Source organism: Pseudomonas palleroniana, assembly GCF_022836895.1.
Classification (GTDB): Bacteria; Pseudomonadota; Gammaproteobacteria; order Pseudomonadales; family Pseudomonadaceae; genus Aquipseudomonas; species Aquipseudomonas palleroniana.
In genome coordinates this window covers 5,738,621-5,795,922 of sequence record NZ_CP092411.1, presented here as the reverse complement: position 1 = coordinate 5,795,922, position 57,302 = coordinate 5,738,621, and the positions used below count along the sequence as shown (strand labels likewise).

Here is a 57,302-nt window from a genome sequence, read left to right as displayed (position 1 = left end):
GATGGCAGTTGGACCAGTACTCCAGGCATTGCCTGCACCTCAATGACCGCTGACTGCCTGCCGGCGTTGTTCTGCAACCGTGCCGGCACTCGTGTCGCGGCTGCCCATGCCGGTTGGCGCGGGTTGGCGGCAGGGGTGTTGGAGGCGGCGTTCGAAAGCCTGGATACCGAGCCTGCCGACGTTCTGGTCTGGCTCGGCCCTGCCATTGGTCCGCAATCTTTCGAAGTCGGTCCGGAAGTGCGTGAAGCCTTCATGCAGCAGTTGCCGATGACCGCCCAGGCCTTTGTACCCAGCCGCAATCCTGGCAAGTACATGGCCGACATCTATGAGCTGGCGCGCCTGCGCCTGGCCGTACAGGGCGTTACCGCTGTCTATGGTGGCGGTTTCTGCACGGTGACCGACCCACGCTTCTTCTCCTATCGCCGCAGCCCACGCACCGGTCGATTTGCCTCCCTTATCTGGCTTGAGCGCTAGACTCTCCTGACTTACGTCAACTGTTCGTAGCTTGAATCTTCCAGAATTCACCCCATCTACTGGGTATCTGGCAGGTTTCTTCATTCAGGATGTGTTTATAGCTCCGGCCTGCTCAAAAGGAAGGTGACTAATGCGTATTGATCGTTTAACCAGCAAATTGCAGTTGGCTTTATCTGATTCCCAATCGTTGGCGGTGGGCCTTGACCACCCGGCCATTGAGCCTGCGCACTTGATGCAGGCGCTCCTGGAGCAGCAAGGTGGTTCTATCAAACCCTTGCTGATGCAGGTCGGTTTTGACGTCAACAGCCTGCGCAAGGAGTTGAGCAAAGAGCTCGACCAACTGCCGAAAATCCAGAATCCCACCGGCGACGTCAATATGTCGCAGGACCTGGCGCGCCTGCTCAACCAGGCTGACCGTCTGGCCCAGCAGAAAGGTGACCAGTTCATCTCCAGCGAGTTGGTGCTGCTCGCGGCCATGGATGAGAACAGCAAGCTCGGCAAGTTGTTGCTCGGCCAGGGCGTGAGCAAGAAAGCCCTGGAAAATGCCATCAACAACCTGCGTGGCGGCGACGCGGTGAACGACCCCAACCACGAGGAGTCGCGCCAGGCCCTGGACAAATACACCGTCGACCTGACCAAGCGTGCCGAAGAAGGCAAGCTTGACCCGGTGATCGGTCGTGACGATGAGATTCGTCGCACCATCCAGGTCCTGCAGCGTCGCACCAAGAACAACCCGGTGCTGATCGGTGAGCCCGGTGTGGGTAAAACCGCGATCGCCGAGGGCCTGGCCCAACGCATCATTAACGGTGAAGTGCCGGACGGCCTGAAAGGCAAGCGTCTGTTGTCCCTGGATATGGGCGCGTTGATCGCCGGCGCCAAGTTCCGAGGTGAGTTCGAAGAGCGTCTGAAAGCCCTGCTCACCGAGCTGTCGAAGCAGGAAGGGCAGATCATTCTGTTTATCGATGAGCTGCACACCATGGTCGGCGCCGGTAAGGGCGAAGGCTCGATGGACGCCGGCAACATGCTCAAGCCGGCTTTGGCCCGGGGGGAGTTGCACTGCGTTGGCGCGACCACGCTCAACGAGTACCGCCAGTACATTGAAAAGGACGCGGCCCTCGAGCGTCGCTTCCAGAAAGTGCTGGTGGAAGAACCGAGCGAAGAGGACACCATCGCGATCCTGCGTGGCCTGAAAGAGCGCTATGAGGTCCACCATAAGGTGGCGATCACTGACGGTGCAATCATTGCGGCGGCCAAATTGAGCCATCGCTACATCACCGATCGTCAGTTGCCGGACAAGGCCATCGACTTGATCGACGAGGCCGCCAGCCGCATCCGCATGGAGATCGACTCCAAGCCGGAAGTGCTCGACCGTCTGGATCGGCGCCTGATTCAACTGAAAGTTGAATCCCAGGCCCTGAAGAAGGAAGAGGATGACGCGGCGAAGAAACGCCTGGAAAAACTCCAGGAAGAAATCGTCCGCCTGGAACGTGAGTATTCGGACCTTGAAGAAATCTGGACCTCGGAAAAAGCCGAAGTACAGGGTTCTGCACAGATCCAGCAAAAGATCGAGCAGTCGCGGCAGGAGTTGGAAGCTGCGCGTCGCAAAGGTGACCTGAACCGCATGGCCGAATTGCAGTACGGGGTGATCCCGGACCTGGAGCGCAGCCTGCAGATGGTTGACCAGCACGGCCACAGTGAGAACCAGCTGTTGCGCAGCAAGGTGACCGAGGAAGAAATCGCCGAAGTGGTCTCCAAGTGGACCGGCATTCCCGTGTCGAAGATGCTGGAAGGCGAACGTGACAAGCTGCTGAAAATGGAAAGTCTGTTGCATCAGCGCGTCATCGGCCAGGAAGAGGCTGTGGTCGCAGTGGCCAACGCCGTGCGGCGGTCCCGGGCAGGGTTGTCCGACCCGAACCGTCCGAGCGGCTCATTCATGTTCCTCGGCCCGACTGGTGTGGGTAAGACCGAGTTGTGCAAGGCGTTGGCCGAGTTCCTCTTTGACACGGAAGAAGCCATGGTCCGGATCGATATGTCCGAATTCATGGAGAAACATTCGGTGGCGCGCTTGATCGGCGCCCCACCAGGCTACGTGGGCTATGAGGAGGGCGGTTACTTGACCGAGGCCGTGCGGCGCAAGCCTTACTCGGTGATCCTGCTGGATGAGGTCGAGAAGGCGCACCCGGATGTGTTCAACATCCTGCTGCAAGTGCTGGAAGACGGCCGCCTGACGGACAGCCACGGACGTACCGTGGATTTCCGTAATACGGTGGTCGTGATGACCTCCAACCTGGGCTCGGCACAGATCCAGGAGTTGGTGGGTGATCGTGAGGCGCAGCGTGCTGCGGTCATGGATGCGTTGACCAGCCACTTCCGTCCGGAATTTATCAACCGGGTGGACGAGGTGGTGATCTTCGAGCCTCTGGCGCGGGATCAGATCGCGGGCATCACCGAGATCCAGTTGGGTCGCCTGCGGGGTCGCCTGGCCGAGCGCGAGCTGGGCCTGAATCTGAGCGGCGAGGCCTTGGACAAGCTGATCGCGGTGGGTTACGACCCGGTGTATGGCGCACGGCCGTTGAAGCGTGCGATTCAGCGCTGGATCGAAAACCCGCTGGCTCAGTTGATCCTGTCGGGCCGCTTTATGCCGGGGACCAGCGTCGAGGCCACGGTGGAGAACGACGAAATCGTCTTCCATTAAGCTTGGCGAGTACGTTAATAAGAGAAGGCTCCGCATTGCGGAGCCTTTTTTTTCGATAGGGCGTTGAACTGTAAGGCAAAGGCTTGTAAAGTGCGCCCCGCAACAACGTCAGCCCAAGGGTTTCTTCTCCCCAAGAAGAAATCAGAAAGAAGCGCAAATCATTGTCTTAAAAGCAATTTAAAGGGTTGACAGGGGTTTTTAAGATTGTAGAATAGCGCGCCTCAGAGACATGAACGTAGCGATACGGACAGATCGAAGAGAAGGTTACATCGCAGTAAAAGTTGTAAATTTGAAATACGCAGTTCCGTGATAGCTCAGTCGGTAGAGCAAATGACTGTTAATCATTGGGTCCCAGGTTCGAGTCCTGGTCACGGAGCCATTTCAAAATCGGGGTATAGCGCAGTCCGGTAGCGCGCCTGCTTTGGGAGCAGGATGTCGGGAGTTCGAATCCCCCTACCCCGACCATATTTGGGTCGTTAGCTCAGTTGGTAGAGCAGTTGGCTTTTAACCAATTGGTCGTAGGTTCGAATCCCACACGACCCACCATTTTTGAGACCAGTTAACCCTGGAATCGAATCTTAAGATCAGAGGCCAAAAGCACTGATCGAAGAAGGCGACTGAAAGGTCGCCTTTCTTTTACCGGGGTATAGCGCAGTCCGGTAGCGCGCCTGCTTTGGGAGCAGGATGTCGGGAGTTCGAATCCCCCTACCCCGACCATATTAAAAATCCCCGTATCGAAAGATACGGGGATTTTTTTTGCCTGTGGAAAACTCAGCGGCACTGTAAATCAATGCGGGAGGGGCAAGCCCCTCCCGCAGGTTTTAGTGCAGCTTAAGACGTGGCTCGGTGCCACGCCCGATCTTGCTGCCCAGCATCAGCATCGCCGTGCGAAAGACCCCATACAGCGCCATCTGATGCATGCGATACAGCGACACATAGAACATCCGCGCCAGCCAGCCTTCGAGCATGACGCTGCCGGTCAGGTTGCCCATCAAGTTACCCACAGCGGAAAAGCGCGACAGCGAGATCAGCGAGCCGTAGTCAGTGTACTTGTACGATGGCAGCTCCTTGCCTTCGATCCGCAGTCTCAGTGACTTGGCCAGCAACGAGGCCTGTTGGTGAGCGGCCTGGGCCCGTGGCGGCACATTGCGGTCGGTGCCCGGTTGCGGGCAGGCGGCGCAGTCACCAAAGGCGAAGATGTTTTCGTCGCGGGTGGTTTGCAGTGTCGGCAGTACTTGCAGTTGGTTGATACGGTTGGTTTCCAGGCCATCGATATCCTTGAGGAAACCGGGGGCGCGAATACCGGCGGCCCATACCTTCAGGCTGGCCGGGATCACCTGGCCGCTGCTGGTAATCAGGGCATCTGCCGTCACTTCGCTGACCGCCGAGTTGGTCAGCACGGTCACTCCGAGTTTCTCCAGGGTTTTATGCACAGGCGCGCTGATCCGCTCCGGCAGCGCGGGCAAGACTTTTGGCCCGGCCTCGATCAAGGTGATGTGCATGTTTTCCGGTTTGATGCGGTCCAGACCGTAGGCCGCCAGTTCATGGGCGGCGTTGTGCAGCTCGGCGGCCAGTTCAACCCCGGTGGCACCGGCACCGACGATGGCGACGCTGATTTTTTCTTCCACATCGGTCTGGCCGGCGTGGGCGCGCAGATAGTGGTTGAGCAATTGCTGATGGAAGCGCTCGGCCTGCTTGCGGGTGTCGAGGAACAGGCAATGTTGCGCTGCACCCTCGGTGCCGAAGTCATTGGTGGTGCTGCCCACTGCGATTACCAGCGTGTCGTAGCTCAACACTCGCGCGGGCACCAGCTCGCGCCCCTCTTCATCGAGAGTGGCGGCCAGTTGAATTTTTTTCTGTTCACGATCGAGCCCGCTCATGCGCCCCAGCTGGAACTCGAAGTGGTTCCATTTGGCTTGGGCGACATAGTTGAGTTCGTCTTCCGAGGAGTTCAACGAACCGGCGGCCACTTCGTGCAGCAGCGGTTTCCAGATATGAGTCAGGTTGGCGTCCGCCAGTGTGATGCTGGCGATGCCGCGCTTACCCAGAGTCTTACCCAGGCGGGTAGCCAACTCCAGGCCGCCGGCGCCGCCGCCGACGATAATAATACGATGGGTCATGGGGATATCTCGCAAGGCTAAAAGAAATCGGAGCAGTGACCCCCGCGAGCGCCAGGCAGCTCATTGCGTGAGGTAACTCAAAAGGCGGCTCAGCAAACCGAGCCCGATTACCGCCACCAGTACCACACCAAGGAGCAGCCACGGCCGGAAAGGCTTGCGCTCGACTTGGTTCTGGGAGAGTTGCAGGTACTCTTCGACATGCCGTTGGTCATCGGGGTTCAGGCGGCTGGTCATAAAGGCCTCGTCAGGTAGACGTTGCAAAAGGGCGCCACGTTACAGTCAGGGGATTGGCGGCATCGCCACAAGCGTAGCCTGCGCCCGTGTCACAGGCTGATGCCCACGTCGAATACTATGCTGCGGCCCAGGTTGTTACGCAAGAAGTCCGGTGCGTCGGGGTGTGCGAACAGCACCCGGGCAAAGGTCGGCCCGACTAACGACAGCGAACGCCAACCCTGGCGCAGGTATTCGGTGGGAGGCGGGAAGTGGCTGTTGAGGTCCAGTACTTCGCGTTTGAGGCTGGTGAAGGCAATCAAGTCCAGCTCGCCGAGGTCCATGCCGCGTTCTTTGTAGTTATGGGCTTTCTTGCGCAAGGTGGGGGCCAGGCGCAGCAGAAACTCATGGGCGGGAATGCGTCGCGGCTTGGCCTCGCGCCGGACCAGCTGGCTCAGGGAAAACGCACTGCGTCGGCGCAGCAGCTCATCGCGCCATTCGTCGTTCAGGCGCCGGCCTTCATCCAGAACAAAAAAAACTTCGAAACTGGCGTCGCGAAACAGCACGTCCGGCGGCTCTTGCCCGGCAGGGTGAAACTCTTCCGCCCGGTAAGGCACGTTCAAGCCTTGCAGCAGGCGCTGGCAGACCCAACGCTCACGCTCCCATTTGCGGGCATTGGACAAGAACGCGTTGGCTTGTTCGGCCGCTACGGTGAGCAGGCGCAAATAATCTGAGTCATCCATGTTTGCAGCTTAGCGTTCAAATGATGACCGCAGGAAGTCTTGCTTTAAAACAGCGGTGTAGACTGGCCTCTCGAGAGTGGCTCAGGGATGAGGGGCGTGATGAGGTTTCTTGCAGGGGGTGTGTTCCCGTGATCAGCGCAGCGGTATTGGCACCGGCGACGCTCGGCCTCGGTTGGCTGTTGTACGCGCCTTGGGTGTTGTGGGCGATCCTGCGCTCGCCCTGGGTCGAGCTGTTTGCCGACCGACGGCGCCAGCATTTGTTGTTCGGTACGGTGTTTGCGCTGTTCATGCTCTGGTTGGTGCGGCGGGATTTCGATACCGGGGTTTCCTACCACTTTATCGGCATGACCGCTGTGACCCTGTTGCTCGACTGGCCCCTGGCAATCTTCGGAGGGCTTGTCGCGCAAATGGGCCTGGTGTGGCTGGGGCGCCAGGATCTGGCCGCTGTCGGGGTCAATGGCCTGTTGTTGGTCGTGCTGCCGGTGCTGGTCACCGAAGGCTGCGCGCTGCTGGTGGAGCGTGCGCAGCCGCGTAATCCTTTTGTGTATATCTTCTGCTCGGGTTTTTTCGCCGCTGCGCTGTCAGCGTTGCTCTGTCTGTTGGCCGCATTGGGGCTGTTGTGGTTCGACGGGCGTTTCGCGATGCCGGAATGGCTGGAGGATTTCGTCGGTTACTTGTGGCTGATCATCTTCCCCGAAGCCTTTATCAACGGCATGGTGATCAGTGCCTTGGTGGTGTTCAGTCCTGAATGGCTGGAGACTTTCAACCGCACCCGCTACCTCTCGGCACCCTGGAAGGATGACGACTCGCAGCGTTGATCCAGATCAAATCGCGGGCAATCCGGCAGGCCCATGCTCTGCACAATTTTTCAGGAGCACGGATCATGAGTGTGTATGAGTGGGCACGGCAGGAGTTGCGCAGAAGCCAGGACGCAGCGCAGGAAATCGGTTTTGACCCAGGGCTGACCCTGCGCGCCATGCTCAGTGCAGTGGTGCAACAGAGCAAGGGCGTACGCAGCTTCGAAGACCTGGCCGACGAACTGCAATACCTCGCAGAGAACCTCGACGACCAGCAGGAATACGCTTTTATGCGGCCTTAGTGGCGCGGCGTCAGGTCTTCGGAGAACAACTCGTCTTCGGCATCCGGGGCTACGGGAATCTTGTGTTCTTCAGCCGCCCAGGCACCCAGGTCGATGAGCTTGCAGCGGTCCGAGCAGAACGGTCGGTTGGGGTTGGTCGTTTTCCATTCCACGGGTGCGCCGCAGGTTGGGCAGTCGACGGTCAGGGGTTGGCTCATGATCGGCCTCCACGCAAAGTAAGGTAAAAGTGGTGCAGTCGCTCGACCTCGCTGTGCAGCCAGGCGAGGTCCTGGTCATTGACCAGCACGTCATCGGCATGGTTCAGGCGGTCTTCACGGCTGGACTGGGCCTTGAGAATCGCCTGCACCTGCTGCTCGCTGATGCCGTCGCGCTGCAGGGTACGCTGAATCTGCAGCGATTGCGGCACGTCGATCACCAGGATGCGCTGGGTCATGCTGTACTGGCCGGACTCGATCAGCAGCGGAGACACCAGTATCGCGTAGGGCGATTGCGCACGCGCCAGGTGGCTGCGAATCTCTTCGCCAATCAGTGGGTGCAGCAAAGCTTCCAGCCAGAGGCGCTCCTGGGGGACTTCAAAGATCAGTTGACGCAACGCGGCGCGGTCCAATCGGCCGTCGGGCAGCAGCACGCCGGCACCGAAGTGCTCGGCGATACGCGCCAGTGCCGGGCGGCCGGGCTCGACGACCCAGCGGGCGGCATGGTCGGCGTCGACCAGGTCGATGCCCAGGTCGATAAAGTGCTGGGCGGCAGCGCTCTTGCCGCTGCCAATGCCGCCGGTGAGGCCAAGAATCCAGGGTGTTGCGACAGAAGTGGTCATCTGAAACCGACAGACTGCAAATAGAAGTCGGTTATTTGACCACCCCAGAGCAATGCAATCCAGCCGGCAATCGCCAGGCAAGGACCAAATGGCATCGGCGTCGATACGTCGGACTTGCGCAAGTGCATCAGCATCAGCCCGGCAGACACCCCCAGCAGCGACGCCAACAGCAGCGTCATCGGCAGAATCTGCCAACCCCCCCAGGCGCCGAGCAGGGCCAGTAATTTGAAGTCGCCATGGCCCATGCCGTCCTTGCCGGTGATCAACTTGAACAGCCAGAACACCGTCCACAGGCTCATATAGCCCGTGACCGCGCCCCACAGCGCATCGGGCAGTGTCGCCAGCAGGCCATTGCTGTTGAGGATCAGCCCCAGCCATAACAGTGGCAGCACGAGCACGTCGGGCAGCAGTTGATGCTCTGCATCGATCAGGCTCATGGCCAGTAAGCCCCAACTCAGCAGCATCACTGCGCCTGCTTGCCAGCCGAAACCGAAGTGCCAGGCAGTGACGGCCGAAATGAGTGCGCAGGCCAGTTCAGTCAACGGGTAGCGGGCGCTGATGGGCTCGCGACAATGGGCGCAGCGCCCCCTGAGCATCACGTAGCTGAGCAGTGGGATATTTTGCCAGGGGCGAATCGGTTGGTTGCACCGCGGGCAGCAGGAATTGGGGCGCATCAGGTTATAGGCAGGCCCGACAGGCGCAGTTGGCAGTCCGAGGAGTTCGTTGGCCTGGGCACGCCATTCCCGTTCCAGCATCTTCGGCAGGCGCCACACCAGCACATTGAGGAAGCTGCCGACGATCAGGCCGAGCACCAGTGCCGTTGCAACGAAGGCCCAGGGAAGCTCAGTGAGCAGCCTGCTCAAAATGCGCTCCCCAATTGGAAGACCGGCAGGTACATGGCAAGGACCAACGCGCCGACAATACCGCCCAGCACCACCATGATCAGGGGCTCCATCAGGCTGGTGAGGTTATCGACCAGGTGGTCCACATCGGCCTCGTAATGGCTCGCGACTTTTTCCAGCATGCCATCCAGCGTGCCGGACTCTTCACCGATGGCTGTCATCTGGACCGCCATGCCTGGAAACAAACCGCTGGCGGCCATGCAGTGATTCAGTTGCATGCCGGTGGAGACATCATGGCGCATACGTTCGATTGCCTGTTTGAAGGGGCCAATGCCGACGGCGCCGGCTGCCGAGCTCAAGGCCTGCACCAGCGGCACGCCTGCTGCAAAGGTAGTCGAGAGCGTACGGGCGTAGCGGGCGATGGCGGACTTCTTCAGCAGTGTGCCCGCCAGGGGCAGTTTCAACAAACCCGCTTCCAGCCTGTAACGAAAGCCCGGAGACGCCCGATGGGCCAGGCGTAGCCCGGCAGTTGTCGCGCCCAGGCTCAGTGCCACTAACCACCAGGCACGCTGCAGGAATTCGGACAAGGCAATGACCCACAGGGTAAAGCCGGGCAAGGGACTGTCGACCCCCGCGAACAGGTTCTGGAACTGCGGCACTACATGGACCAGCAGCACCGTACTGACCAGAGTGGCAACCACCAGGATCGCGATAGGGTAGGTCATGGCTTTCTTGACCCTGACCTTGAGCCGTTGGCTTTTTTCCAGATGGATTGCCACGCGCTCCAGTAGGGTTTCCAGGGCGCCGGCTTGTTCTCCGGCGGCGATCAGGTTGCAATACAAGTCATCGAAGTAGCGCGGGTGCTTGCGCAGTGCGGCAGCCAGATTGGTGCCGGCGGCAATCTCCTGTTTCAGCCCCTTGAGCAGTTCGCGCAGCTGTTGGTTTTCGACGCTTTCACGAATGATATCGAACGCCTGCAGCAAGGGGATGCCGGCCGTCAGCAGCGTCGCCAGCTGGCGAGTGAACAGCGCAATATCGGCGGGCTTTATTGCAGGAGCGAGCATTGGCATACCCTGGGCTTGCTTGCATACGCGACCGGGGCAGATCCCTTGCCGGCGCAGTTGGGCCTTGATTGATGCAAGGTCGTGACCGGTGGTTTTTCCGCTCACCCTGCGCCCTTTGCGGTTGATGCCTTCCCAGGCGTAGATCGTCGAAGCGTCGTTCATGTCGCGGTTCCGCACACAGGTAGTGGAAGCTTTATAGCTTAGTCAGGTAACGGGCTCGGGCCTGAAGCGGCTGAGCGATAAAATGTCAGAATGTGCGTCTTGTGCGCGATTGGCCGCTCACGGATGAGTACACTGGCGCCGCTGCAAAATGCGGGGCGCAGGAAGCGCCTTGTCTTGGGCTCTATCTCTGGAGAGTGAATGTGATGCGTCAGAAAGGCTTTACCTTGATCGAGCTGCTGATCGTCGTGGCGATCATCGGCATTTTGGCAACCATCGGCTTGCCCATGTACACCAAGCACCAGGCCAAGGCCAAGTTCACGGCGGGCTTGGCTGAAATCAGTGCATTGAAGGCGGGCTTCGAGGACACCCTTAACCGGGGCACCGTACCGACGCTGGCTTTGATCGGTGGCACCAGCCCCACCGCCAACTGCACTATCGACGTGACGGGTGATGTGGCCACCGGGGCCGGCTCCATCCGTTGTGAAATCCTTGATGCGCCTGCGCCCGTGCTGGGCAAGACCATCACCTTGACGCGCAGTGCCACCACGGGCTGGAAGTGTGCCACCACGGCTGACGCGCAATACGTCGCCAAGGGCTGCGGCACCGACGGAGCGTAACCTTTGCCGGGTGGTAGGCGAGTGAGTTGCCGCATGCCCGATGCGGTGCTAGCTTTAGCCCACCGCCCGTGTAGCTCAGCCGGTAGAGCAGCGCACTCGTAACGCGAAGGTCGCAGGTTCGATTCCTGTCTCGGGCACCAAGGCAACACTGTTTCAACGGCATGTTTCAACGGCATGTTTCAAAGGCATGTTTCAAAGGCAACGTTTTCAGATGATCCCAGAATGGTTCTGAAGGCCAGACAAGTCGGCACTCGTGCCCGCTTATCAATATCTGCGCGACCTTGATGACCCAGATGCATCCCCATTCCTCGATCTAAGAGAACAACATGACCACGACTGAGATGACCCAGGAAGTTCGGCACCAGGTAGCACTCGAAAAGTACCTCGAGGAGTCACCGCAGCTTAAGGAAGAGATCAAGGATTTGAGTGCTGATGACCAGCGCGACCAGATTCAGTGGGCATTCGAGGACGAAGCCGAAAGCCAGGGCTACCAGCCTTGGGAGCTGACGCTCAAATACACCTCTACACCCGAAGAGTTCGAAGTCGCGCGGCTGGCCTTGCATAAAGAGGCGGCCGAGGTGCTGGGGGTCGAGTGGGAAGAATATTGCGAGATGAATAACCTCGTCGTCTAGTAGTGAGCGGGCTTGCCCCGCGCTGGGTGGCGAAGCCGCCCCAAAAGGACGCCTCGGTGTCTCGGAAAGACCGGGGCGCCTGAGTTTGGGGCGGCTGCGCCACCCAACGTGGGGCAAGCCCACTCACTACAACATTCCGGGGGAGGTCAGATGCTCAGGCGCATCGACAAATCCACTGCCTTGACATCCTTGGTCATCGCGCCGATGGAGATGTAGTCCACTCCGGTTTCAGCGATAGGCAGCAGGGTGCTTTCATTGATCCCGCCGCTGGCTTCCAGCTTGGCCTTGCCGGCGTTCAGTCGCACGGCTTCACGCATGTCATCCAGGCTCAATTCGTCGAGCATGATGATGTCGGCATTCGCCGCCAGTGCTTCACGCAATTCTTCCAGGCTTTCCACTTCGATTTCCACCGGCTTGCCCGGAGCGATCTTGTGGGCGGCCGTAATTGCCTGGGCAATGCCGCCACACGCAGCGATATGGTTTTCCTTGATCAGGAACGCGTCATACAGACCGATACGGTGGTTGTGACAGCCGCCGCAGGTCACTGCGTACTTCTGCGCCAAACGCAGGCCCGGCAAGGTTTTGCGGGTGTCGAGCAGCTTGACCTGGGTACTCGCGACAAAGTCCGCCAAGTACTGAGCCCGCGTGGCTACGCCTGACAGCATTTGCAGGAAGTTCAGCGCGCAGCGCTCACCACTGAGCAGCGAACGCGCCGGGCCTTCGAGATGAAACAACGCCTGGTTGGGGCTGACGCGATCTCCATCGGCCACCTGCCAATGTACGGCGACGCGCGGGTCAAGCTGGCGGAATACCGCGTCTACCCAGGCGGTACCGGCGATAACCGCCGCATCACGGGTAATGATCGTGGCTTTGGCCAGCCGTTCGGCCGGGATCAATTGCGCGGTGATATCGCCGCTGCCGATATCTTCCAGCAGTGCACGGCGCACGTTGGCTTCGATTTCGGCGGTGAGGTCGGCAAGACGGAGATTCGGCATAACAGGCTCCACAAACAAAGTGCAGGGATTATAGGGCCAGCACGCGCCCGAACCCAGGCTCACTACTCATTTGCCACGCAATGGCAGAGTTTGCTGGCGTAACGGCCCTCATTTGCAAGATAATCCAGCGCCTTGCAATTGGCGTCATAGCTTTGACGTATGGGTGATGCCGGGATATTTGCAGTGCCCGCCCAGGCCTGCCCTCGATATTTTCAACTCCACCGTTTCAGGAGGCCAGGATGCACAATGACGGAAAGGTGGTGTCGATCAACAAGGCACAGGCCACGCCATCGCCGCTCGCGCGCCTGCCTGTGGTGTTGCTGCAGGTACGTGACAAGGCCGCGCAACAGCTGCAACAAGGGTTGCAGGAACTGTTCGATAACGCCGACGACACCCTGTTCGAGATGGCCGACAAGGCCCGCAGTAACGCCGACCACCACATCTTCTTTGAAGCCATGCGCGACCTGCGGCTCAAGCGCAAGAATTTCGAGCGCGTATTCATGGAGCAGCTGTTTGCCGCCTTCGCCCATCTGGGGCAGGTCGGGCGCGGTGACGTGCAGCTGGTGCCGAGGGTGTCATACGAAACCGGCGTCGCTAAGTCCGGCGATGCACTGGAAAAGGCCGTGGCGCTGGAGGCCATGTTGGGGCGGGTACACCACCGTGACGGCCTGGCGCTGGGGCAACTGACGGCCCGCTTGAGTGCTTTGCTGGGCAAGCCACTGGACGAGCGTGAAAACCCCTTGGGGCCGGCCCTGCTGTGCGAGTTCTTTTTGCAGGCGGGGCGCAGCCTGGGCGTGGAGATTCGCGTCAAGCTGATCATGCTCAAGCTCTTTGAAAAATACGTGCTCAGTGACGCCGACCTGTTGTACGGCGGCGCGAATCAACTGTTGGTTGCCACCGGGGTATTGCCCGAGCTCAAGGCGGTACCCTCGCGCCGACCCGGCGGGCGGGCGTCGCGTGACCAGCAGCGCGAGGAACGCTCGCCATCCATGGAGCCTGCGGGCGATGACAGTGGCCAGGAAGCCTTTGCCGCTTTGCAGAAGCTGCTGGCGGCGGTTCGTGGCAGCGTTGCCCCCACCCTGGAAGCCAGCGCCGAGCCGCAACCGATTGCCTCCCGCGACCTGCTGCGTCTGCTTTCTCATCTGCAACAGTACGTGCCGGAGCCCGAGGCCGAAGACGATTTCGACCTGCGTAACCAGCTTGAACAGCTGTTGACCCGGGTCAGCGTCAAAAGTGGCAAATCCCGTGTGGTGGAGGATGCCGATGAGGATGTGATCAACCTGGTCGCGCTGCTGTTCGAATACATCCTCAGTGACCGCACCGTGCCTGATGCCTTCAAGGCACTGATTGGTCGCTTGCAGATTCCGATGCTGAAAGTGGCGGTGCTGGACAAGAGCTTCTTCAGCCGTACCAGCCATCCGGCGCGACGCTTGCTGAATGAAATAGCCGCCGCCGCCATGAGCTGGAGCCCACGGGATGACTATCAGCGCGACAGCCTGTACCTGCATATCGAGCAGGTGGTGCAGCGCTTGCTGAATGATTTCGTTGACGACATGACGATTTTTTCCGAGTTGCTGGCGCAGTTCACTGCGTTTGTCTCGGATGAGCGTCGCCGCAGCGAGCTGCTTGAACAACACACCTACGTCGCCGAAGAAGGGCGCGTGCGGGCTGACGCCGCCCGCCAGCGTGTGGCCGAGGTGCTCAACCGGCGCTTGCTGGGCAAGGTGTTGCCCCAGGCGGTGGTGCAATTTATCCAGCAAGCCTGGAGCCAGGTGCTGTTGCTGGCCAATCTCAAGCACGGCGAGCAGTCGGTGCAATGGCAGGCGGGGCTGCGCACCATGGACGAGTTGATCTGGAGCGTGGGGCTGCAGAAGGACACCGAGGCCGGTCGTCACCTGCTGGAGCAACTGCCAGGGCTGCTCAAGGCATTGCGCGACGGCCTGACCAGTGCCGCGTTCGATCCCTTCAGCACGCGCGAATTCTTCGATCGGTTGCAAGCCATGCATGTGCAGTCTTTCGGTGGAGAGGGGGTCGAGACGTTGGTTGAAGTGCGCGAGCCCTTCGTACTCGGTGCCGGGGCGTCTGATCCGGCCGCGAACTTGCCCAATGATGACCCGGACCTGCTCAAGGTCTATCAGTTGCGGCTGGGGAGCTGGTTCGAGTTCCAGACCAGCGCGGCCACCACCCTGCGTTGCAAGCTGACGGCGATCATGGCACCGACCAATACCTATATTTTTGTCGGTCGCTCCGGGCTCAAGGTGCTGGAGAAGAGTGCTGCGCAGTTGGCCATGGCTTTCAAGCAGGGTGTACTGCGCACGTTGGACGAGGGCTTGCTGTTTGATCGTGCGTTGGCTTCGGTGATCGGCAACCTGCGTCAACTCAATCGCGGCAAGTGATCGCAACCGCAGGGCGGAACGCGGCATACTGGTAACACTTCGTCTCATTCAAGGAGCCAGTATGCAGTTGGACCCCGCCAGCGGTTGGTGCCAGGGCATCTGTCATTGCCCTTCGCCCAACTTCAACGAGCGCCCGGCTGGTGAAATCTCGCTGTTGGTGGTGCATAACATCAGCTTGCCACCGGCGCAGTTTGCCACGGGCAAGGTGCAGGAATTTTTCCAGAATCGCCTCGATGTTACGGAGCATCCCTATTTTGAAGGGATTGCCGCCCTACGGGTATCTGCGCATTTTCTGATTGAGCGGGACGGCACAGTGACGCAATTTGTCTCGTGCCGTGACCGGGCGTGGCATGCCGGGGTTTCCAGTTTCGAGGGGCGTGAGGTCTGCAACGATTTTTCCCTGGGGATCGAGTTGGAGGGAACGGATGAGCTGCCATTTACCGATGCCCAGTATGATTCGCTGATCGAACTGACACGCCAGTTGTTGGCGGCTTATCCCGACATAACGCACTCGCGTATTTGCGGTCATAGCGATATCGCCCCGGGTCGCAAGACCGACCCCGGCCCGGCTTTTGATTGGACGCGCTTTCGCAGCGCCCTGCAGGATGGAGGACACGCACGATGAGTTTCCTGGTGTTGGTTCTGGCGGTGTGGATCGAGAAGTTCTCGGCCCTGCGCCAGCGGTTGCAGCGCGATGGCGGCTGGTTGCGTGAGCTGGCCAAGTTGGAGTCGAGCCCCAGGATGGGCAAGCGACCCTGGCTGATTCTGTTGTTGCTGGTATTGCTGCCGGTACTGTTGCTGGCGCTGTTGTTGCTAGTGCTGGAGCCGGTGGCCTACGGCTTGTTGGCTTTGCCGGTGCACTTGCTGGTGGTGATCTACAGCCTGGGGCGTGGTGATCTATTGGCGCAGCTTGGACCTTTCCGCGACGCCTGGCGCCGCGGTGACCTGCAGGCTGCCGAGCACGTGGCCGAGCGTGACCTGAACATCGGCGCCGACAGCGGCGAGCAGTTACTGGAGCGGGTTCAGGGGCATCTGCTCTGGCAGGCCTATCAGAGCTTTTTTGCGGTGATTTTCTGGTATTTCCTATTGGGTCCGGTGGCGGCGTTGGCTTATCGCTTGCTGGCGCTGGCCAATGAATACAGCCAGAACCCGTTGGTGGCCGAGCGCGCCGGGCAACTGCGGCACGCGTTTGACTGGGTGCCGGTACGCCTGCTGGCGGCCAGTTTTGCCTTGGTCGGTAATTTCGTAGCGGTCAGCCGGGTGATGCTCCACGAGCTGCTGAATTGGGATATCAGCGCCGCACAACTGCTGGAAAAAGTCGGCCTGGTGGCCGCAGAAATCCCCGCGCCCGTGGTGGGCGTCGACGGCATCAATAGCCTGGATCAGTTGTGGGAACTGCTGCTGCGCGCGGCGGTGTTGTGGTACGCCGGGTTTGCTATCTGGACTGTGTTGCCCTGACACAATCCCGCAGGGGCGGGTCGTTTCGCGTGTAGGGCTTTCGTGTAGGAATAAGATTTTTGCGGTGTGGTGCTTGTCTTGTTTTCCCTGTCGGCCTTCATTGTGAGGTGAATCGGTGAGAAGTTTGTATCACCTAGTAACCGTCTCGCGGAGGCACAGTCATGACCGCTGTCATCGGCATCAAAGGGCATTGTGCTCACTGTGAAATGACATTCGAGCTCAAGCCTTGGCAGTTGAATGCCATTGCCATCGATGAGCCCTTTGACTGCCGGTACTGTCACGCGTGCCTGCAGCTGTGTTGCCACAAGCAACTGCGTCAATTCCGAGCGTTGGACCATTGGGCGCTGGTGCGTCCCGGCATGGTCATTCTGACCTGCGCGACCTTGCTGATGGCGCTGGTGGCGGAATGGGTGGGGCTGCTCAGTGTGCTCGGGCAGTTCAATATTTCACTGACGACGGTGTTGGTGCATTGCCTGAGCGTGCGTTACGCCCGCCACCGGCAAAAGATCACCTTGAATCTACAGGCTGTCAGCCGGCTGCCAATTGAACAGCTGGCACGCGTTGCGTGTGCTCGCCTCGGCCAGGCGTGACGCGTCGATACCCATGCGTTCAGCCAGGGCGATGCAGATGTCCGGCAGGTGTTGCGGGCTGTTGCGCTGGCCCGGGTACATGACCGGCGCCATATCGGGTGAGTCGGTTTCCAGCACGACCGCCTCAAGGGGCAGTTGAGCGAGCACCTTGTGCATGCGCAGTGCCTGGGGCCAGGTAGCGGCGCCGCCCAGGCCCAGTTTGAAACCGAGCTTGATGTACTCGCGGGCCTCTTCGACGCTGCCGGCGAACGCGTGGATGATGCCGCCGCGTGGCAGGCGAATGCGCTTGAGCGTGGCGATGACCGCCGCGTGGCTACGACGCACGTGCAGCAGGGCCGGGAGCTGAAAGTCCACCGCCAGTTTCAGTTGGGCTTCGAACAGGCTTTGCTGGCGCTCGCGATCCAGCTGCTCAAGGAAGTAATCCAGGCCGATCTCGCCGACGGCGCACAGTTGCCGGTGGCCCTGCAGGCGGTTCAGCCAATCGCCCAGTTCCATCAGGTCGGCGGGGCGGTGCTCATCGAGATACACCGGATGCAAGCCGAAGGCGGCGAATAAGCCGTCATCTGTTTGCACCAGATCCCACAACCGCTGCCAATTCTGCTGATACACCCCCAACACCACCATGCGCTGCACGCCGAGTTGGCGGCTGTGGGTGAGGACTGTCCGGCGATCGTCATCGAAATCCGGGAAGTCCAGGTGGGTATGGGTGTCGATCAGCTTCACGTTCAAGCCTCGTGAATGCGCTGCTTGAAGGTCCGGCCGATGGCGTGCACGCCAGGCTGATACTGCTCGTCTTCAATCGCCGCCAGCGCCAGGCGCAGGGCGGTATCGGCGATCAATTGATGTTGCTGGGCCATGGCGTTGACCGGCAACGGCAGGAAGTCCAGCAGTTGGGTGTCACCGAACGTGCCCAGGCGCAATGGCCGGGACTTAAGGGGGAAATCATGCAGTGCGTCGAACACGCCTTGCAGCAGCACGTAGGAAGTGGTCACCAGCGCGTCGGGCAAGTGCCCCAAGCGCTGCAGGAGTTGCTCCATCAACTGACGGCCGCAATCGCGGCTGAAAGCCTCGCCGTGTTCGACGATCACCTCGCCGGCAAACCCTTTGAGGGCTTCACGAAAGCCTGCGGCACGTTCCTGGCTGATGCTCAGCTCCGGGTGGGCACCGATCAGCGCAATCTGCTTGGGCAACGGCAGCAACAGGCTACTGGTCAGTTGCTGGCAGGCCTTGCGGTCGTCGCTGACCACCGAGCAGAACTGCGCAGGCTCCATGACCCGGTCGATGGCGATCACCGGCAGACCCTTGGCTTGCAGCTCGCGGTAACTGTCGTCGCTGGCCGGCAGGCAACTGGCGACAAACAACGCATCGCAGCGCCGCGCGCGGAACAGTTGCAGCAACTGGCGCTCGCTGTCGGCCTCATCGTCGGAACTGGCGATCAGCAATTGATAACCCCGTGCCCGCGCCCCTTGCTCCAGCAGCTTGGCGATACGTGCGTAACTGGGGTTTTCCAGGTCCGGCAGGATGAAGCCCAAGGTGCGCGTATGCCGGCTGCGCAGCCCGGCCGCCTGGGGGTTGGGAGTAAAGCCATGGGCTTCAACCACCGCACGCACCCGCTCGACGGTGGCGTTACTGATGCGTTGCTGTTCGGCCTTGCCATTGATGACATAGCTGGCGGTGGTTACGGACACACCGGCCAAGCGTGCGATATCACTGAGTTTCAAACCGGGATTTCCTTGTTTTTTGGAGCTCGCCCCGACATTTTGTCTAATCGTAACCGATTCCAGCGCGTGGCCCATGCCTGAGCTCAAGTGCCGAGCGGCCCTTCAAGCTTGCGCAATTACCGCGTAACCTGCCATAAATTCTAGATTAAACGTTTCAGCTGGCGTATTTTTACGACGTTCGTGACTAAGTGGCTACTGCCAATTGACCACTCAGTCAGTTATTTTTGAACACATTGCGCTGATTTATTCAAAACAATACCTAGTGCACGCCTTGCACTAACTAGGAGAACGGCATGCTGGAGCTCACTGTAGAGCAGATATCCATGGGCCAGGTGGCTGTGGATAAATCTGCCGCCTTGCATTTGCTCGCTGAAAAATTGGTGGCCGATGGCCTGGTCGCCGAGGGTTACCTCAGTGGCTTGCAAGCCCGTGAAGCCCAAGGCTCGACCTTTCTCGGCCAAGGCATCGCCATTCCCCACGGTACTCCCGAGACCCGCGACCAGGTGTTTTCTACCGGCGTGCGCTTGCTGCAGTTCCCCGAAGGGGTGGACTGGGGCGACGGCCAGATCGTTTACCTGGCCATCGGCATTGCCGCCAAATCCGATGAACACCTGCGCCTGCTGCAATTGCTGACCCGCGCCCTCGGCGAGACCGACCTGGGCCAGGCGCTGCGCCGCGCCGGTTCCGCCGAAGCCTTGCTGAAACTGCTGCAAGGCGCGCCGCAGGAGCTGGCGCTGGATGCACAGATGATCAGCCTCGGCGTGTCCGCCGATGACTTTGAAGAGCTGGTTTGGCGCGGTGCCCGGCTGTTGCGCCAGGCCGACTGTGTCAGCAATGGTTTCGCCGCCGTATTGCAGCAAGTCGACGCGCTGCCCCTGGGTGATGGCCTGTGGTGGTTGCACAGCGAACAGACGGTCAAGCGTCCGGGCCTGGCGTTCGTCACCCCGGACAAACCCATGCGTTACCTTGGCCAGCCGCTGCACGGCCTGTTCTGCCTGGCAAGCCTGGGCGAAGCACACCAGACGTTACTGGAGCGCCTGTGCGCGTTGCTGATTGAAGGTCGCGGCCAGGAGCTGGGCCGCGCGACCAGCAGCCGTGCCGTGCTCGAAGCGCTCGGTGGCGAACTGCCTGCCGACTGGCCCAGCGCTAGCATTCCCCTGGCCAACGCCCATGGCCTGCACGCGCGTCCGGCCAAGATCCTCGCGCAATTGGCGAAAAGCTTCGACGGCGATATCCGCGTACGCATCGTCGATGGCCCGGTGGGTGCCGTGTCGGTGAAAAGCCTGAGCAAACTCTTGAGCCTGGGTGCACGCCGTGGCCAGGTGCTGGAGTTTGTCGCCGAGCCGACGATTGCCGGTGATGCGTTGCCTGCCTTGCTGGCGGCGGTAGAGGAGGGTCTTGGCGAAGACGTCGAACCGCTGCCGACTGTAAGCGCCCCTGCGCCAGTGCTCGACAGTGAGCCGGTGATCAATGCGCCGCTGTCCGGCAGCCAGGTCCAGGCGATTGCGGCTGCCCCCGGCATCGCCATCGGCCCGGCCCATATCCAGATCCAGCAAGTGTTCGATTACCCACTGCGCGGCGAATCTTCGGCCATTGAACGCCAGCGCCTGCACCAGGCCCTGGCTGATGTACGCCGCGATATCCAGGGTTTGATCGAGCGTAGCCAGGCCAAGGCTATCCGCGAGATCTTCATTACCCACCAGGAAATGCTCGACGATCCGGAACTGACCGACGAAGTCGACACCCGCCTAAAACAAGGCGAGAGCGCACAGGCTGCGTGGATGAGCGTGATTGAGGCGGCCGCCAGGCAGCAGGAGTCGCTGCAGGACGCCTTGCTCGCGGAGCGCGCCGCCGACTTGCGGGATATCGGTCGCCGGGTGCTCGCGCAGTTGTGTGGCGTGGAAACCGCCCAGGAACCCAGCGAGCCGTACATTCTGGTGATGGACGAAGTGGGCCCCTCGGATGTGGCGCGCCTCGATCCATCGCGTGTTGCCGGCATCCTGACGGCCCGGGGCGGCGCTACGGCCCACAGCGCAATTGTTGCGCGCGCGCTGGGCATTCCCGCGCTGGTGGGGGCCGGTTCGGCAGTCTTGCTGCTGGCGTCCGGAACGCCATTGTTACTGGACGGCCAGCGCGGCCGCCTGCATGTCGACCCCGACGCCAGCACCCTGCAACGTGCCGTGGTCGAGCGCGATACCCGCGAACAGCGCCTGCAAGCCGCAGCGGCCCAGCGCCATCAACCGGCACTGACCCGCGACGGCCATGGCGTGGAAGTCTTCGCCAACATCGGCGAAAGCGCCGGGGTTGCCGGTGCGGTGGAGCAGGGGGCCGAAGGCATCGGGCTGTTGCGCACCGAGCTGATTTTCATGGCCCACCCGCAGGCGCCGGATGAAGCCACCCAGGAAGCGGAGTACCGCCGCGTGCTCGACGGCCTCGCCGGGCGCCCGCTGGTGGTGCGCACCCTGGATGTGGGTGGGGACAAACCGCTGCCCTATTGGCCGATTGCCCAGGAAGAAAACCCCTTCCTCGGCGTGCGCGGCATCCGTCTGACCTTGCAGCGCCCACAGATCATGGAAGCCCAGTTGCGGGCGTTGCTGCGCTCGGCGGACAACCGCCCGCTGCGCATCATGTTTCCCATGGTCGGCAGCGTGGACGAATGGCGTGCCGCCCGGGAAATGACCGAGCGCCTGCGCCTGGAAATCCCGGTGGCGGATTTGCAGTTGGGCATCATGATCGAAGTGCCGTCCGCTGCGTTGCTGGCGCCGGTACTGGCCAAGGAAGTGGACTTCTTCAGTGTCGGCACCAACGACCTGACCCAGTACACCCTGGCCATCGACCGCGGCCACCCGACGCTGTCGGCCCAGGCGGATGGCTTGCATCCCGCTGTATTGCAATTGATCGACATCACCGTGCGTGCCGCCCATGCCCACGGCAAGTGGGTTGGCGTGTGCGGCGAACTGGCGGCCGACCCGCTGGCGGTGCCGGTGCTGGTCGGCCTGGGTGTGGATGAATTGAGCGTTTCGGCCCGCAGCATTCCAGAAGTGAAGGCGCGGGTGCGGGAATTCAGTCTGAGCGAGGCCCAGGGCCTGGCGCAAAAAGCACTCGCGCTGGGCTCGCCCGCCGACGTGCGTGCCCTTGTGGAGGCCGTGTAAATGGCGAAGATTCTGACCCTGACGCTGAACCCGGCGCTCGACCTCACGGTGCGCCTGGCGTGCCTGGAACCGGGCGCCGTCAACCGCAGCGAGCCTCTGCTCACCCACGCTGCCGGCAAGGGGGTGAACGTGGCCCAGGTGTTGGCCGATTTGGGCCACCAAGTCACCGTCGGCGGCTTTCTCGGTGAAGACAACCCCCATGCCTTCGAGGCGCTGATTGCGCGGCGCGGTTTTGCCGATGCGTTTATCCGCGTACCGGGCGAAACCCGCAGCAACATCAAGATCGCCGAACAGGGCGGCCGGGTCACTGACATCAATGCCCCGGGGCCACAGGTCAGCGAGCAGGCGCAGTTGGCGCTGCTCAATCAGCTTGCCTTGATTGCGCCCGGCCATGAGGCCGTGGTGGTTGCCGGCAGTTTGCCGCGTGGTGTCAGTGTGCAGTGGTTCCAAGGCTTGCTCGCAACATTGAAGGACCTCGGCTTGAAGGTCGCCCTGGACACCAGCGGCGAAGCCCTGCGTGCGGGTTTGCAAGCCGGTCCCTGGTTGGTCAAGCCCAACACTGAAGAGCTGGCCGAAGCCCTGGATAACGCCGCAGACACCATCAGCCGCCTGCATCGGCAAGGCGTGGAGCATGTGGTGGTTTCCGATGGCGCCGCCGGCGTGAACTGGTACAGCCCGGGCGTGGCGTTGCACGCCACGCCGCCCAAGGTCAGCGTCGCCAGCACCGTCGGCGCCGGCGACTCGCTGCTGGCCGGCATGCTGCACGGTTTGCTCAGCGGCGACGCGCCCGAGCAGACCCTGCGCCGCGCCACCGCGATTGCCGCCATGGCGGTCACGCAGATCGGTTTCGGCATCAGCGATGACGCGCAGTTGGCGCGTCTGGAAAGCGGCGTCGATGTGCGCGCGCTGACAGAACAATAAGAGGGTTTGTGATGAAGTTAGCCATTGTTACCGCCTGCCCGAACGGCATGGTTACCAGTGTGCTGTGTGCTCGCTTGCTGGACGCCGCCGCGCAACGCCAGGGTTGGAGCACCAGCGTCGAAGTGGTGGACGTCGCACGCCCGGAGCGCCAGTTGTCCCAGGCGACGATCGATGCCGCCGAGTGGGTGCTGCTGGTCAGCAGCACGCCGGTCGACATGCAGCGGTTTGTCGGCAAACGCGTGTTCCAAAGTACGCCTGCTCAAGCCTTGGCCGATGTCGAGGCGGTGTTGCGCCTAGGCGCCGAAGAAGCCCAGGTGTATGTCGAGACACAACAGGCGGTAAAAAACGCGCCGCGTATCGTCGCGATTACCGCATGCCCCACCGGCGTCGCACACACCTTCATGGCCGCCGAAGCCTTGCAGCAAACCGCCAAGCGCTTGGGTTATGACTTGCAGGTCGAGACTCAAGGTTCGGTCGGTGCCCGCACCCCCCTGAGCCCGGAAGCTATCGCCAATGCCGATGTGGTGTTGCTCGCGGCGGACATCGAAGTCGCCACCGAGCGCTTCGCCGGCAAGAAGATCTACCGTTGTGGGACTGGCATCGCCCTCAAGCAATCCGAAGCGACCCTCAACAACGCCCTGGCCGAAGGCGCGGTGGAAAACGCCGCCAGTGGCGCGGTGGCCAAGCCGGAAAAAACCGGGGTGTACAAACACCTGCTCACGGGTGTGTCGTTCATGTTGCCGATGGTGGTGGCGGGCGGCTTGCTGATCGCCTTGTCGTTCGTGTTCGGCATCCATGCCTTCGAAGAAAAAGGCACCTTGGCCTCGGCCCTCAAGATCGTCGGCGACCAAGCCTTCATGCTGATGGTACCGCTGCTGGCGGGCTACATCGCCTACTCGATTGCCGACCGTCCAGGCCTGGCGCCCGGCATGATCGGCGGCTTGCTCGCGGGCACGCTGGGGGCCGGGTTTATCGGCGGCATTTTTGCCGGTTTCCTGGCCGGTTACTGCGTCAAGTTGATCACCCGCGCGGTGCAGTTGCCGCAGAGCCTGGAGGCGCTCAAGCCGATCCTGATCATCCCGTTGCTGGCCAGTCTGTTCACCGGGCTGGTGATGATTTATCTGGTCGGCCCGCCGGTGGCGCGCATGCTCACGGGCTTGACCGATTTTCTCAGCACCATGGGCACCACCAACGCGGTGCTGCTGGGCATTCTGTTGGGCGGCATGATGTGTGTCGACCTGGGCGGGCCGATCAACAAGGCCGCGTATGCGTTTTCCGTCGGTCTGTTGGCGGCGCAGAGCGGGGCGCCCATGGCTGCGACCATGGCCGCAGGCATGGTGCCGCCGATCGGCATGGGCATCGCGACGTTCCTGGCGCGACGCAAGTTCGCCCAGACCGAACGCGAAGCCGGCAAGGCCGCGATGATTCTAGGGTTGTGCTTTATCTCTGAGGGCGCGATCCCGTTCGCCGCCAAAGACCCGCTGCGGGTGATCCCGGCGAGTATCGCCGGTGGTGCCTTGACCGGTGCGCTGTCGATGTATTTTGGCTGCAAACTCGCGGCGCCTCACGGCGGCTTGTTTGTGCTGGTGATTCCGAATGCGATGAACCATGCATTGCTGTACTTGCTGGCGATTGTGGCCGGCAGCCTGCTGACTGGTCTGGTCTACGCGTTGATCAAGCGTCCGGACGCGGCGCCGGTGGCTGTCGCAACGGTGTCATAAGCGCATGCTTTAGTGGCCCTTTTGATACTCAAGAGGGCACCTGCATGAGCCACTTCGATCTCGGCCGTCGCCGTGTAATGCAAGCCGTCGGCGCCGGCATTCTACTGCCGGGCCTGGCCCCGGCGGTGATTGCTTCGGTCAAGGACCGCCCGCAACTCACCGATGGGGTGCAGTCCGGTGACTTGCTCGGCGACCGCGCCATGATCTGGAGCCGCAGTGATCGCCCGGCCAGGATGGTGGTGGAGTGGGACACCCGCAGTGTGTTCAGCAACCCCCGTCGTTTTGTTTCCCCTCTGGCCGACCTGCGCAGTGACTTTACCGCTCGCGTCGAGCTGACCGGGCTGCCGGTCGATCAGGCGATTTTCTACCGCGTGCACTTCGAGGATGCCCAGACCGGTGTCGCCAGCGAGCCCTGGTTCGGCCACCTGCGCAGTGTGCCGCAGCAGCGTCGCGACATTCGCTTTGTATGGAGCGGCGATACCGTTGGCCAAGGCTTCGGCATCAATCCGGACATCGGCGGCATGCGCATCTACGAAGCCATGCGCCTGCGCCTGCCGGACTTCTTTATCCACAGCGGCGACACCATCTACGCCGACGGCCCGGTGCCGGCGCAACTCACGGTCGAGGACGGGCGTATCTGGCGCAACATCACCACCGAGGCCAAGAGCAAGGTTGCTGAAACCCTCGATGACTACCGCGGCAATTATCGTTACAACCTGATGGACGAAAATGTGCGCCGCTTCAATGCCGAGGTGCCGCAGATCTGGCAATGGGACGATCACGAAGTGGTCAATAACTGGTCGCCGAGCAAGCAACTGGACGAGCGTTATCAGGTCAAGGACATCAACACGCTGGTGGGGCGTGCGCGTCAGGCCTGGCTGGAATATTCGCCGATGCGCCGGCAGAGCGCCGACGGCGGCGGGCGTATTTACCGCAAGCTCAGCTATGGTCCGCTGCTGGATGTGTTCGTGCTGGATATGCGCAGTTATCGCGGGCCTAACGACGACAACCTGGGCGGCGAAAAACCCTTTATGGGGCGTGAACAACTGGACTGGCTCAAACGTGAGCTCAAGGCGTCCCAGGCGCAATGGAAAGTCATCGCCGCCGACATGCCCATCGGTCTCGGCGTGCCGGATGGTGAGGTCAGCCCAGGCGTACCGCGCTGGGAAGCCATCGCCAACAATGACCCGGGCGCACCGCAAGGCCGCGAGCTGGAAGTGGCCGAGTTGTTGGGCTTTTTAAGGGCGCAGCAGGTCCGCAACCACGTGTGGCTGACGGCTGATGTGCATTACTGCGCGGCGCATCACTATCACCCGGATCGCGCGGCGTTCCAGGATTTCGAGCCGTTCTGGGAGTTTGTCGCCGGGCCATTGAACGCGGGCAGTTTCGGGCCAAACCCACTGGATAAGACGTTTGGCCCCGAGGTGGTTTTCCAAAAGGCTCCAGCTGCGCAGAACAGCTCGCCGTTTGCCGGGTTCCAGTTTTTTGGCGAAGTGCAGATTGATGGGCAGACGGCGGAGCTGACAGTGACTTTGCGCGACCTAGACGGCGTGTCCGTATTCCAGCAAAAACTCCAACCCGCCTGATTTGTTGGTGGGTCTGTAGTGAGCGGGCTTGCCCCGCGCTGGGTGGCGCAGCCGCCCCAAACCCAGGCACCTCGGTCCTTCTGAAATACTGCGGCGTCTTTGTTGGGGCGGCTGCGCCACCCAGCGCGGGGCAAGCCCGCTCACTACAAGTCCCCGGATCTCCATCGGCTTTCGAGGGTCAGTAGACATCTCGACGATAGCGGCCTTGCTCAATCAAGCGTTCCACCGCTTCACGGCCGAGCACGTCATGCAGCACTTGGTCCACGCCCGCTGCCATCCCCTGCAAACTGCCGCACACATAAATGGCTGCGCCATCGGCCAGCCATTTGCGCAGTACGTCTGCCGACTCACGCAGTCGGTCCTGTACATAGATTTTCTCTGCCTGATCGCGGGAAAACGCCAGGTCGAGCAGGGCCAGATCGCCGCTGGCCAGCCAGCCATGCAACTCGTCCTGGCAGAGGAAATCGTGCTTGATATTGCGTTCGCCGAACAGCAGCCAGTTGCGCTGCTGGCCATCGGTAATACGCGCTTTGAGCAAGCTGCGCAGGCCCGCGAGGCCTGTGCCGTTGCCCAGCAGAATCAGCGGCACCGGGGTTTGTGGCAAGTGAAAGCCGCTGTTACGCCGTAAGCGCAGGCTGATGCCCGAGCCGATTGCTGCGTGCTCGGTCAACCAGCCCGAGCCGAGCCCCAGGCTGCCGTCGGGATGACGTTCCTGGCGCACGATCAGTTCCAGCACGCCGTCGCTGGCAATCGAGGCGATGGAGTATTCACGCATGCCCAGGGGCACCAGCGCGTTCACCAGCGCCTGGGCGTGCAGGCCGACCAGGTGCGCACGGTGGGTCGGTAATTGGCGGGTGGCCAGAGCCTGTTCGAGGGGTTGCGCCAAGCCATCGATAACCACGCTGTCGTCACCGGCCAGGCCCATGCCCTCAAGGAAGTGTTCGACGGCCCCCAGGCTGTTGCGCGGCAGCACTTCCACCAGGTCGCCCGCCAGCCAGGTTTGCGGCGACGGCGGTGTCAGGCCCAGCAGGTAGATGCCGGCGCCGACGCTGTCGCGATTGAGCAGGGTGCGTTGGCTGAGGGTCCAGTTTTCATACGGTGCGGCCTGCCAGGCCGCTGCAGGCGCGTGGCCGGTGAGTTGGCCCAGTTGCTGTTGCCAGGTCGACAGGGCTGCGGTATCGCCGCTGTCGACTTCCACCGGGGCGAACAAGGCGTTGCCGCCCTGATGGGTCAGCCAGAAATGCAGGCGTCGGGCAAAGCCGCAGAAGTGTTCATATTGACGATCACCCAGGGCCAGTACCGAGTAGTTCAGGCCTTTGAGGGACAGGTCCTGGCCGAGCACGTTGCGCTCAAAACCACGGGCGCTGTCTGGCGCTTCACCATCACCGAAGGTGCTGACTACGAACAGTGCATTTTCCGACTGGCTCAAGTCGTTTTGGCTGACGCTGCCCAGAGGTTGCACCTTCACGGGCACCCCGGCGGCCTGCAATTGCGCGGCCGTTTGCCAGGCCAACTGCTCGGCAAAGCCGCTCTGGCTGGCAAAACCGATCAACCAGGCTGGGGCGTTGCCCGGGTTGGCGCCCAGGCCCTTGCGCGCATCGCGCACCTGGCGTTTTTTGCGGCGCCGGTCGAGGTACAGCAGCCAGCCCGTGATAAAGAACAGCGGCATCAACAACGAAGCGACGGTGAGGATGATCCTGCCGGTCAGGCCAAAGTAGCTGCCGGTGTGCAGCGCGTAGATGCTGGTGAGCCACTGGGACTTGAGGGACTGGGCCGCGTACTGGTCGTGGGATTGGACCTCGCCGGTGACCGGGTCCAGATCGATCTGGTTCAACGCCCGGTCATGCGGCGATGAGCTAAGCAGGTAGTAGACGGTGGCCGGCTGCCCGGCGACGGCCGGCATACGAATGTTGTAGGCGCTCAAGTCGGGGCCGGCATTCGCGTAGATGCTGCTCCAGATGGCGTCGTAGTTGGCCTCCGGGGCCGGACCTTGAGGCGCCGGTCCGCGCTTGCGCACGCGCTCGTTATGCGGGGCGTCCGACAGCAGGCTGGTGAGGCCCTGCCTGTACCAGTCGTAGGACCAATACAGACCGGTCAGCGCCGAAAACAGGTAGAACAACAGGCACCAGGTGCCGAACACCGAGTGCAGGTCCCAGTTGAAACTGCGACCCTTTTTGCGCCAGTCCAGGGTCAGCCAGGCACGCCAGTTCGCCACTTGGCGTGGCCAGCGCAGGTACAGGCCGGAGAGGCAGAAGAACACCAGGATCAGCGTGCAGGCGCCGGTGATGTTGCGCCCGGTTTCGCCCATGGCGAGGAAACGGTGCAGTTGCAGAATGAAGCCGAGCACATCCTGGCCGACGGCATCGCCCCTGTCATCGCCGGTGTACGGGTCGAAGTAGCGCATCTGGCCACGCCGCTCACCCGGTGGCGCGGTGAAGTACACGCGGGCGGCATTGCCGCTTTCGGTTTCCACCCACAGCATCGACACGCTCTTGCCCTCACGGGCTTTGAGCTTGCGCACCAGCTCGGCGGGAGGCAGCACGCCGGCCTCGCGTTTTTCCACGGTCAGTACCCTGGGGTTGAGCGCCCGCAGGATTTCATCCTGAAACGAAACCGCAGCCCCAGTGATCCCCATCAACGCCAGCACCAGCCCGGCCGTGATGCCGAAGAACCAGTGCAACTGAAACAGGGTTTTCTTCAACACGTCTGACTGCCTCGCTCATCTGGATTTGTTCGTCACGGCGCGCATTATGCCGTGAGTTGTCGAGAAACATTCTTTTTTACATGCAAAAGCCCCACGCATCCGATGCGTGGGGCTTTTGCCGGGGCGTTGACCGCTTTTAGAAGTGGAAGCTGGTGGTCAACAGCGCCGTACGACCGGCCGCCTGGTTGGCGAAGTGCGCCGCGTAGGCTTTGTCGTAGTAGGTCTTGTCGGTCAGGTTTTGCACGTTCAATTGCAGGTCGATGTTCTTGGTCAGCTTGTAACTGGCCATGGCGTCGTAGCGGGTGTAGGACGGTACGTACACGGTGTTGGCCGCATCGCCGTAAACCTGATCGACGTAGAACGCACCGCCGCCGATGGTCAGTTTTGGGGTGATGTCGTAGGTGGTCCACAGGCTGAAGGTGTTCTTCGGCGTGTTGGGCATTTCATTGCCTTTGTTCGAGCCGGTGCTGACGACACCGTTGCGGCCGTTGAGACCTGCGTCCACCAGCTCGCTTTTCAGGTAGCTGTAGCCCGCGAACACTTGCCATTGGTCGGTGAGCTTGCCGCTGGCGGACAGCTCCAGGCCGTCAACACGGGACTCACCGGCGTTCTGGTAGGTCATCGAATCCACCAGGATTCGCGTGTTTTTCTTCTCGGTGCGAAATACCGCCGCGGTCAGGGACAGGCGGTTGTGGAACAGGTCCCACTTGGTACCCAGCTCGTAGTTGACGGTTTCTTCTGGCTTCAGGTCGCTGGTGGCGGCACCGGCCGACAGCGGGTTGCCATCGGCACCTTCACCCACCAGGCCGCCGGCTGGCGATGCCGAAGTGGCGTAAGAGGTGTAAATGCTGCCGTTCTCCATCGGCTTCCAGACCAGGCCCGCCTGCCAGTTGAAGAACTGGCTGTCGTTCTTGATTTTGCTGCGGCCGTTGGTGGCATTGCTGTTGGCCACGGTGTCGAAGGTATCGTAACGCAGGCCCATGTTCAGCAACCATTTCGGGTCGAGTTCGATGGTATCGAATACGTACGCCGCGCGGCTGGTGGCTTTGGTATTGGTGCCCATGTAGTTGCGTGTGGCGCTACCGGTCCAGGCGTCGTCCGGGTTGGGGTTGCCCAGGGAGGTGCAACTCCCGCCGCTGCTGCCGACCAGGCCGGGTTTGCAGCCGCCGCTCGGGTTGGCGTTGGGTGACACGGTGTAGCCGCTGACGCGGGTTTCTTCCCCGGTGAATTCCAGGCCGGTGGAGTAGGAGTGCTTAATGCCCGCCAGTTGGAAATTACCAAACAGGTCGGTCTGGTTGGTGGTGGTTTCGGTGGTGGAAACGCGAGTGTTCGCGCGACGCCACACGGTGCCGAACTGGTTGACGTTGTGCTGGCTGTCGTCGGGCTGGGTGAGGATGTAATCCTGGCCGGTACTGCCGTGGCGCAGGGTGTTTTTCAGCGTCATGTTGTCGTTCAAGTCGTGCTCGACGGAGAACGTGCTGATGTCGGCGCGGGTTTTGCGGAAGTCGCGGTCTTTCAAGCCGTAAAAGTTGCTGCTGTTGCCGCCGTCGGTGGGTTTGTCGTGTACATGGACGGCTTTGGCGCCGCTGTTGCTGTAGCCATAGGGAACGCCCGAATCCGGCAGATCATCGCTTTCCATGTGGTAGTAGCTGAGGTTGACGCGGGTCGGTGTGCCCAGGCCGAAAGTCAGCGACGGCGCTACACCCCAACGGTCGTAATTGATCGCATCGCGGCCGGCCACATTCTGCTCGTGGCTCATCAGGTTCAGGCGGAACGCGGCGTTGTCGAGGAACTGGCGGTTCACGTCGAGTACGTAGCGGCGGGTCTGGTCGGAGCCGTAGGTGAAGCCACCGTTGGTGAAGTCCCGCGCCTGGGGCGTCTTGCTGACCAGGTTGAGGCTGCCGCCGGCCGAGCCGCGACCGCCGAAGGACGAGTTCGGTCCTTTGCTGACTTCAATCGACTCGATGTCGAAGATTTCGCGGCTCTGGCCGCCGGTGTCGCGCACGCCGTCCAGATAGGTGTCGCCCTGGGCGTCAAAACCACGGATGAAGGGACGGTCGCCTTGAGGGTTGCCGCCTTCACCGGCACCAAAGGTAATCCCCGGTACGGTGCGCAGGGCATCCTGCAGCGAAGTGGCGGCGGTGTCTTTCAGGACTTGTTGCGGTACTACAGTGACCGATCGCGGGGTGTCCACCAGCGGGGCGGTGTACTTCTGCGAGGAGGCCTTTTCCACCTGGTAGGAGGTGTTGTCCTGTTCCTGGCCGGTGATGCTGGTGGCACCCAGGGAGATGCTGTTGCGCTCGCCTTTGGGTTCAGTGGCTTCAGCCGCTTGCGCCAGGTGGGCGACAGAGCCGGCAGTGAGGGCGACGCCGATGGCCGATGCCAGCATGCGTGGTGAACTGGCCGGTGTTTTTGTAGTGGTGCGCGACATGACGTGTCCTTCCCCAAGGATGTGAGGCCGCGGAATATAGGCTCAACAAGACTTTCTATCAATTGCGATACATTGCTATTCGCATTTAATTTACATTCTTTACACTTTTGCTTTACGGTTTCCACGCACTCATTCGTCTGGATGTTTTACATGGAGGATAAGAATCAATACCATTAGCGCCTTTCCGTATTCAGGGGCTGCCCCATGCTGCTGCACATACCCGGCCTGTTCTCTCGTGAGGAAGTGCAGCGCATTCGCCAGGCCCTGGAAACCACAGAATGGGCCGACGGCAAGATCACTGCCGGGCACCAGTCCGCCAAAGCCAAGCACAACCTGCAATTGCCCGAAGGCCACCCGCTGGCCAAGGAAATTGGCGCCGCAATGCTGGAGCGGTTGTGGAAAAACCCGCTGTTCATGTCCGCCGCGTTGCCGCACAAGGTCTTCCCGCCGTTGCTTAACTGTTACACCGCCGGCGGCAGTTTCGACTTCCATATCGACAACGCCGTGCGCCAGGCGCGGGGCAGTCACGAGCGGGTGCGCACCGACCTGTCGTCTACCCTGTTTTTCAGCGACCCGGATGAGTACGACGGCGGCGAATTGGAAATCCAGGACACCTTCGGCCTGCAACGGGTCAAGTTGCCGGCCGGTGACATGGTGCTGTACCCCGGCTCCAGCCTGCATAAAGTCAACGCCGTGACCCGCGGTGCGCGTTATGCCTCGTTCTTCTGGACCCAGAGCCTGGTGCGTGAAGACAGTCAGCGCACCTTGCTGTTCGAGATGGACGGTGCCATCCAGCAACTGACCCGCGACGTCCCCGACCACCCGGCCCTGATCCAACTGACCGGCACCTACCACAACCTGTTGCGTCGCTGGGTCGAGGTCTGACATGGGTTTTTTATTGCGCCGCGAGGAAGTGCTCAACGTCGAGCAACTGCAAAGCATGCTCGACGACTCCCCGGTGCGCGCAGCCCAGGCGATCCTGATGGCGGCGAAGGAAGGTGTGACTGACGCGCAGGCGTTGCTGGGGCAGATCCTGCTGGAAGGGCGCGGCATTGCGCGGGATGAAGCGCTGGCATTGCGCTGGTTTCAGATTGCAGCCAAGCGCGGCCATTTAATGGCGCGCAACATGGCCGGGCGTTGCCTGGAGCATGGTTGGGGCTGTGCCATCGACGAGGCGGCGGCTGCGCGGGAATATCGCCTGGCGGCGCAGGCTGGGTTGGATTGGGGCCAGTACAACTATGCCAATCTGCTGGCGACCGGCCGAGGTGTTGCTGAAGACCGACGGCAAGCGTTGAGGCTGTATCGCCTGGCGGCAGAGCAGGGCCATGCCAAATCCATGAATCTGGTGGGCCGTTATCTGGAAGACGGGCAGTGTTGCCCAAGGGATCTGGAGGCCGCTGTCGAGTGGTACCGCCGCTCCGCCGAGGGCGGTGATTTTCGCGGGCAATTCAGTTACGCGGCGGTGCTGGCTGATAGAGCGCAAATCGATGAAGCGTTGGGTTGGCTGCGCAAAGCATTGGCGGGCGGCAATCGCAAGTTTCTGCTGACGGCGCACAAGGCTTTGGCGGCGGCCAATGATCCGCAGGTCCGCGCAATGGCGCACGCCTACCGGCAACGCGCCGCCAGCTTGTCTTGAGGCATAAAAAAACCCATGACCTGTCATGGGTTTTTTGTGTGCGGCGGGCTTACACGTAGTAAGACTTCAACGGTGGGAAGCCGTTGAATTCAACCGCGCTGTAGCTGGTGGTGTACGCACCGGTCGACAGCCAGTACAGGCGATCACCGATCGCCAGGTTCAGCGGCAGGCCATATTTGTAGTTTTCGTACATGATATCGGCGCTGTCGCAGGTAGGACCGGCGATGACCACTTCTTCCATCTCGCCTTTCTTCTCGGTCCAGATCGGGAACTTGATGGCTTCGTCCATGGTTTCGATCAGGCCGGAGAACTTGCCCACGTCGGTGTACACCCAACGCTCGACGGCAGTACGGGATTTACGCGCCACCAGCACCACTTCGCTGACCAGGATACCGGCGTTGGCAATCAACGAGCGCCCTGGCTCCAGGATAATTTCCGGCAGGTCGTCGCCGAAGTCTTCCTTGAGGAAGCGGATGATTTCTTCCGCGTAGGTTTCCAGGCTGTTGGTGCGGGTGATGTAGTTGGCCGGGAAGCCGCCGCCCATGTTGATCAGCTTGAGGTGGATGCCGTCTTCTTCTTTCAGACGCTCGAAGATCACTTTGACCTTGGCAATCGCTGCGTCCCAGACGCTGATGTCGCGCTGCTGCGAACCCACGTGGAACGAGATGCCGTACGGCACCAGGCCCAGGTCGCGGGCGAGGATCAGCAGGTCCATGGCCATGTCGGTCTGGCAGCCGAATTTACGCGACAGAGGCCAGTCGGCGGTGGTCGAGCCTTCGGTGAGGATACGGACATACACTTTCGAACCCGGCGCAGCCTTGGCGATGTTGCGCAGGTCGGCTTCGGAGTCGGTGGAGAACAGGCGCACACCCTTTTCAAAGAAGTAGCGGATGTCCTTGGATTTCTTGATGGTGTTGCCGTAGCTGATACGGTCCGGGCTGACGCCGCGGCCCAGTACCTTGTCCAGCTCGTAGATCGAGGCGATGTCGAAGCTCGACCCTTTGTCTTTCAACAGGTCGATGATTTCGACGGCTGGGTTGGCCTTGACCGCGTAATAGACCTTGGCGAATTCGAAACCGGCGCGCAGGTCATCGTAGGCCTGGCTGATCATCGCGGTGTCGATCACCACGAACGGGGTTTCTTGCTTGTCGGCGAACGCCTTCATTTTGTCAAAAGTGGCGCGCGCGAAATAATCTTCGACCTGGATCGACATGCTGGGAACTCCTAAGGGCAAACTGAAATTAGCAATGGGTGCAAATGAACGTCCTCCGTATCCCCACTTTGGTTCGCCTACTTCCCAAGGCATGTCGCCGAAAGCAAAAAGGCCATGGGATCAACCGCTTCCCTTGGCCTTGCTGTCTCGTCGTCAGTACTTGAGCCGGATGGATCGTTTCCAGCATGGACGTTCGGCGCGAACTTTAGGACGTGAGGGGCTATAGATCAACTAAAAATGTCGCGTTTTTGCACGCGTTCGTCGCGGCACCCCGTGCAGCTACTTATGTAACCGACCGGTATGACGGATTGATGTTCCCCGGATGGGCCAAGAATGATCGTCCCCACGCTCTGCGTGGGAACGCATCCGATGACGCTCTGCGTCAGGAGCGGCGGGACGCAGAGCGTCACGGGCGGCATTCCCACGCAGAGCGTGGGAACGATCAGTGTGGGAGGGGGCTTGCTCCCGATAGCAGTGTGTCAGTCAGCTTATCGGTAGCTGTCACACCGCCATCGGGAGCAAGCCCCCTCCCACAGTTTTAACCGCGTTGTGTCAGGTCAAGCCAGTGCGGCCTCGGCAGGGGAGACGATGCTGGTCTTGCCCCCACGCGACTTACCGGAACTCAGGTACTCGGCAATCGACTCCTGGGTCACTTCACCGAGGAACACCCGCTCTGCATCCATGACCGGCAACCACGAGCGGTTGAATTCGTACATGCGCGACAGCAGGATGCGCAAATGCTCGTCATACGCGGCAGTGGCGTTGAACTCGCGCAGGTATTGGCCGCAGGTGCCGGTCTGACGGTGCAGGTCGCGACGTCGTACATACCCCAGCGCCTTGTTCTCGGCGCAGGTGACCACCACGTAACGACGGTCATGCTCATCCATCAGTTCCAGCGCATCGGCCACTGGAGTCTCCGGGCTCACCGATGGGGCGTTGTCAGCCGCGTCCTCGGCCTTCACCAGCAGCAGGCGCTTGAGGGTGCTGTCCTGGCCTACGAAATTGCTGACGAACTCGTCGGCCGGGTGGGCCAGCAGGGTGTCCGGATGGTCGATCTGCAGGAGCTTGCCGGCGCGGAAGATCGCGATCTTGTCACCCAGCTTTATCGCCTCGTCGATGTCGTGACTGACCATGATCACCGTCTTGTTCAACGCCCGTTGCATTTCGAAGAACTCGTTCTGGATCATCTCGCGGTTGATCGGGTCGACCGCGCCGAACGGCTCATCCATCAGCAGCAACGGCGCATCGGCCGCCAAGGCGCGGATCACACCGATTCGCTGTTGCTGGCCGCCGGACAATTCACGCGGGTAGCGGTGCAGGTACTGCTTGGGTTCCAGCTTGATCATGCTCATCAGCTCGCGGGCGCGGTCGTGGCATTTCTGCTTGTCCCAGCCGAGCAGCCTGGGCACCACCACGATGTTTTCCTCGATGGTCATGTTGGGGAACAAACCGATCTGCTGGATCACATAGCCGATGTTGCGACGCAGGGTCACTTCGTCGAGGTCGGTGGTGTCTTCGCCGTTGATCAGAATCCTGCCCGAAGTCGGTTTGATCAGGCGGTTGATCATCTTCAGCGTGGTGCTCTTGCCGCAACCCGACGGGCCGAGGAATACGCAGATTTCGCCTTCATTGACGGTCAGGCTGACATCGTTGACGGCAGTGATGGTCTTGCCGTTGCTTTGGAAGGACTTGGACAGGTTTTGAAGTTCGATCATTTGAGCAATCCTTTTGGAGTCAGCGAGCGTTGCAGCCATTGCAGAAGCAGGTCGGCGAAAATGGCCAGGAGGCTGACCAGTACGGCGCCGACAATCAGCATCGACATATCGCTGCGGCTGATGGAAGCCAGAATCAGTACACCCAGGCCGCCGGCGCCGATGGTGGCGGCGATGGTCATCACACCGATGTTCATCACCACGGCGGTGCGTACACCGGCGAGGATCACCGGTACGGCGATGGGCAATTCGACCATACGCAGGCGCTGGCCGAAGGTCATGCCGATGCCGCGTGCGGCCTCACGAATGCCCGGCTCGACGCCGGTGAGGGCCAGGTAGGTGTTACGCATGATCGGCAGCAGGGAGTAGAGGAACACCGCCGTGATTGCCGGCATTGGCCCCAGGCCCTGGCCGAACTTGGAGTAAAACGGCAGCAGCAGGCCGAACAGGGCGATGGACGGCACGGTCAGTAAGACCGTGGCGCTGGCCTGCAACGGGCCGGCGAGGGACGGGAAGCGCGTCATCAGGATGCCCAGCGGCACGCCGATGAGGATCGCGAGGATCACGGCAATGCCAACAAGGGTGATGTGCTGCCAGGTCAGGTGCAGGACTTGGGCCCAATCAAGATGGGAAAAGGCGTTCAGGAATTCCATGTCTTCTCCTATTTAGTTGATTGGATGTTGGCGCAGGAAATCGGCGGCCACGGCGGATGGGCTCTCATGGTCGACGTCGACCCGCGCATTCAGTTGGCGCATGGTTTCATCGTCGAACAGGGCGGCCAGCGGCTTGAGTTCCGCCGCCAATTGCGGATGGGCGTCGAGATAAACCTGACGAACCACCGGGGCTGCGGTGTAGTCCGGGAAATAGTGCTTGTCGTCTTCCAGCAGCTTCAATTTGAAGGCGTTCAGGCGCCCGTCGGTGGTGTAGACCAACCCGGCGAACACCTGGCCATTGCGCAGCGCGGTGTAGACCAGGCCCGCGTCCATCTGCCGAGTGTTTTTGCGCGTCAGGTTCATGTCATACAGCTTGACCATGCCGGCCAGGCCGTCGGAGCGGTTGGCGAACTCGGTGTCCAGGGCCACCAGGCGGTTTTCCTTGGCGTCTTGTGCCAAGGCTTGGGTCAGGTCGCTGATGCTGTTGATTTGAGGGTGTTCCTCGGCAACCTTCTCCGGCAGCGCCAGGGCGTAGGTATTGCTGAAACGCGACGGTGCCAGCCAGACCAGGCCTTTTTTCGCGTCGAGTTCTTTCACACGCGCGTAGGATTGTTCGCTGTCGAGTTTCTCATCGATGTGGTTGTAGGCCACCAGTGACACGCCGGTGTATTCCCAGATCAGGTCCAGTTGCCCGCTTTCCTGGGCGCTGCGCGCCAGGTTGCTGCCCAGGCCGCCAGTCACGCGAGTGTCATAGCCTTTGGTGCGCAGGTATTGGGAGGTGATTTCGGCAAGCAGGGTCTGTTCGGTGAACACCCGGGCGCCGATGCGAATGACGGGTTTTTCCGCCGCCTGTGCGAAACCTGCACACAGCAGGACGCAACTCAGTATCAAGGTCAGTGTTTTCATGTCGGTTCCTTAAGACGCGCGCAGCCCGCGTTCCAGCCAGAGGCGGCTGGTCAGGGTCACCAGGCCGTCAAGCAGCAACGCCAGCAGCGCGGTGCATGCGGCGCCGAGCAGCAGTTGCGGCTGATTGTTCAGGGCGATGCCGGGGAAGATCAGGCTGCCCAGGCTGTTGGCGCCGATCAGGAACGCCAGCGGTGCGGTGCCGACGTTGATCGCCAGGGCCACGCGCACGCCACCGATGATGATCGGCACGGCATTGGGCAATTCCACACGAAACAACACCTGGCGCGGCGTCATGCCGATGCCGGTGGCGGCTTCTTTCAGGGAACCCTGGACGTTTTTGAGGCCTTCGTAGGTGTTGCGCACGATGGGCAGGAGGGAGGCCAGGAACAACGCGAAGATGGCCGGGCCGCTACCGATGCCGAGGACGCCGAGAGCGATGGCCAGTACGGCCAGGGGAGGGACGGTGTTGCCGATGTTGAATATCTGCATGAAGCGTTCTGCGTGCCCGACCATGTTCGGTCGGCTGAGCAGGATACCGGCGGGGATGCCCACAACGAGGGCGGCCAGCATGGAGACAAGAACGAGGATCAGGTGAGCTTGCAGGTAAAACAACAAATCGTCGCGGTACAGTTCGATCGTGTTGATGCCGATCCAGTGGACCAGCAGGGCCAGGAGCGCGACGACAACCACGCCTCCTATCAGCCCTTTGCCATAGCGAATAGCCACAGGCGGACTCCTTTTTTTCTTCTGTCGGCGAACACATTCCGTGGCGGCAATGCCATTGCTGGCTGTCTTCGAATGCGTTCGCGAAAAGCAGCTCGCCGATACCGTCAACGCGGTATGCGATCGAGCCATGAGCGCAGCCTCGTCAGGCTAACTTGCTGATTTTTCAGCCCCTGTTACGAGTGCGATAACAGGGGAATGGACGTCTCTACCTTTTTAAAGGTTCCATACTTGGCAGTATTTAGCCACCCCTCATCGGGTGAACGGTGGTCCGGGCCACGGGGTTTGCGCTATACTCGCCGCCCTTTTTTGACTCACCTGCCAGGCGATTTCCCATGACCCACCAGGCCGCCGAAGTCGCGAAACGCCGCACTTTCGCCATTATTTCCCACCCCGATGCCGGTAAAACCACCATCACCGAGAAGCTCCTGCTGATGGGCAAGGCAATCGCGGTGGCCGGCACGGTGAAATCCCGCAAATCCGACCGCCATGCCACCTCCGACTGGATGGAAATGGAAAAACAACGGGGTATTTCCATTACCACGTCGGTCATGCAGTTCCCGTATCGCGACCACATGGTCAACCTGCTCGATACCCCCGGCCACGAAGACTTCTCCGAAGACACCTACCGCACCCTGACGGCGGTGGACTCGGCGCTGATGGTCCTCGACGGCGGTAAAGGTGTCGAGCCACGGACCATCGCCCTGATGGACGTCTGCCGGCTGCGTGACACGCCCATCGTCAGCTTCATCAACAAGCTCGACCGTGATATCCGCGACCCCATCGAACTGCTCGATGAAATCGAAGCCGTCCTGAAGATCAAGGCCGCGCCGATCACCTGGCCGATCGGTTGCTACCGCGACTTCAAGGGCGTGTACCACCTGGCCGACGACTACATCATTGTCTACACCGCCGGCCACGGTCACGAACGTACCGAAACCAAGATCATCGAGAAGCTGGATTCGGACGAAGCCCGCGCTCATCTGGGCGACGAGTACGACCGTTTCGTCGACCAGCTGGAACTGGTGCAGGGCGCCTGCCACGAATTCAACCAGCAGGAATTCCTCGACGGCCAGCTGACGCCGGTATTCTTCGGCACCGCCCTGGGCAACTTCGGCGTCGACCATGTGCTCGACGCCGTGGTGGACTGGGCCCCGCGCCCGCTGCCGCGTGTGGCCAACGAGCGCACCGTGGAGCCGGTTGAAGAGAAGTTCTCGGGCTTCGTGTTCAAGATCCAGGCGAACATGGACCCCAAGCACCGTGACCGCATCGCCTTCATGCGTATCTGCTCCGGCAAATACGAAAAAGGCATGAAGATGCGCCATGTGCGCACCGGCAAGGACGTACGCATCGGCGACGCCCTGACGTTCTTCTCCTCCGAGCGTGAACAGCTCGAAGAAGCCTACGCCGGCGACATCATTGGCCTGCACAACCACGGCACCATCCAGATCGGCGACACCTTCACCGAAGGCGAAGCGCTGGGCTTCACCGGTATCCCGCACTTCGCCCCGGAGCTGTTCCGCCGCGTACGCCTGCGCGATCCGCTGAAATCCAAGCAGTTGCGCCAAGGTTTGCAGCAATTGGCGGAAGAAGGCGCGACCCAGGTGTTCTTCCCCGAGCGCAGCAACGACATCATTCTCGGCGCCGTCGGTGTGCTGCAGTTCGATGTGGTGGCCAGCCGCTTGAAAGAGGAATACAAGGTCGAATGCTCCTACGAGCCGATCACCGTGTACTCCGCGCGCTGGATCGATTGCAGCGATAAGAAGAAGTTGGAAGAGTTCTCCAACAAGGCCGTGGAAAACCTGGCGATGGACGGCGGCGGTCACCTGACCTACCTGGCCCCGACCCGGGTCAACCTGGCGCTGATGGAAGAGCGCTGGCCGGACGTGAAATTCCGTGCGACCCGCGAACACCATTAAGGTCTGAGCGGTAGAGAAAGGGCGAAGCTGTGATGGCTTCGCCCTTTTTCATGGCCGCTGCAAAAGCCGATGGGGATGGCGGCTTGATCTCCACTCGGCGGTCGAATTGGCGAGAAGCCCACATCCGGTCTAGCGTTTCAACTATTTCATTCTCTCACCGACGGATCAGGAGACGCCCGTGCGTATAACTCAACGTGCCATTCAACTGGTGCTGCTGGGCGCCTTGGGGCTGTGCGCCACCTGGGCCCTGGCGGATGCAGGCACCCCCCAGTGGAAGGACACCGGGGCGGTGAGCAAGAAAAAGCAGAAGGAGGTCAACTCCGGTGGTTGGCAGCCCCAGGCCCAACCCGCGCCTAAGGAAGATGCGGAAAACCCTTACAACGAAGGCGAGGACAGTGGAACCTACGATGACGGCGATACCTGAGGCACAAGTGGCTTGAACCCTGTAGCGCAACTAGCTTGATCCACAGCGCCGGCCGAACGCTGGCGCACATGATTCACTGACTGGACGGAAATCGACCATGACTATCTTTCAACGTTTAGTGCTGATGCTAAAAGTGCTGGTGATGTTGTCCCTGGGCATTTCGTCTGCATGGGCCAATACGGCTGTGCAGAGCCAGGTCCCGGGGTTTGTGGCGGCCAATACGGTGCAAACCGGCGGTTTGCAGCTGGCCAAGAGTGAATCTGAACCCGGTGATGAAGACCAGGGCGGCTCCAAGGATGACGACGACCAGCAAGCCCCGCCCGATGACAGCGACGACAGCGACGGTGACAGCGATACCTGAGTCGACCTGAAAAAAAGCCCCACCTGCCAGACTGATGCGCAATCTGACGGGCGGGGCGGTAGAGCGCCTGCAATGCCCTGGGCCAAATCGCCCAGGGCATTTTTATTACGTGGTCAGGCGACGAACTGCTCCGCGTAGTGGCACGCCACCTGGCGGTTATCCAAGGCGCGCAACTGCGGTTCCTCGCTGCTGCAACGTGCGGTCGCATACGGGCAGCGCTTGTGGAAGGCGCAGCCAGGCGGCGGGTTCAGCGGGTTGGGCAGCTCGCCGACGATCTTGATCTTCGGCTTGTTCGGGTCCGGGTGGATGGTCGGGGTGGCCGACAGCAGCGCCTGGGTGTAGGGGTGCAGTGGGCGCGCGTAGATGTCGGCCTTGGGGCCCACTTCCACCGGGCGGCCGAGGTACATCACCATCACGTCGTCGGCGACGTGCTGCACCACCGCCAGGTTGTGGGAGATGAACACGTACGCGGTGTTGAACTCCTGCTGCAGGTCCATGAACAGGTTGAGCACCTGCGCCTGGATCGACACGTCCAGTGCGGAAGTCGGTTCATCCGCCACCAGCACTTTGGGTTGCAGCATCATTGCCCGGGCCAGGGCGATACGTTGGCGCTGGCCACCGGAGAACATGTGCGGATAGCGTTGATAATGCTCAGGGCGCAGGCCCACTTGCTTCATCATCGCCTGCACTTTCTCACGGCGCTCGGCGGCCGACAGGTTGGTGTTGATCAGCAATGGCTCGGCCAGTTGATCGCCGACTTTCTGGCGTGGGTTCAACGAGGCGTACGGGCTCTGGAAGACCATCTGCACGTCTTTGCGCAGTTGCTTGCGCTGGGCCTTGTCGGCGCCCGCCACTTCCTGGCCGGCGATTTTCAGCGAGCCTGAAGACGGCTCTTCAATCAGTGTCAGCGCACGCGCCAGGGTGGATTTGCCGCAACCCGACTCGCCTACCACGGCGAGGGTCTTGCCGGCTTCCAGCTCGAAGGACACGCCATTGAGGGCGCGCACTGTAGCGTGGCCCTTGAACAGGCCGCGGGACACTTCGTAGTGACGGGTCAGGTCGCGGGCAGTAAGAACGACGGCCATTACGCCACCTCCTGGTTCAGCGGGTAGAAGCAGCGGGCGAGGCTGTGGCTTTTCGGGTCAAGGCCTGGGCGCTGGGCACGGCAGGAGTCCTGCACGTACGGGCAGCGCGGCGACAGCAGGCAACCCTGCGGGCGGTCATAGCGGCCGGGCACGATACCCGGCAGCGTGGCCAGGCGCGTGGCGCCCAGGCTGTGCTCGGGGATCGCCTTGAGCAGCGCTTCGCTGTAGGGATGCGCCGGAATATCGAACAACTGCGGCACCTGGCCGACTTCGACCGCTTGGCCGGCGTACATCACGCACACGCGCTGGGCGGTTTCAGCCACCACCGCCAAGTCGTGGGTGATCAGCACCAGGCCCATGTTCTGCTCTTTTTGCAGGGCCAGCAGCAGGTCCATGATCTGCGCCTGGATAGTCACATCCAGTGCGGTGGTCGGTTCGTCGGCGATCAGCAGCTTGGGTTCGCCGGCGATCGCCATGGCGATTGCCACACGCTGGCTCATGCCGCCGGACAGTTGGTGCGGGTAGGCATCCATGCGGCTGGCGGCGCCTGGAATTTCCACTTTTTGCAGCAACTCGATAGCCCGTTTGCGCGCTTGCTTGCCGGACATCTTCAGGTGCAGGCGCAACACTTCTTCAATCTGGAAACCCACGGTGTAGCTGGGGTTCAGCGCGGTCATCGGGTCCTGGAAGACCATGGCCAGGTCCTTGCCGACGATCTGGCGACGCTGACGGTTGCTCAGCTTGAGCATGTCCTTGCCGTCAAAGGTCAGCGCGTCGGCGGTCACGATGCCCGGGTGCTCGATCAGCCCCATCAGCGCCATCATGGTCACGGATTTACCCGAGCCCGACTCGCCAACGATCGCCAGTACTTCGCCTTTGTCGACCTTGAGGTCGAGGCCATCGACCACCGGTACGGCGGTCTTGTCGCCGAAGCGGACGTTGAGATTCTTGATTTCTAACAGTGACATGGGAATCTCCTCAGGCGGCGTTCTTGAGTTTCGGGTCCAGCGCATCGCGCAGGCCGTCGCCCATCAGGTTGATTGCCAGCACGCTGAGCAAAATGGTCAAACCCGGCAGGCTCACGACCCACCAGGCACGTTCGATGTAGTCGCGCGCCGAGGCCAGCATGGTGCCCCACTCCGGGGTTGGCGGTTGTACGCCAAGGCCGAGGAAGCCCAGGGCTGCGGCATCGAGGATCGCAGAGGAGAAACTCAGCGTGGCCTGTACGATCAGCGGCGCCATGCAGTTAGGCAGCACCGTGATGAACATCAGGCGTGGCAGGCCGGCACCGGCCAGGCGGGCGGCGGTCACGTAGTCGCGGTTCAGTTCGCCCATCACCGCTGCGCGGGTCAGGCGCACGTAGGACGGCAGCGATACGATGGCGATAGCGATGACGGTGTTGATCAGGCCAGGGCCGAGGATCGCGACAATGGCAACGGCCAGCAGCAGCGATGGCAGGGCCAGCATGATGTCCATCAGACGCATGATGGTCGGGCCGAGCACGCGCGGGAAGAACCCGGCGAACAGACCCAGCAGGATGCCCGGGATCAGCGACATCACCACCGACGACAAGCCGATCAGCAGCGACAGGCGCGAGCCCTGGATCAGGCGCGAGAGCAAGTCACGGCCCAGTTCGTCGGTGCCGAGCAGGAACTGCATCTGGCCGCCTTCCAGCCAGGCCGGCGGGGTCAGCAGGAAGTCGCGGTATTGCTCGCTCGGGTTATGCGGCGCCACCCACGGCGCGAAGATCGCGCAGAACACGATCAGCAACATGAACAGCAGGCCGGCAACCGCGCCTTTGTTCTTGGAGAAGGCTTGCCAGAATTCTTTGTACGGCGATGGGTACAGCAGGCTTTGATCGACTGCTGACACTTGAGTAGGTGTGGTCATGGTCATGATCTCAGCGCTGGTGACGGATGCGTGGGTTGGCGAAGCCGTAGAGGATATCCACCACGAAGTTCACCAGGATCACCAGACAGGCGATCAACAGGATGCCGTTTTGCACCACCGGGTAGTCCCGTGCGCCAATGGCTTCGATCAGCCATTTGCCGATGCCGGGCCACGAGAAGATGGTTTCGGTCAATACCGCACCGGCCAGCAGCGTGCCCACTTGCAGGCCGACCACGGTCAATACCGGGATCAGCGCGTTGCGCAGGCCGTGCACGAAGACCACGCGCGTTGGCGACAGGCCCTTGGCCTTGGCGGTGCGGATATAGTCCTCGCGCAAGACTTCGAGCATGGAGGAGCGGGTCATCCGCGCGATGACCGCCAGCGGGATGGTGCCGAGCACGATGGCCGGCAGGATCAGGTGGTGCAGCGCGTCGAAGAAGGCGTCCGGCTCGTCAGCCAGCAGGGTGTCGATCAGCATGAAGCCGGTGCGCGGCTCGATGTCGTAGAGCAGGTCGATACGCCCGGAAACCGGGGTCCAGCCCAGGCTGACCGAGAAAAACATGATCAGGATCAGGCCCCACCAGAAGATCGGCATCGAATATCCCGCCAGGGAGATGCCCATCACCCCATGGTCGAACAGGGATCCTCGCTTCAAGGCCGCGATCACCCCGGCCAACAGGCCCAGGACACCGGCGAACAGTAGGGCGGCCATGGACAGTTCCAGGGTCGCCGGGAAAAGGGAGGTGAACTCGGTCCACACGCTGGTGCGGGTGCGCAACGATTCGCCGAGGTCGCCCTGGGCAAGCTTGCCCACATAGTCAAAATATTGCGCATACAACGGTTTGTTAAGACCGAGGCGTTCCATTGCCTGTGCATGCATCTCCGGGTCGACGCGCCGCTCGCCCATCATCACTTCGACGGGGTCGCCAGGGATCATGCGAATCAACGCAAATGTCAGCAACGTGATGCCGAAAAACGTGGGGATCAATAACCCCAGTCGGCGGGCAATAAAACTAAACATCTTGGTGTGTACCTCAATCAGCCGGTTAGGCAGGTCCGGCGCCGTCGATGTCGACGGCACCGAGCGTTTTTCTTATTACTTCACCTGGGTAGTGGCGAAGTTATTGGTCGTCAGAGGGCTTTGGGTATAACCCTCGACGTTCTTGCGCATGGCGGTGAACATTTTCGGATAGGCCATGGGGATCCACGGTTGGTCTTTCTCGAAAACATCCATTGCTTGTTCATAGAGTGCCGCGCGCTGGGTCGGTTCAGCATTGGCACGGGCCTTGTCGATCAAGTCCTGGAACTCTTTGTTGCACCAACGCGCGTAGTTTTCGCCGTTTTTGGCGGCGTCGCAACTCAGGTTCGGGGTGAGGAAGTTATCCGGGTCCCCGTTATCCCCCGCCCAGCCGGCCGACACCATGTCGTGCTCGCCGGCTTTGGCGCGCTTGAGCATTTCGCCCCATTCCATGACCTTGATATTGACCTTCAGGCCGATCTGGGCCAGATCCGCTTGCATGCGCTGGGCGCCGAGCAGCGGGTTAGGGTTGGTCGGGCCGCCGCCGTTACGGGTGAACAGGGTGAATTCGGTACCTTCCGGCACGCCGGCTTCCTTGAGCAGGGCGCGGGCCTTGTCGAGGTCGCGTGGCGGGTTCTTCAACTTATCGTTGAAACCCAGCAAGGTCGGCGGATACGGGCCGGTGGCGTCGACGGCATTGCCTTTGCCATACAGCGATTCGTTGTAGCCTTTCTTGTCGAACGCGATGTTGATCGCGTGGCGCACCCGCGCATCGCTCATGTACTTGTGCGTGGTGTTCATGGCGGTGTACGCGGTGGTCATCGCCGCCAGTTCATCGACTTTCAGGTTCGGGTCTTTCTTGATGCTCGGGATATCGTCGGGCTTGGGATACAGCGCGACCTGGCATTCGTTGGCCTTGAGTTTCTGCAGGCGCACGTTGTTGTCGGTGGTGATTGCCAGAATCAGCGGATCAGCCGGCGGCTTGCCACGGAAGTACTCCGGGTTGGCCTTGAAGCGCACCTGGGCGTCCTTGGCATAGCGCGTGAAGATGAACGGCCCGGTGCCGATCGGCTTGGCGTTCAGGTCATCGGTCTTGCCGGACTTGAGCAACTGGTCGGCATATTCGGCGGAGTGAATCGAGGAAAACCCCATGGCCAGGTCGGACAGGAACGGTGCCTCAGGACGGGTCAGGGTAAAGACGACGGTGTGGTCGTCGGTCTTCTCTACGCTCTTGAGCAGTTCCTTGAAGCCCATGCTTTCGAAGTATGGGTAGCCCACAGCGGACTTGTTGTGCCAAGGATGATTCGGGTCCAGCTGGCGCTGGAAGCTCCAAAGTACGTCGTCGGCGTTCAGGTTGCGCGTGGGTTTGAAATAGTCGGTGGTGTGGAACTTGACGTCGTCACGCAGGTGAAAGGTGTAGGTCAGGCCATCGGCACTGATTTCCGGCAGGGCCTTGGCCAGTGCAGGAACCACTTCGGTGGTGCCGGGCTTGAAGTCCACCAGGCGGTTGAACATAGTTTCCGCAGCGGCGTCGAGGGTTACGGCGGTGGTGTACAACACCGGGTCAAAACCTTCCGGGCTGGCTTCGGTGCAGACCACCAGCGGTTTGGCCGAAACGCCGATCGCCACGCTCAGCAGCGCGGCGGCCATGGCGGCTTGTAACGGGAGCATTTTCATTCAGAACCCTCTGCAATCGATGGAGCCAGACAAGCGTAGACGGCAGGCTCGTCCTGAGCCCGCCGTGTACCTGGCGCTAATTAAAGAATATTGAACGGGATGGTGGTAACCAGGCGGAATTCACGGATGTTGCCGTCAGCCTGGTTTTCACTGGCGCGGTGGGTCACGTAGGTGCCACGAATGGTGGTTGCCTTGAGTGAGCCGCTCTGGATCGCGTAGGAAGCGCCCACGCCATATTCCTGGTGGGTTTCGCCGTCCATCAGGCGCAGGTCGCTGCGACGTACGCCCGATTCACCGTAAGCGGTGCCGGTGTAGTGAGTACCGTCGATGCCCCAGCCGCGAGCCGAGTAGACGTTGAACTTCAGGCCCGGCACGCCGTATTCAGCCATGTTGAGGCCATAGGCGATCTGGAAGGACTTCTCGTTCGGTCCGTTGAAGTCGGACGTCAGGGAGTTGGCCAGGTAGATGCCGTTGGTTTCGTGCAGGTAGTCGAAGTATTCGTCACCGTTGATGGCCTGGTAGGCGAAGGTCAGGCTGTGGGCTTGGTGAGTCAGGCCCAGAGACAACGAGTAGGTGTCGTTGTCGATCTTGCCCATCTTCTTGCTGCCGGTATCGGTGGTTTTATAGTAGTTCAGGCCGGTGGTCAGGCCCAGGACACTGCTGTCGCCCAGCTCGTGAGTCGCGCCGACATAGTACTGGTTCCAGAAGTCCTCGACGTTAGCCGCGAATACGCTGGTTTTCAGGCTCTTGAACGGCTGGTAGTTGAAGCCCAGGGTTTTCACCTTGTCGGTGGTCTGGCCGTTACCGTACTCGGAACGGAACTTCGACAGGCTTTGTTCGGTACGTGGCGACACGCGATCAAAAACACCGCCCTGGAACGACAGGTTGCTGAATTCCTGGCTGTCGATCGAAATACCTTCAAAGCTCGAAGGCAGCGCACGGTTGCCGATGGTGTCGACGATGCCGCTGCTGAAGTTCTGGCGACCGGCGGTCAGTGTGGTGTTCGAAGCACGGAACTTGACGTTGGCCAGGCCCAGTTTGCTCCACTGGTCAACGGCGTCGCCGTTGGAGTCGGCCAGCGTGCGGTTGGAACCACCCTTGATGTCGCGCTTGCTGCGATCCAGAACCAGAGCGTTGTAGACGGCAACTTCGGTGCTCACGCCGATGGTGCCCTGGGTAAAGCCCGAGGTGCCGTTGAGAATGGTGCCCTGTACCCAGTTGGTGCGGTAGGCGTCAGTACGGGTTTCACCATGTTTCTCATAGGAGAATTTACCGCCACGGAATTTGTTTTCGTTGGAAAACCAGTTCCGGGTAGTACCGCCCAGGCTTGCTCCGTCGATAAAGCCCTTGGCCTCGCTTTGGGCGCTGGTGCCGGCCAATGTGGTTGGAACGAAGTCCTGGCTCTGGGTTTCAGCGAAGGCGGTTGCCGTGATGCTGCTGATGGCCAGGGCCAGAAGCGCTTTGCTGCTCAATTTCATGGGTGGAGCTCCTTTGGTTCTCTTTTTATGCCGGTCTTTTTAGGTGAACCGGCTATTGGTGTGTAACTCGTTCAAGCTATTGCAAACGTTTGGCGTAGGAAAAATCCCAACAAAAGGCTGCGCGTTTGCAGCAGAGCCGTTCCCGCTCTGCGCAATCCGGTTATTTATTTTTATGGGGTGAGACTGACGCCCGAGAACACGTTGCGGCCGAAAGGGCTTACCTTGAAGCCTTCGACTTTGGCGCTTAACGGCTGGTTGACCGTCGAGTGGGCGACTGGCGTGATCGGCACCTGCGCTTTAAGCAGTTGCTGCGCCTGTTTGTACAGAACAGTCCTTTGTTCACGGTCGGTGACGACCTTGGCTTGCTTGATCAGCTTGTCGTACGCCGGGTCACACCACATGGAGTAGTTGTTCCCGCCGATGGCGTCGCAGCTGTAGAGGGTGCCCAGCCAGTTGTCCGGGTCACCGTTGTCGCCGGTCCAACCGATCAGGCTGATATCGTGCTCACCGTTCTTGGTGCGCTTGATGTACTCGCCCCACTCGTAGCTGACGATCTTGACCTTGAGGCCGATCTTGGCCCAGTCGCTTTGCAGCATCTCGGCCATCAGCTTGGCATTGGGGTTATACGGCCGTTGTACCGGCATGGCCCACAGGGTGATCTCGGTGCCTTCCTTCACGCCGGCAGCCTTGAGCAATTCCTTGGCTTTTTCCGGGTTGTAGGCGGCGTCCTTGATCGTGTCGTCGTAGGACCACTGAGTCGGCGGCATCGCGTTGACGGCCAGTTGCCCGGCGCCCTGGTACACCGCGTTCAGGATGCTTTGCTTGTTCACCGCCATGTCCAGCGCCTGGCGCACTTCGAGCTGGTCGAAAGGTTTGTGGCGCACGTTGTAGGCGATGTAGCCGAGGTTGAAGCCGGGCTTGGTCAGCAGTTGCAGTTTCGGGTCAGCCTTGAGCGCGTCGACATCGGCCGGGCGCGGGTGCAGGGTCACCTGGCATTCGCCGGCCTTGAGTTTTTGCACGCGTACCGAGGCGTCGGTGTTGATGGCGAAGATCAGTTGGTCGAGCTTGACCCGGCTCGGGTCCCAATACTGTTTGTTCGCCACATAACGGATCTGTGAATCCTTCTGGTAGCGCTGGAACACAAACGGGCCGGTACCGATCGGCTTCTGATTGATATCGCTGGGCTTGCCTTCCTTGAGCAACTGCTCGGCGTATTCGGCCGAAAGGATCGCGGCAAAGCTCATGGCGATGTTCTGCACGAATGCGGCGTCGACCGTGTTCAGGGTCATCACCACGGTATGCGGGTCGGTTTTCTCGACCTTGGCAATGTTCTTGTTCAGGCTCATCCCGTTGAAGTACGGAAACTCGGTAGGGTAGGCCTTGCGAAACGGATGGTCGGGGTCAAGCATGCGGTTGAAGGTGAACAGCACGTCGTCGGCGTTGAAGTCGCGCGTCGGCTTGAACTCCTTGTTGCTGTGGAACTTCACCCCTTCGCGCAGGTGAAAGGTGTAGGTCAGGCCGTCTGGCGAAATATCCCACTTGGTTGCCAGCCCAGGCACCACATTGGTCGCACCCTTTTCGAACTCAACCAGGCGGTTGTACAACGGCTCGGCCGCATCGTTGTCGGTGGCGGTGGTGTATTGCGCGGTGTCAAACCCTGCCGGGCTGCCTTCAGAGCAGAACACCAGGCTCTTCTTGTCGGCGGCTTGGCCCATTGTGGCCACAGCCAGCAGGCTGGTGCCAAAAATTGCGGATAGAACGGTGGTATGGCGCATGACGATCCCGATCCTTGTTTGTAGTTATCAACCAGCGAGCCATTTCCCGGGACTAAGGGAAACCTCACTGATCCCACACGCAGCAAGTACCTTTCTCAGAATGAAGCTGCTGCTGTCCTACGACGTTATGGGTCGCGGATCTTGCAGTAAATGCGTCAAATCTGACTGACCTTGTAGGTAACGGAGCCACGGTTCGCAGTTCATTGCTGTAGGACGGCAATGAGTTCGCTGTGGCCTGTTTCCTAGTGTCTCGGTGGATGCAATAACGGCGACGCCCTGAAGCGTCGCCGTCACAGATCCTTACTTGTCGCTTACGCTGACGCCGTAGAAGGAGTTCAAGCCAAACGGGCTGATCTTGAAGTCCTGCACGGTGTTGCGCATGGGTTGATACACCGTCGAGTGCGCGATAGGTGTCATCGGGACTGCATCTTTGAGGATATGTTGCGCCTGCTTGTACAGCTCGGTGCGTTTGGCGACGTCCGATGTGGCCTTGGCTTCTTTCACGATGCCGTCGAACTTTTTGTCGCACCATTTGGAGAAGTTGTTACCGGACAGCGAGTCGCAGCCGAACAGTACGTTCAGCCAGTTGTCCGGGTCACCATTGTCGCCGCTCCAGCCAATGATCATGGCCTGGTTCTCGCCGCCTTTGGAACGCTTGATGTACTCGCCCCACTCGTAGCTGACGATGTTGACCTTCAGGCCGATCTGTTTCCAGTCGTTCTGCAGCATCTCGGCCATCAGCTTGGCGTTCGGGTTGTACGGACGTTGCACCGGCATGGCCCACAGGGTGATCTCGGTGCCTTCTTTAACGCCGGCTTCCTTGAGCAGTTCCTTGGCTTTGGCAGGATCGTACTTCGCGTCCTTGATCGTGGTGTCGTAGGACCACTGGGTCGGTGGCATGGCGTTGACGGCCAGTTGGCCCGCGCCCTGGTACACGGAGTCGATGATCTGCTGCTTGTTCACCGACATGTCCAGCGCTTCGCGTACACGCAGGTCGGACAGCGGGTTGGGAGCGGTCTGGCCCTTGAGGACCGGCATCACGTTGTAAGCGATGTAACCCAGGTTGAAACCGGCCTGGTGCGGCAGTTTCAGATCCTTGTCCTCGCCCAGCGCCTTGAGGTCGGCCGGACGCGGGAACAGGGTGACCTGGCACTCGTTTTTCTTGAGTTTCTGGATACGCACCGACGGGTCGGTGGTAATGGCGAAGATCAGGTTGTCGATCTTCACGTCTTCCGGTTTCCAGTAGTCCTTGTTGCCGGTGTAGCGGATGTTGGAGTCTTTCTGGTAGCTCTTGAACACGAACGGGCCAGTGCCGATCGGCTTCTGGTTGATGTCGGCGGCCTTGCCTTCCTTCAACAGCTGCGCGGCGTATTCGGCGGACTGGATCGACGCGAAACTCATTGCCAGGTTCTGGATGAAGGCGGCGTCCACGGTGCCAAGGGTGAACTTGACGGTGTGGTCATCGACTTTCTCGATGTTCTTGATGTTGGTGTCCATCCCCATGTCCGTGAAGTACGGGAACTCGGTGGGGTAGGCTTTGCGGAACGGATCGTCCTTGTTGATCATGCGGTTGAACGTGAAGAGCACGTCATCGGCATTGAAGGTACGAGTAGGTTTGAAGTAAGAAGTGGTATGGAACTTCACGCCGTCGCGCAGGTGGAAGGTGTACGTCAGGCCATCCGGGGACACGTCCCAGCTGGTGGCCAACCCAGGAATCACAGCGGTGCCGCCGCGCTCGAACTGGGACAGACGGTTGAACATGGTTTCGGCCGAGGCATCGAAGTCTGTTCCGGTGGTGTACTGGCCCGGGTCAAAACCTGCGGGGCTGCCTTCGGAGCAGAACACCAGGTTAGTCGCCGCTTGGGCGAAAGGGGCTGCGGCCATAAGGCCAGCGCTCACAATTAACGGAATGACTGCGTGTTTAAGCATGTTGGCCTCATGATTTGTTGTCATTTTTGGTGGTGAGGGCGACCTCGTGAGTCGGCCTGCGGATACTTATGCAGGGGCCATACCCAATGCAAGATGCAGAACCGTTGCGAGACTGAAAGTGTGGTACGAACGTACAGGAATGTCGCAAATCTGAAAGTTTCTACATGATTGCGTACATTTAGAGGGTTTTTTCGGTGCAGGGTGCGCACCAAAAATGCCCAACCAAGGCGTCTGGCGCACTTGGTTGGGGCGCAGCTGTTACTTATCCAGGCTGACACCATAGAAAGGCGTGAGGCCAAAGGGGCTGATCTTGAAGTCCCGCACCTCCTTGCGCAGCGGTTGGAAAACCGTCGAGTTTGCAATAGGCGTTATAGGTACTTGTTCCTTAAGAATTTTTTGCGCCTGTTGATACCACTTTATACGCTGCTCACGGTCGTTGCTGACCTTGGCCTGCTGCACGAGTTTGTCGTAGGCAGGGTTACACCATTTGGCGTAGTTACTGCCCTTGACGGCGGCACAACTGTAGAGCACTCCAAGCCAGTTATCAGGGTCGCCGTTGTCGCCGGTCCAGCCATAAATCATCGCGTCGTGTTCGCCGTTTTTGGCGCGCTTGATGTATTCGCCCCACTCATAGCTGACGATATTGGCTTTGATGCCGATTTTTTCCCAATCCTGCTGGATCATCTGGGCGGACATCCGCGCGTTCGGGTTGGAGGCGCGCTGTACGGTCATTGCCCACAGATTGATGGTGGTACCCGGTGCAACCCCTGCTTCTTTTAGTAGCGCCCGAGCCTTGGTCGGATCGTAGGGGGCGTCCTTGATGGTCGGGTCATAAGACCACTGCGCTGGAGGCAGGGCGTTCTGCGCCAATTGTCCGGCGCTCTGGTACACCGCCTTGATGATGGCCGGCTTGTCGATAGCCATATCCAGGGCCTGGCGCACTTTGAGTTGGTCCAATGGCGGGTGGGTCACGTTATATGCCAGGAACCCCAGGTTGAAACCGGCTTGTTGCAGCACGCGCAGGTTGGGGTCCTGCTTCATGACTTCGATATCGGAGGGGCGCGGGTAACCGCTGACCTGGCATTCGCCGGCCTTGAGCTTCTGCAGGCGTGCGGCGGCATCCGGGGTGATGGCAAATATCAGGTTGTCTAGCTTCACGTCCTCGGGCTTCCAATACTGTTTGTTGGCCGCGTAGCGGATCTGCGAGTCTTTCTGATAGCGCTTGAACACAAACGGGCCAGTGCCCACCGGCTTCTGGTTGATGTCGGAGGCGGTGCCTTCCTTTAATAGCTGGGCGGCATACTCGGCCGATTGCACCGAGGCGAAACTCATGGCCAGGTTCTGCACGAACGCTGCATCGACGTTGTTCAGGTTGAAACGCACGGTGTGTTCGTCGAGTTTTTCGACGCTCTTGATCGTGGTGTTCAAGCCCATGTCGGTGAAGTAGGGCGATTCGGACGGATACGCCTTGCGAAATGGACTTTCGGCATCCAGCAGGCGATTGAAGGTGAACAACACATCGTCCGCATTGAAGTCGCGGGTGGGCGTGAAGAAATCGGTGGTGTGGAACTTGACGCCTTCGCGCAGGTGGAAGGTATATGTCAGGCCATCCTTGGACACCTCCCAGCTCGTCGCCAGGCCGGGTTCCACTTCGGTGCCGCCGCGCTTGAATTGCGTGAGGCGGTTGAACACGGTTTCGGCAGAAGCATCGAAATCGGTACCGCTGGTGTATTGGCTGGGGTCGAAACCGGCGGGGCTGGCTTCGGAGCAGTAAACCAGGGTGCTCGCCGCCTGGGCCATGGGCATAAAGGCCAGCAGGCCTGCGGCGAGGAGGAGCGGTTTGAAGGCGATTCTTTGCATAGAGACCCCTGAAATGGCAGGCAAATATAAGCTGCCCAAACGAAAACGGCGCAACCGAGGTTACCGCCGTTGACGTTTGTCAGATAGGGGCTGTTTAGGTGATCACTTCAGTACGAGCGTGAACTCAATGTTGGATGGCGCTTTTTTGTCGATAACGTAGACGTTGGCGGCATCTTGGGTCTCATTGCTTTCGGTGACCGTGAGGGTACGTTTGGTGATGATTTCAACCTCCGGAATTTTATAGCGTTCAGTTTCCGGTTGGCTGATGGCGCTCTTGCCCACGAAATTGACCTTGGCTTGGCGGGGCACGGCGTCATATTCGATGATGATCTCGGTGTCTTTCCCACCCAGGTAAAAGCCGCTGTACAGACCGGTGGCCTCGTCGTTCAAGTACTTTGTAGACGGCGCCAGTGAGCCCTGGTGAGCCACTTCGGAAATGCGCGCCCGCAACTTGGGGTTGGGAATCAGCGCTTCAAATTGACGAAGTTTTTCCGCGGTATTTTCCAGGCCGTCCTGCGCTGTGCTCGTAAGCACCGTGCGGGTTTTAGTCAGGCCGTTCTTGACCACTACGGAGTAATTGAACCGCGCAAGGTCTTTGGTGAACTGTTCTGAATACTCGCTTGAACTGAAATCCGACGGGCCGGCAGCCTCGCTCGCATAGATTTGAAAGTCGTCCTCCGCCAAGTCCCAGGAAATACCAATCTTGGATTTTATGACGCCATTGTCTTCAACGTTACGAATGGAGTATTCGTAAGCCACGTTGTCGTCCATTTGCAGGTATTCATCGATCTGCTCGGCGCCTTCGAGCTTTCGGCCTTCCAGATCAACAAACGCGTCAGAGACTTTCGGCAGGGTCTTGGCCTCTTTTTCCGGTGGTGCAGAGGGTTTGTTCCACGGCCACTTGCCGCCTGGGCCAAGACCACGAGCCCATTCGCCGTCCGCCGTGGCGTGCACGGTCATTACCGGCTTGCCCGTCTCGCGGTTGATGATCTGCACATAATCATGACTCAGCTTGAAGTCGCTTTTGACCTCATACACCCGGCCGACGCCCGTTGTGTCGGTATACCGGATAAACCAGTGGTCCAAGCCTGAAACCTGATCTTTTACCTGGTAGATACCCTTGGCATTGCGCGTGGCGTTTTCGATGAGCTGCTCACCGTTCGCGACCGCGTGTTCGCTGATGTTACCGGCTTGGCTGGGTTGCAGACGGTTGACCGGAACTCGCGGTTGCAGGCTTTCAACCACAGGGGCTTCGCCCGGGGCGGGAGCAATCGGTTGATCTTCCGGCGGCAGGAACGGGTCCTCCACAGAACCGCTGGCCCCGACCGAGAACAACACATTCAGCAAGCCATCAAAGGCTTTGGACGCACCGTCGTTGCGCTCGGCCTCAGTGTCGCCGGAGAGGGCCTTTTCCGTTCCCAGCACGCCCTCGGCCAGGCCCGTGACGGCGGCAAGGGCGGCCACCGGTGCCGCGATGGGGGCGAGTCTGGCCAGTAAGCTGGCAGCTACCGTGATGTCGTTGAGCCAGGTATCGCGAATGACCTCACTGTTGGATTTGATCACCACGTCAGCGTCGCTCGCCATGCGTTCTTTAGCGGCGGTGGCGAGTGTGGAAAACACATCCCCTTCAATCGGTGAATGACCATCGTTGATGGCCGGACCCTTCAACGTGCCGGTCGCCATTTTCTCGAAGATTGTGTCCAGTCCTTCCTTCTTGTCACCCACATGGGTAAGCCAGAGTATGGGCAGCACGCCCCTTATCGTTTTCTCGGCAAAACTTGCCGCATGGTCCTGGCGATAGATCAGCGGAAAGTGAGCGACCAAGGCCTCGCGTTTTTTGGGATCCCTGGTTTGCTCGGTCACCCATTGGTTCAGCTTTTCCAGAGAGTCGAATCTCAGGAAGGCGGGCTGTGCCCCTGGTATGTAGAGGACTTGTCGACCGCCGTCGGCGCTGAAGCGCAGGATATCGCTGGGCATGAACCCGTGAATGTTCAGCGCATGTGCCTGAACGCTACCGTTGGCCGCAGCCTTGGCCTTGAGCAGTTCAACACTGAGCGGTACGTTTTCATCAATTGGCAGGTTGGGTACGGCCCCCATTACCAGGCGGTAATCCTCCCGGGTGAAACGGTGTTCGGGCGCCTGCAGCGCGCGCTCAGCCGGTGGCCAGGCTTGCGCAGCCTTCAACTGTTTGCGGGCCTGGTAGGCGAACTCGCCTTTGATTGCCGTCTCGTAGTCCCCGGTGTGGGCGCTCCAGAAGTTGTCGATCTTTTGCGTCATCCCTGCCTGGAAGTCGGTCTTCCAACTGGCGTGCATGAGTGCGGAGGGAGCCAGGGGAAACTGGTTGTGCGCGCCATATCCACCCTTCGCACTTTGCCCCGGGCCCGCCAGGTACAAGCCGGCCTCCTGATCCAGGCTGCCTGGCACGCCATCGTGTTCGGAGAAGTTTTCAAGCAGCGCATCCGGCAGGCGCAACGATGAGTAAGGTTCTTCGCCTGGGTGCTCCCAGCCTGTGGCGGTGGCTGTCTCGGCGCTCAATGGGGTGTTTGCTGTCTTGAAGCGGTTCAGGTAGATCGTATCGGCATCCACCTGTTTGCCCGTCAATTGGAAGATCAGCGTTTCGGCCCACAGCTTGGCTTGCGCCCGTGTATTGGGCAGGTTGTTGGCGACATCCACGGCCAAACGCTTGAAAGCCAAAGCCTGGGGAGCGCTCGCGTAGTACTGCGCGGCATGCTGTTTATGCACGCCCAGGGCCTGTGCCGAGCGGCTGGCAGCCGGGCGCAGCGGGTCGTCGGGGGCAATCACGTCAAAGGCTTTGTTGTGCTCGAGTCGCCTGATCTGTGTCCTGGCCTCGGTAACGTTTTTAGGCAGGTACTCGCCGTAGAAGTCGGCCACCAGCTTGACTTTCACTTGCAGGGTTTCACCGTCAAAGGTCGGTTGCAGGCTGCTGCCAGGGACGGGGGATACAACCTTCGCAGCCGCCAGCAGCGGGCCTGAAACCTGGCCCCAGCCACTGTTATCGCGGGGCAGGAAGGTTTTCCTAACGCCCTCGACTTCGGCGGACAGGGCTCCGGTTGCGGGGTTGATCGACACGCTCGCGGTGTCGATGTTCTGTTCGCGCATCCAGCCGCTTACGACAGGGTGTTCCAATTGATTGCGATAGTGCTTCAGCCATTGCCCCAGGGCGCTCTGAGGCGAAACGGTGACCAACCCGACTTTTTGCTTGAGGACCTTGCGTTGAACGGCGGCGAGGTAGGCCGCAAGCACTGCCGTTTCGTCGGGGTGCACCGACGCTGGGGCTTGCGCTACTGCCGGCTGAGCCGAGACCTGCGCAGTGGGGGGCCGGGAAATTAGGGGGATAAGAGCAAGGTGAGGGGTGTTCAGGGAGACTGGCATGGGTTCGATTCTCGTCAGTGAAATACAAGCCGGCAATGCGCTCCCTGCGAGCCTTGGCGGTATCTGTGTCGCGAGAACCGATGGTTTGATTCCATCAGGTGTACAGCAGGATATGACGAAACGGGTGTATCCCCTTGCCCAAAAAAAACGGCGCGAACCTGAGGCCGCGCCGTTCTTCTGTCGGAAAACGTTGGTTATTGAAGCACTTCGATGACCCCGTCCGCGCTCATGGTGACCTGGCTCGTGCCGGCTTCGACTTCCGGTGTCGGTGCCGAATCCATCATCGCCGCTTTCATCATCATCCCGCCATTGCGGGCGTACGGTTGCGGGTAACCGTTGGTATTGAAGTTCAGGTTGACGATCTTGTAGCCCTTGCCACCCAGTGCATCGGTGGCCAGTTGCGCACGGGCCTTGAAGGCAGCCACGGCGTCTTTGAGCAGGGCATCTTCGCTGGCCTTGCGCGTGGCATCGGCGATGGCGAAGTCCATGTTTTCCATTTT

Annotated in this window: 48 protein-coding genes and 5 tRNA genes (2 of these 53 running past the window's edge); 25 read left to right on the top strand and 28 right to left on the bottom strand. The window is 60.6% G+C overall.

The genetic code is table 11. The features are described from left to right. From pgeF to MJP36_RS26055, 6 genes are all read left to right on the top strand, one after another. Positions 1-474: the 3' portion of a peptidoglycan editing factor PgeF gene (pgeF, locus tag MJP36_RS26080; RefSeq protein ID WP_104995483.1), read on the top strand. Its footprint begins 252 nt before the window's first position; the window shows 474 of its 726 coding nt (coding positions 253-726); the start codon falls outside the window, past its left edge; the stop codon is at positions 472-474. Between the two features lie 130 nt (positions 475-604). Next, a complete protein-coding gene (clpB, locus tag MJP36_RS26075) occupies positions 605-3,169 on the top strand; it encodes an ATP-dependent chaperone ClpB (RefSeq protein ID WP_060754863.1) in 2,565 nt (854 codons plus the stop codon). 303 nt (positions 3,170-3,472) lie between these two features. Next, positions 3,473-3,548 (top strand) — tRNA-Asn (locus tag MJP36_RS26070). A gap of 9 nt (positions 3,549-3,557) precedes the next feature. Further along, positions 3,558-3,634 (top strand) — tRNA-Pro (locus tag MJP36_RS26065). A 5-nt stretch (positions 3,635-3,639) separates the two neighbouring features. Then, positions 3,640-3,715 (top strand) — tRNA-Lys (locus tag MJP36_RS26060). A gap of 94 nt (positions 3,716-3,809) precedes the next feature. Continuing rightward, positions 3,810-3,886 (top strand) — tRNA-Pro (locus MJP36_RS26055). Between the two features lie 104 nt (positions 3,887-3,990). Here MJP36_RS26055 and MJP36_RS26050 read toward each other — a convergent pair. The 3 genes from MJP36_RS26050 to MJP36_RS26040 form a co-directional block, all read right to left on the bottom strand. Further along, positions 3,991-5,289, bottom strand: coding sequence for an NAD(P)/FAD-dependent oxidoreductase (locus tag MJP36_RS26050; protein WP_244384373.1), 1,299 nt, complete (start codon positions 5,287-5,289; stop codon positions 3,991-3,993). 60 nt (positions 5,290-5,349) lie between these two features. Then, the gene (locus MJP36_RS26045; RefSeq protein WP_244384371.1) at positions 5,350-5,523 is read right to left on the bottom strand and encodes a DUF3094 family protein; all 174 of its coding nucleotides are present in this window, start codon (positions 5,521-5,523) and stop codon (positions 5,350-5,352) included. An 89-nt stretch (positions 5,524-5,612) separates the two neighbouring features. Next, on the bottom strand, positions 5,613-6,242 hold the full coding sequence (locus MJP36_RS26040; protein WP_053254334.1) for a DUF1780 domain-containing protein: 630 nt from the start codon (positions 6,240-6,242) through the stop codon (positions 5,613-5,615). 128 nt (positions 6,243-6,370) lie between these two features. On the opposite strand from MJP36_RS26040, the gene MJP36_RS26035 reads away from it, so the two are divergent. Further along, on the top strand, positions 6,371-7,060 hold the full coding sequence (locus MJP36_RS26035; protein WP_161548296.1) for an energy-coupling factor ABC transporter permease: 690 nt from the start codon (positions 6,371-6,373) through the stop codon (positions 7,058-7,060). Positions 7,061-7,125: 65 nt separating this feature from the next. After that, positions 7,126-7,341, top strand: a complete 216-nt coding sequence (locus MJP36_RS26030) for a hypothetical protein (RefSeq protein WP_003171680.1) — start codon at positions 7,126-7,128, stop codon at positions 7,339-7,341. Here the strand turns inward: MJP36_RS26030 and yacG are convergent. From yacG to MJP36_RS26010, 4 genes are read right to left on the bottom strand one after another with little or no spacing between them, the layout of a single operon-like run. Further along, complete coding sequence (gene yacG / locus MJP36_RS26025) at positions 7,338-7,538, bottom strand: DNA gyrase inhibitor YacG (protein WP_060754867.1); 201 nt, start codon at positions 7,536-7,538, stop codon at positions 7,338-7,340. The two genes, MJP36_RS26030 and yacG, sit on opposite strands and share 4 nt — an antisense overlap. Beyond that, positions 7,535-8,158, bottom strand: a complete 624-nt coding sequence (gene coaE / locus MJP36_RS26020) for a dephospho-CoA kinase (protein WP_060754868.1) — start codon at positions 8,156-8,158, stop codon at positions 7,535-7,537. The genes yacG and coaE overlap by 4 nt, the downstream gene beginning before the upstream one ends. Beyond that, positions 8,155-9,021: a prepilin peptidase gene (locus MJP36_RS26015; RefSeq protein ID WP_161548295.1), complete on the bottom strand. Its 867-nt coding sequence runs from the start codon at positions 9,019-9,021 to the stop codon at positions 8,155-8,157. The genes coaE and MJP36_RS26015 overlap by 4 nt, the downstream gene beginning before the upstream one ends. After that, positions 9,018-10,226 carry a type II secretion system F family protein gene (locus MJP36_RS26010; RefSeq protein WP_244384369.1) on the bottom strand — a complete coding sequence of 403 codons (1,209 nt, stop codon included), beginning with the start codon at positions 10,224-10,226 and terminating at the stop codon, positions 9,018-9,020. The genes MJP36_RS26015 and MJP36_RS26010 overlap by 4 nt, the downstream gene beginning before the upstream one ends. 203 nt (positions 10,227-10,429) lie before the next feature. Between MJP36_RS26010 and MJP36_RS26005 the strand changes: the two genes are divergently transcribed. The 3 genes from MJP36_RS26005 (at position 10,430) to MJP36_RS25995 (ending at position 11,475) form a co-directional block, all read left to right on the top strand. Next, a complete protein-coding gene (locus MJP36_RS26005) occupies positions 10,430-10,843 on the top strand; it encodes a pilin (RefSeq protein WP_161548354.1) in 414 nt (137 codons plus the stop codon). A 64-nt stretch (positions 10,844-10,907) separates the two neighbouring features. Further along, a tRNA-Thr gene (locus tag MJP36_RS26000) sits at positions 10,908-10,983 on the top strand. A gap of 186 nt (positions 10,984-11,169) precedes the next feature. Further along, positions 11,170-11,475, top strand: a complete 306-nt coding sequence (locus MJP36_RS25995) for a DUF6388 family protein (RefSeq protein ID WP_244384367.1) — start codon at positions 11,170-11,172, stop codon at positions 11,473-11,475. Between the two features lie 146 nt (positions 11,476-11,621). Here MJP36_RS25995 and nadC read toward each other — a convergent pair whose 3' ends face one another. Beyond that, positions 11,622-12,470, bottom strand: a complete 849-nt coding sequence (gene nadC / locus MJP36_RS25990) for a carboxylating nicotinate-nucleotide diphosphorylase (RefSeq protein WP_090366842.1) — start codon at positions 12,468-12,470, stop codon at positions 11,622-11,624. Between the two features lie 239 nt (positions 12,471-12,709). On the opposite strand from nadC, the gene MJP36_RS25985 reads away from it, so the two are divergent. The 4 genes from MJP36_RS25985 (at position 12,710) to MJP36_RS25970 (ending at position 16,914) form a co-directional block, all read left to right on the top strand. Then, entirely contained in the window at positions 12,710-14,866 is a 2,157-nt protein-coding gene (locus tag MJP36_RS25985) for a DUF1631 domain-containing protein (RefSeq protein WP_244384366.1), read from the top strand. Positions 14,867-14,927: 61 nt separating this feature from the next. Continuing rightward, positions 14,928-15,491 (top strand): 1,6-anhydro-N-acetylmuramyl-L-alanine amidase AmpD, encoded by a 564-nt coding sequence (ampD, locus tag MJP36_RS25980; RefSeq protein WP_161548292.1) that lies wholly within the window; start codon positions 14,928-14,930, stop codon positions 15,489-15,491. Continuing rightward, on the top strand, positions 15,488-16,324 hold the full coding sequence (ampE, locus tag MJP36_RS25975) for a regulatory signaling modulator protein AmpE (protein WP_090366835.1): 837 nt from the start codon (positions 15,488-15,490) through the stop codon (positions 16,322-16,324). Before ampD ends, ampE begins: the two co-directional genes overlap by 4 nt. Before the next feature lie 161 nt (positions 16,325-16,485). Then, positions 16,486-16,914, top strand: coding sequence for a hypothetical protein (locus MJP36_RS25970; RefSeq protein ID WP_244384365.1), 429 nt, complete (start codon positions 16,486-16,488; stop codon positions 16,912-16,914). Here MJP36_RS25970 and MJP36_RS25965 read toward each other — a convergent pair. Together MJP36_RS25965 and cra are read right to left on the bottom strand one after the other, a co-directional pair. Next, the gene (locus MJP36_RS25965; protein ID WP_244384364.1) at positions 16,843-17,637 is read right to left on the bottom strand and encodes a TatD family hydrolase; all 795 of its coding nucleotides are present in this window, start codon (positions 17,635-17,637) and stop codon (positions 16,843-16,845) included. The genes MJP36_RS25970 and MJP36_RS25965 overlap by 72 nt on opposite strands. A gap of 2 nt (positions 17,638-17,639) precedes the next feature. Continuing rightward, positions 17,640-18,635, bottom strand: coding sequence for a catabolite repressor/activator (gene cra, locus MJP36_RS25960; protein ID WP_060754879.1), 996 nt, complete (start codon positions 18,633-18,635; stop codon positions 17,640-17,642). A 293-nt stretch (positions 18,636-18,928) separates the two neighbouring features. Between cra and ptsP the strand changes: the two genes are divergently transcribed. The 4 genes from ptsP to MJP36_RS25940 are packed head-to-tail and all read left to right on the top strand — an operon-like array spanning position 18,929 to position 26,015. Further along, entirely contained in the window at positions 18,929-21,787 is a 2,859-nt protein-coding gene (gene ptsP, locus MJP36_RS25955) for a phosphoenolpyruvate--protein phosphotransferase (protein WP_244384363.1), read from the top strand. After that, positions 21,788-22,708, top strand: a complete 921-nt coding sequence (pfkB, locus tag MJP36_RS25950) for a 1-phosphofructokinase (protein WP_244384361.1) — start codon at positions 21,788-21,790, stop codon at positions 22,706-22,708. Between the two features lie 11 nt (positions 22,709-22,719). Then, complete coding sequence (locus tag MJP36_RS25945; RefSeq protein WP_161548288.1) at positions 22,720-24,429, top strand: PTS fructose-like transporter subunit IIB; 1,710 nt, start codon at positions 22,720-22,722, stop codon at positions 24,427-24,429. Between the two features lie 44 nt (positions 24,430-24,473). Then, positions 24,474-26,015 (top strand): alkaline phosphatase D family protein, encoded by a 1,542-nt coding sequence (locus MJP36_RS25940; protein WP_244384360.1) that lies wholly within the window; start codon positions 24,474-24,476, stop codon positions 26,013-26,015. A gap of 178 nt (positions 26,016-26,193) precedes the next feature. Here the strand turns inward: MJP36_RS25940 and MJP36_RS25935 are convergent, their stop codons facing one another. After that, entirely contained in the window at positions 26,194-28,719 is a 2,526-nt protein-coding gene (locus MJP36_RS25935) for a PepSY domain-containing protein (protein WP_244384359.1), read from the bottom strand. A 136-nt stretch (positions 28,720-28,855) separates the two neighbouring features. Continuing rightward, entirely contained in the window at positions 28,856-31,150 is a 2,295-nt protein-coding gene (locus MJP36_RS25930; RefSeq protein WP_244384358.1) for a TonB-dependent receptor, read from the bottom strand. Positions 31,151-31,354: 204 nt separating this feature from the next. On the opposite strand from MJP36_RS25930, the gene MJP36_RS25925 reads away from it, so the two are divergent. Then, positions 31,355-32,035, top strand: a complete 681-nt coding sequence (locus MJP36_RS25925) for a Fe2+-dependent dioxygenase (RefSeq protein ID WP_025856255.1) — start codon at positions 31,355-31,357, stop codon at positions 32,033-32,035. Between the two features lies 1 nt (position 32,036). Next, positions 32,037-32,786: a tetratricopeptide repeat protein gene (locus MJP36_RS25920; protein ID WP_244384357.1), complete on the top strand. Its 750-nt coding sequence runs from the start codon at positions 32,037-32,039 to the stop codon at positions 32,784-32,786. A 49-nt stretch (positions 32,787-32,835) separates the two neighbouring features. Here MJP36_RS25920 and MJP36_RS25915 read toward each other — a convergent pair whose 3' ends face one another. The 5 genes from MJP36_RS25915 to MJP36_RS25895 form a co-directional block, all read right to left on the bottom strand. Next, entirely contained in the window at positions 32,836-33,999 is a 1,164-nt protein-coding gene (locus tag MJP36_RS25915; protein ID WP_060754887.1) for a type III PLP-dependent enzyme, read from the bottom strand. A gap of 557 nt (positions 34,000-34,556) precedes the next feature. Then, entirely contained in the window at positions 34,557-35,714 is a 1,158-nt protein-coding gene (locus MJP36_RS25910) for an osmoprotectant ABC transporter ATP-binding protein OsmV (RefSeq protein ID WP_161548283.1), read from the bottom strand. After that, complete coding sequence (locus MJP36_RS25905) at positions 35,711-36,364, bottom strand: ABC transporter permease (RefSeq protein ID WP_060754889.1); 654 nt, start codon at positions 36,362-36,364, stop codon at positions 35,711-35,713. The genes MJP36_RS25910 and MJP36_RS25905 overlap by 4 nt, the downstream gene beginning before the upstream one ends. A 12-nt stretch (positions 36,365-36,376) precedes the next feature. Next, positions 36,377-37,270 (bottom strand): glycine betaine ABC transporter substrate-binding protein, encoded by an 894-nt coding sequence (locus MJP36_RS25900; protein ID WP_161548282.1) that lies wholly within the window; start codon positions 37,268-37,270, stop codon positions 36,377-36,379. 9 nt (positions 37,271-37,279) lie between these two features. After that, on the bottom strand, positions 37,280-37,996 hold the full coding sequence (locus MJP36_RS25895) for an ABC transporter permease (RefSeq protein WP_161548281.1): 717 nt from the start codon (positions 37,994-37,996) through the stop codon (positions 37,280-37,282). A gap of 332 nt (positions 37,997-38,328) precedes the next feature. Here MJP36_RS25895 and MJP36_RS25890 point away from each other — a divergent pair, with 332 nt between their 5' ends. The 3 genes from MJP36_RS25890 (at position 38,329) to MJP36_RS25880 (ending at position 40,697) form a co-directional block, all read left to right on the top strand. Further along, on the top strand, positions 38,329-39,912 hold the full coding sequence (locus MJP36_RS25890; protein ID WP_060754891.1) for a peptide chain release factor 3: 1,584 nt from the start codon (positions 38,329-38,331) through the stop codon (positions 39,910-39,912). 178 nt (positions 39,913-40,090) lie between these two features. Next, positions 40,091-40,336, top strand: coding sequence for a hypothetical protein (locus MJP36_RS25885; protein ID WP_060754892.1), 246 nt, complete (start codon positions 40,091-40,093; stop codon positions 40,334-40,336). Positions 40,337-40,433: 97 nt separating this feature from the next. Continuing rightward, the gene (locus MJP36_RS25880) at positions 40,434-40,697 is read left to right on the top strand and encodes a hypothetical protein (protein WP_060754893.1); all 264 of its coding nucleotides are present in this window, start codon (positions 40,434-40,436) and stop codon (positions 40,695-40,697) included. A gap of 113 nt (positions 40,698-40,810) precedes the next feature. On the opposite strand, the gene MJP36_RS25875 is transcribed toward MJP36_RS25880, so the two are convergent. From MJP36_RS25875 to MJP36_RS25830, 10 genes are all read right to left on the bottom strand, one after another. Then, on the bottom strand, positions 40,811-41,782 hold the full coding sequence (locus MJP36_RS25875) for a peptide ABC transporter ATP-binding protein (RefSeq protein WP_090366801.1): 972 nt from the start codon (positions 41,780-41,782) through the stop codon (positions 40,811-40,813). After that, positions 41,782-42,750 carry an ABC transporter ATP-binding protein gene (locus tag MJP36_RS25870; protein ID WP_060754895.1) on the bottom strand — a complete coding sequence of 323 codons (969 nt, stop codon included), beginning with the start codon at positions 42,748-42,750 and terminating at the stop codon, positions 41,782-41,784. Before MJP36_RS25870 ends, MJP36_RS25875 begins: the two co-directional genes overlap by 1 nt. A 10-nt stretch (positions 42,751-42,760) precedes the next feature. Further along, on the bottom strand, positions 42,761-43,672 hold the full coding sequence (locus MJP36_RS25865; RefSeq protein ID WP_060754896.1) for an ABC transporter permease subunit: 912 nt from the start codon (positions 43,670-43,672) through the stop codon (positions 42,761-42,763). 10 nt (positions 43,673-43,682) lie between these two features. Continuing rightward, positions 43,683-44,693, bottom strand: coding sequence for an ABC transporter permease subunit (locus MJP36_RS25860; RefSeq protein ID WP_060754897.1), 1,011 nt, complete (start codon positions 44,691-44,693; stop codon positions 43,683-43,685). Positions 44,694-44,768: 75 nt separating this feature from the next. Beyond that, positions 44,769-46,367 carry an ABC transporter substrate-binding protein gene (locus MJP36_RS25855; protein ID WP_244384356.1) on the bottom strand — a complete coding sequence of 533 codons (1,599 nt, stop codon included), beginning with the start codon at positions 46,365-46,367 and terminating at the stop codon, positions 44,769-44,771. 80 nt (positions 46,368-46,447) lie between these two features. Next, positions 46,448-47,845, bottom strand: a complete 1,398-nt coding sequence (locus MJP36_RS25850; protein ID WP_060754899.1) for an OprD family outer membrane porin — start codon at positions 47,843-47,845, stop codon at positions 46,448-46,450. A 170-nt stretch (positions 47,846-48,015) separates the two neighbouring features. After that, positions 48,016-49,560, bottom strand: coding sequence for an ABC transporter substrate-binding protein (locus MJP36_RS25845; RefSeq protein ID WP_425226354.1), 1,545 nt, complete (start codon positions 49,558-49,560; stop codon positions 48,016-48,018). A 360-nt stretch (positions 49,561-49,920) separates the two neighbouring features. After that, entirely contained in the window at positions 49,921-51,549 is a 1,629-nt protein-coding gene (locus MJP36_RS25840; RefSeq protein ID WP_244384353.1) for an ABC transporter substrate-binding protein, read from the bottom strand. 258 nt (positions 51,550-51,807) lie between these two features. Further along, on the bottom strand, positions 51,808-53,409 hold the full coding sequence (locus tag MJP36_RS25835) for an ABC transporter substrate-binding protein (protein WP_244384349.1): 1,602 nt from the start codon (positions 53,407-53,409) through the stop codon (positions 51,808-51,810). 102 nt (positions 53,410-53,511) lie between these two features. Then, positions 53,512-56,673 carry a dermonecrotic toxin domain-containing protein gene (locus MJP36_RS25830; RefSeq protein ID WP_244384347.1) on the bottom strand — a complete coding sequence of 1,054 codons (3,162 nt, stop codon included), beginning with the start codon at positions 56,671-56,673 and terminating at the stop codon, positions 53,512-53,514. A 127-nt stretch (positions 56,674-56,800) separates the two neighbouring features. On the opposite strand from MJP36_RS25830, the gene MJP36_RS25825 reads away from it, so the two are divergent. Then, positions 56,801-57,016: a hypothetical protein gene (locus MJP36_RS25825; protein WP_198761562.1), complete on the top strand. Its 216-nt coding sequence runs from the start codon at positions 56,801-56,803 to the stop codon at positions 57,014-57,016. On the opposite strand, the gene MJP36_RS25820 is transcribed toward MJP36_RS25825, so the two are convergent. Beyond that, a protein-coding gene (locus MJP36_RS25820) for an SIMPL domain-containing protein (RefSeq protein WP_060754904.1) crosses the window boundary here: on the bottom strand, positions 56,997-57,302 show its 3' end. The gene runs 408 nt beyond the window's last position; 306 of the gene's 714 nt are visible here — the last part of the coding sequence; its start codon lies beyond the right edge, outside the window — the gene reads right to left on this strand; its stop codon occupies positions 56,997-56,999. The two genes, MJP36_RS25825 and MJP36_RS25820, sit on opposite strands and share 20 nt — an antisense overlap.

Bases quoted from the DNA above. Each gene is read 5' to 3' on its own strand.
- clpB (WP_060754863.1), top strand. From the start codon at position 605: ATGCGTATTGATCGTTTAACCAGCAAATTGCAGTTGGCTTTATCTGAT.
- MJP36_RS26050 (WP_244384373.1), bottom strand. From the start codon at position 5,289: ATGACCCATCGTATTATTATCGTCGGCGGCGGCGCCGGCGGCCTGGAG.
- MJP36_RS26045 (WP_244384371.1), bottom strand. From the start codon at position 5,523: ATGACCAGCCGCCTGAACCCCGATGACCAACGGCATGTCGAAGAGTAC.
- MJP36_RS26040 (WP_053254334.1), bottom strand. From the start codon at position 6,242: ATGGATGACTCAGATTATTTGCGCCTGCTCACCGTAGCGGCCGAACAA.
- MJP36_RS26030 (WP_003171680.1), top strand. From the start codon at position 7,126: ATGAGTGTGTATGAGTGGGCACGGCAGGAGTTGCGCAGAAGCCAGGAC.
- yacG (WP_060754867.1), bottom strand. From the start codon at position 7,538: ATGAGCCAACCCCTGACCGTCGACTGCCCAACCTGCGGCGCACCCGTG.
- coaE (WP_060754868.1), bottom strand. From the start codon at position 8,158: ATGACCACTTCTGTCGCAACACCCTGGATTCTTGGCCTCACCGGCGGC.
- MJP36_RS26010 (WP_244384369.1), bottom strand. From the start codon at position 10,226: ATGAACGACGCTTCGACGATCTACGCCTGGGAAGGCATCAACCGCAAA.
- MJP36_RS26005 (WP_161548354.1), top strand. From the start codon at position 10,430: ATGCGTCAGAAAGGCTTTACCTTGATCGAGCTGCTGATCGTCGTGGCG.
- MJP36_RS25995 (WP_244384367.1), top strand. From the start codon at position 11,170: ATGACCACGACTGAGATGACCCAGGAAGTTCGGCACCAGGTAGCACTC.
- nadC (WP_090366842.1), bottom strand. From the start codon at position 12,470: ATGCCGAATCTCCGTCTTGCCGACCTCACCGCCGAAATCGAAGCCAAC.
- MJP36_RS25985 (WP_244384366.1), top strand. From the start codon at position 12,710: ATGCACAATGACGGAAAGGTGGTGTCGATCAACAAGGCACAGGCCACG.
- ampD (WP_161548292.1), top strand. From the start codon at position 14,928: ATGCAGTTGGACCCCGCCAGCGGTTGGTGCCAGGGCATCTGTCATTGC.
- ampE (WP_090366835.1), top strand. From the start codon at position 15,488: ATGAGTTTCCTGGTGTTGGTTCTGGCGGTGTGGATCGAGAAGTTCTCG.
- MJP36_RS25970 (WP_244384365.1), top strand. From the start codon at position 16,486: ATGACCGCTGTCATCGGCATCAAAGGGCATTGTGCTCACTGTGAAATG.
- ptsP (WP_244384363.1), top strand. From the start codon at position 18,929: ATGCTGGAGCTCACTGTAGAGCAGATATCCATGGGCCAGGTGGCTGTG.
- pfkB (WP_244384361.1), top strand. From the start codon at position 21,788: ATGGCGAAGATTCTGACCCTGACGCTGAACCCGGCGCTCGACCTCACG.
- MJP36_RS25945 (WP_161548288.1), top strand. From the start codon at position 22,720: ATGAAGTTAGCCATTGTTACCGCCTGCCCGAACGGCATGGTTACCAGT.
- MJP36_RS25940 (WP_244384360.1), top strand. From the start codon at position 24,474: ATGAGCCACTTCGATCTCGGCCGTCGCCGTGTAATGCAAGCCGTCGGC.
- MJP36_RS25930 (WP_244384358.1), bottom strand. From the start codon at position 31,150: ATGTCGCGCACCACTACAAAAACACCGGCCAGTTCACCACGCATGCTG.
- MJP36_RS25925 (WP_025856255.1), top strand. From the start codon at position 31,355: ATGCTGCTGCACATACCCGGCCTGTTCTCTCGTGAGGAAGTGCAGCGC.
- MJP36_RS25920 (WP_244384357.1), top strand. From the start codon at position 32,037: ATGGGTTTTTTATTGCGCCGCGAGGAAGTGCTCAACGTCGAGCAACTG.
- MJP36_RS25915 (WP_060754887.1), bottom strand. From the start codon at position 33,999: ATGTCGATCCAGGTCGAAGATTATTTCGCGCGCGCCACTTTTGACAAA.
- MJP36_RS25910 (WP_161548283.1), bottom strand. From the start codon at position 35,714: ATGATCGAACTTCAAAACCTGTCCAAGTCCTTCCAAAGCAACGGCAAG.
- MJP36_RS25905 (WP_060754889.1), bottom strand. From the start codon at position 36,364: ATGGAATTCCTGAACGCCTTTTCCCATCTTGATTGGGCCCAAGTCCTG.
- MJP36_RS25900 (WP_161548282.1), bottom strand. From the start codon at position 37,270: ATGAAAACACTGACCTTGATACTGAGTTGCGTCCTGCTGTGTGCAGGT.
- MJP36_RS25890 (WP_060754891.1), top strand. From the start codon at position 38,329: ATGACCCACCAGGCCGCCGAAGTCGCGAAACGCCGCACTTTCGCCATT.
- MJP36_RS25880 (WP_060754893.1), top strand. From the start codon at position 40,434: ATGACTATCTTTCAACGTTTAGTGCTGATGCTAAAAGTGCTGGTGATG.
- MJP36_RS25875 (WP_090366801.1), bottom strand. From the start codon at position 41,782: ATGGCCGTCGTTCTTACTGCCCGCGACCTGACCCGTCACTACGAAGTG.
- MJP36_RS25870 (WP_060754895.1), bottom strand. From the start codon at position 42,750: ATGTCACTGTTAGAAATCAAGAATCTCAACGTCCGCTTCGGCGACAAG.
- MJP36_RS25865 (WP_060754896.1), bottom strand. From the start codon at position 43,672: ATGACCACACCTACTCAAGTGTCAGCAGTCGATCAAAGCCTGCTGTAC.
- MJP36_RS25860 (WP_060754897.1), bottom strand. From the start codon at position 44,693: ATGTTTAGTTTTATTGCCCGCCGACTGGGGTTATTGATCCCCACGTTT.
- MJP36_RS25855 (WP_244384356.1), bottom strand. From the start codon at position 46,367: ATGAAAATGCTCCCGTTACAAGCCGCCATGGCCGCCGCGCTGCTGAGC.
- MJP36_RS25850 (WP_060754899.1), bottom strand. From the start codon at position 47,845: ATGAAATTGAGCAGCAAAGCGCTTCTGGCCCTGGCCATCAGCAGCATC.
- MJP36_RS25845 (WP_425226354.1), bottom strand. From the start codon at position 49,560: ATGGGCCAAGCCGCCGACAAGAAGAGCCTGGTGTTCTGCTCTGAAGGC.
- MJP36_RS25840 (WP_244384353.1), bottom strand. From the start codon at position 51,549: ATGCTTAAACACGCAGTCATTCCGTTAATTGTGAGCGCTGGCCTTATG.
- MJP36_RS25835 (WP_244384349.1), bottom strand. From the start codon at position 53,409: ATGCAAAGAATCGCCTTCAAACCGCTCCTCCTCGCCGCAGGCCTGCTG.
- MJP36_RS25825 (WP_198761562.1), top strand. From the start codon at position 56,801: ATGGGTTCGATTCTCGTCAGTGAAATACAAGCCGGCAATGCGCTCCCT.